51 protein-coding genes and 1 riboswitch (2 of these 52 only partly in view) are annotated in these 56,730 nt (G+C 67.0%); of the genes, 24 read left to right on the forward strand and 27 right to left on the reverse strand.

What is annotated here, in order from left to right; all coding sequences use genetic code 11:
* On the reverse strand, positions 1-624 hold the 5' portion of the coding sequence (locus HWX07_RS04950; RefSeq protein ID WP_175875412.1) for a tyrosine-type recombinase/integrase. 570 nt of this gene lie to the left of the window's left edge; 624 of the gene's 1,194 nt are visible here — the first part of the coding sequence; its start codon is at positions 622-624; the stop codon falls past the left edge of the window.
* A 295-nt stretch (positions 625-919) separates the two neighbouring features.
* Here HWX07_RS04950 and HWX07_RS04955 point away from each other — a divergent pair, with 295 nt between their 5' ends.
* Positions 920-1,300 carry a DUF4377 domain-containing protein gene (locus HWX07_RS04955; RefSeq protein WP_175875413.1) on the forward strand — a complete coding sequence of 127 codons (381 nt, stop codon included), beginning with the start codon at positions 920-922 and terminating at the stop codon, positions 1,298-1,300.
* Between the two features lie 9 nt (positions 1,301-1,309).
* On the opposite strand, the gene HWX07_RS04960 is transcribed toward HWX07_RS04955, so the two are convergent.
* Positions 1,310-2,698: a DHA2 family efflux MFS transporter permease subunit gene (locus HWX07_RS04960; RefSeq protein WP_175875414.1), complete on the reverse strand. Its 1,389-nt coding sequence runs from the start codon at positions 2,696-2,698 to the stop codon at positions 1,310-1,312.
* Here HWX07_RS04960 and HWX07_RS04965 point away from each other — a divergent pair.
* Positions 2,678-2,965, forward strand: a complete 288-nt coding sequence (locus HWX07_RS04965; protein ID WP_175875415.1) for a hypothetical protein — start codon at positions 2,678-2,680, stop codon at positions 2,963-2,965. The genes HWX07_RS04960 and HWX07_RS04965 overlap by 21 nt on opposite strands.
* Here the strand turns inward: HWX07_RS04965 and HWX07_RS04970 are convergent.
* Positions 2,953-3,174 (reverse strand): hypothetical protein, encoded by a 222-nt coding sequence (locus HWX07_RS04970; RefSeq protein ID WP_175875416.1) that lies wholly within the window; start codon positions 3,172-3,174, stop codon positions 2,953-2,955. The genes HWX07_RS04965 and HWX07_RS04970 overlap by 13 nt on opposite strands.
* Positions 3,175-3,532: 358 nt before the next feature.
* Here HWX07_RS04970 and HWX07_RS04975 point away from each other — a divergent pair, with 358 nt between their 5' ends.
* Positions 3,533-4,210, forward strand: coding sequence for a hypothetical protein (locus HWX07_RS04975; protein WP_080378829.1), 678 nt, complete (start codon positions 3,533-3,535; stop codon positions 4,208-4,210).
* Between the two features lie 12 nt (positions 4,211-4,222).
* Here the strand turns inward: HWX07_RS04975 and HWX07_RS04980 are convergent, their stop codons facing one another.
* On the reverse strand, positions 4,223-5,449 hold the full coding sequence (locus HWX07_RS04980) for an acyltransferase (protein ID WP_175875417.1): 1,227 nt from the start codon (positions 5,447-5,449) through the stop codon (positions 4,223-4,225).
* Positions 5,450-5,938: 489 nt separating this feature from the next.
* Between HWX07_RS04980 and HWX07_RS04985 the strand changes: the two genes are divergently transcribed.
* From HWX07_RS04985 to HWX07_RS05040, 12 genes are all read left to right on the forward strand, one after another.
* Positions 5,939-6,175: a DNA-binding protein gene (locus tag HWX07_RS04985; protein WP_175875418.1), complete on the forward strand. Its 237-nt coding sequence runs from the start codon at positions 5,939-5,941 to the stop codon at positions 6,173-6,175.
* Positions 6,162-6,578 carry a type II toxin-antitoxin system VapC family toxin gene (locus HWX07_RS04990; RefSeq protein WP_175833721.1) on the forward strand — a complete coding sequence of 139 codons (417 nt, stop codon included), beginning with the start codon at positions 6,162-6,164 and terminating at the stop codon, positions 6,576-6,578. Before HWX07_RS04985 ends, HWX07_RS04990 begins: the two co-directional genes overlap by 14 nt.
* A 413-nt stretch (positions 6,579-6,991) precedes the next feature.
* Entirely contained in the window at positions 6,992-7,195 is a 204-nt protein-coding gene (locus HWX07_RS04995) for a cold-shock protein (protein ID WP_006483056.1), read from the forward strand.
* A gap of 468 nt (positions 7,196-7,663) precedes the next feature.
* The gene (gene infA / locus HWX07_RS05000) at positions 7,664-7,927 is read left to right on the forward strand and encodes a translation initiation factor IF-1 (protein WP_006483034.1); all 264 of its coding nucleotides are present in this window, start codon (positions 7,664-7,666) and stop codon (positions 7,925-7,927) included.
* Positions 7,928-8,495: 568 nt separating this feature from the next.
* Entirely contained in the window at positions 8,496-9,743 is a 1,248-nt protein-coding gene (locus HWX07_RS05005) for an alkaline phosphatase family protein (RefSeq protein ID WP_175875419.1), read from the forward strand.
* The gene (locus HWX07_RS05010) at positions 9,740-9,988 is read left to right on the forward strand and encodes a hypothetical protein (protein WP_175875420.1); all 249 of its coding nucleotides are present in this window, start codon (positions 9,740-9,742) and stop codon (positions 9,986-9,988) included. Before HWX07_RS05005 ends, HWX07_RS05010 begins: the two co-directional genes overlap by 4 nt.
* 441 nt (positions 9,989-10,429) lie before the next feature.
* A complete protein-coding gene (locus HWX07_RS05015; RefSeq protein ID WP_006478971.1) occupies positions 10,430-10,678 on the forward strand; it encodes a hypothetical protein in 249 nt (82 codons plus the stop codon).
* Between the two features lie 211 nt (positions 10,679-10,889).
* A complete protein-coding gene (locus HWX07_RS05020) occupies positions 10,890-11,189 on the forward strand; it encodes a hypothetical protein (RefSeq protein ID WP_175875421.1) in 300 nt (99 codons plus the stop codon).
* Between the two features lie 167 nt (positions 11,190-11,356).
* Positions 11,357-12,001 carry a DUF1326 domain-containing protein gene (locus HWX07_RS05025; RefSeq protein ID WP_074803203.1) on the forward strand — a complete coding sequence of 215 codons (645 nt, stop codon included), beginning with the start codon at positions 11,357-11,359 and terminating at the stop codon, positions 11,999-12,001.
* Positions 11,998-12,789: a DUF2182 domain-containing protein gene (locus tag HWX07_RS05030; RefSeq protein ID WP_175875422.1), complete on the forward strand. Its 792-nt coding sequence runs from the start codon at positions 11,998-12,000 to the stop codon at positions 12,787-12,789. The genes HWX07_RS05025 and HWX07_RS05030 overlap by 4 nt, the downstream gene beginning before the upstream one ends.
* A 53-nt stretch (positions 12,790-12,842) precedes the next feature.
* Positions 12,843-13,190: a copper-binding protein gene (locus HWX07_RS05035; protein ID WP_175875483.1), complete on the forward strand. Its 348-nt coding sequence runs from the start codon at positions 12,843-12,845 to the stop codon at positions 13,188-13,190.
* A 290-nt stretch (positions 13,191-13,480) separates the two neighbouring features.
* Positions 13,481-14,788 (forward strand): collagen-like triple helix repeat-containing protein, encoded by a 1,308-nt coding sequence (locus HWX07_RS05040; RefSeq protein ID WP_175875423.1) that lies wholly within the window; start codon positions 13,481-13,483, stop codon positions 14,786-14,788.
* 111 nt (positions 14,789-14,899) lie between these two features.
* Here the strand turns inward: HWX07_RS05040 and HWX07_RS05045 are convergent, their stop codons facing one another.
* Positions 14,900-15,361 (reverse strand): Lrp/AsnC family transcriptional regulator, encoded by a 462-nt coding sequence (locus tag HWX07_RS05045; RefSeq protein WP_124547543.1) that lies wholly within the window; start codon positions 15,359-15,361, stop codon positions 14,900-14,902.
* A 78-nt stretch (positions 15,362-15,439) separates the two neighbouring features.
* Between HWX07_RS05045 and HWX07_RS05050 the strand changes: the two genes are divergently transcribed.
* Positions 15,440-16,108 carry a LysE family transporter gene (locus HWX07_RS05050; protein WP_175875424.1) on the forward strand — a complete coding sequence of 223 codons (669 nt, stop codon included), beginning with the start codon at positions 15,440-15,442 and terminating at the stop codon, positions 16,106-16,108.
* 43 nt (positions 16,109-16,151) lie between these two features.
* Here HWX07_RS05050 and HWX07_RS05055 read toward each other — a convergent pair whose 3' ends face one another.
* The 5 genes from HWX07_RS05055 to HWX07_RS05075 all read right to left on the reverse strand — a co-directional run bounded on the left by HWX07_RS05055 (position 16,152) and on the right by HWX07_RS05075 (position 21,331).
* On the reverse strand, positions 16,152-18,080 hold the full coding sequence (locus HWX07_RS05055) for a TonB-dependent receptor (RefSeq protein ID WP_175875425.1): 1,929 nt from the start codon (positions 18,078-18,080) through the stop codon (positions 16,152-16,154).
* Between the two features lie 215 nt (positions 18,081-18,295).
* A riboswitch (cobalamin riboswitch) is annotated at positions 18,296-18,489 on the reverse strand.
* 284 nt (positions 18,490-18,773) lie between these two features.
* Positions 18,774-19,019 carry a hypothetical protein gene (locus tag HWX07_RS36930; protein ID WP_226209600.1) on the reverse strand — a complete coding sequence of 82 codons (246 nt, stop codon included), beginning with the start codon at positions 19,017-19,019 and terminating at the stop codon, positions 18,774-18,776.
* Positions 19,020-19,133: 114 nt separating this feature from the next.
* The gene (locus HWX07_RS05065) at positions 19,134-20,108 is read right to left on the reverse strand and encodes a threo-3-hydroxy-L-aspartate ammonia-lyase (RefSeq protein ID WP_124547547.1); all 975 of its coding nucleotides are present in this window, start codon (positions 20,106-20,108) and stop codon (positions 19,134-19,136) included.
* 66 nt (positions 20,109-20,174) lie between these two features.
* The gene (locus HWX07_RS05070) at positions 20,175-20,813 is read right to left on the reverse strand and encodes a helix-turn-helix transcriptional regulator (RefSeq protein ID WP_011547652.1); all 639 of its coding nucleotides are present in this window, start codon (positions 20,811-20,813) and stop codon (positions 20,175-20,177) included.
* Positions 20,810-21,331 (reverse strand): YbaK/prolyl-tRNA synthetase associated domain-containing protein, encoded by a 522-nt coding sequence (locus HWX07_RS05075; RefSeq protein WP_175875427.1) that lies wholly within the window; start codon positions 21,329-21,331, stop codon positions 20,810-20,812. The genes HWX07_RS05070 and HWX07_RS05075 overlap by 4 nt, the downstream gene beginning before the upstream one ends.
* A gap of 402 nt (positions 21,332-21,733) precedes the next feature.
* Between HWX07_RS05075 and HWX07_RS05080 the strand changes: the two genes are divergently transcribed.
* Both HWX07_RS05080 and HWX07_RS05085 read left to right on the forward strand, forming a co-directional pair.
* On the forward strand, positions 21,734-23,317 hold the full coding sequence (locus HWX07_RS05080) for an isocitrate lyase (protein ID WP_175875428.1): 1,584 nt from the start codon (positions 21,734-21,736) through the stop codon (positions 23,315-23,317).
* Between the two features lie 605 nt (positions 23,318-23,922).
* Complete coding sequence (locus HWX07_RS05085) at positions 23,923-25,788, forward strand: phosphoenolpyruvate carboxykinase (GTP) (RefSeq protein WP_175875429.1); 1,866 nt, start codon at positions 23,923-23,925, stop codon at positions 25,786-25,788.
* 225 nt (positions 25,789-26,013) lie between these two features.
* On the opposite strand, the gene HWX07_RS05090 is transcribed toward HWX07_RS05085, so the two are convergent.
* Positions 26,014-27,678: an acid phosphatase gene (locus HWX07_RS05090; RefSeq protein WP_175786081.1), complete on the reverse strand. Its 1,665-nt coding sequence runs from the start codon at positions 27,676-27,678 to the stop codon at positions 26,014-26,016.
* Positions 27,679-28,163: 485 nt separating this feature from the next.
* On the opposite strand from HWX07_RS05090, the gene ftsH reads away from it, so the two are divergent.
* Positions 28,164-30,140, forward strand: coding sequence for an ATP-dependent zinc metalloprotease FtsH (gene ftsH / locus HWX07_RS05095; protein WP_175875430.1), 1,977 nt, complete (start codon positions 28,164-28,166; stop codon positions 30,138-30,140).
* Positions 30,141-30,322: 182 nt separating this feature from the next.
* Here the strand turns inward: ftsH and otsA are convergent, their stop codons facing one another.
* The 3 genes from otsA to HWX07_RS05110 all read right to left on the reverse strand — a co-directional run bounded on the left by otsA (position 30,323) and on the right by HWX07_RS05110 (position 36,295).
* Positions 30,323-31,729: an alpha,alpha-trehalose-phosphate synthase (UDP-forming) gene (otsA, locus tag HWX07_RS05100; protein ID WP_175875431.1), complete on the reverse strand. Its 1,407-nt coding sequence runs from the start codon at positions 31,727-31,729 to the stop codon at positions 30,323-30,325.
* Positions 31,730-32,129: 400 nt separating this feature from the next.
* A complete protein-coding gene (locus tag HWX07_RS05105) occupies positions 32,130-33,749 on the reverse strand; it encodes a methyl-accepting chemotaxis protein (RefSeq protein WP_175875432.1) in 1,620 nt (539 codons plus the stop codon).
* A 461-nt stretch (positions 33,750-34,210) separates the two neighbouring features.
* The gene (locus HWX07_RS05110; protein WP_244129922.1) at positions 34,211-36,295 is read right to left on the reverse strand and encodes a TonB-dependent receptor; all 2,085 of its coding nucleotides are present in this window, start codon (positions 36,293-36,295) and stop codon (positions 34,211-34,213) included.
* Between the two features lie 414 nt (positions 36,296-36,709).
* On the opposite strand from HWX07_RS05110, the gene adhP reads away from it, so the two are divergent.
* The gene (gene adhP / locus HWX07_RS05115; RefSeq protein WP_011547661.1) at positions 36,710-37,738 is read left to right on the forward strand and encodes an alcohol dehydrogenase AdhP; all 1,029 of its coding nucleotides are present in this window, start codon (positions 36,710-36,712) and stop codon (positions 37,736-37,738) included.
* 70 nt (positions 37,739-37,808) lie between these two features.
* Here adhP and HWX07_RS05120 read toward each other — a convergent pair whose 3' ends face one another.
* The 3 genes from HWX07_RS05120 to HWX07_RS05130 form a co-directional block, all read right to left on the reverse strand.
* Positions 37,809-39,254 carry a sialidase family protein gene (locus tag HWX07_RS05120; protein ID WP_175875433.1) on the reverse strand — a complete coding sequence of 482 codons (1,446 nt, stop codon included), beginning with the start codon at positions 39,252-39,254 and terminating at the stop codon, positions 37,809-37,811.
* Positions 39,255-39,710: 456 nt separating this feature from the next.
* On the reverse strand, positions 39,711-40,142 hold the full coding sequence (locus tag HWX07_RS05125; protein WP_175875434.1) for a MarR family transcriptional regulator: 432 nt from the start codon (positions 40,140-40,142) through the stop codon (positions 39,711-39,713).
* The gene (locus HWX07_RS05130; RefSeq protein WP_175875435.1) at positions 40,139-41,056 is read right to left on the reverse strand and encodes an alpha/beta hydrolase; all 918 of its coding nucleotides are present in this window, start codon (positions 41,054-41,056) and stop codon (positions 40,139-40,141) included. Before HWX07_RS05130 ends, HWX07_RS05125 begins: the two co-directional genes overlap by 4 nt.
* 305 nt (positions 41,057-41,361) lie before the next feature.
* Between HWX07_RS05130 and HWX07_RS05135 the strand changes: the two genes are divergently transcribed.
* Both HWX07_RS05135 and HWX07_RS05140 read left to right on the forward strand, forming a co-directional pair.
* Complete coding sequence (locus HWX07_RS05135) at positions 41,362-42,330, forward strand: ABC transporter substrate-binding protein (RefSeq protein WP_175875436.1); 969 nt, start codon at positions 41,362-41,364, stop codon at positions 42,328-42,330.
* Between the two features lie 61 nt (positions 42,331-42,391).
* On the forward strand, positions 42,392-43,486 hold the full coding sequence (locus HWX07_RS05140; protein WP_175875437.1) for an LLM class flavin-dependent oxidoreductase: 1,095 nt from the start codon (positions 42,392-42,394) through the stop codon (positions 43,484-43,486).
* 69 nt (positions 43,487-43,555) lie between these two features.
* On the opposite strand, the gene HWX07_RS05145 is transcribed toward HWX07_RS05140, so the two are convergent.
* The 7 genes from HWX07_RS05145 to HWX07_RS05175 form a co-directional block, all read right to left on the reverse strand.
* On the reverse strand, positions 43,556-44,488 hold the full coding sequence (locus tag HWX07_RS05145) for an ABC transporter substrate-binding protein (RefSeq protein WP_175875438.1): 933 nt from the start codon (positions 44,486-44,488) through the stop codon (positions 43,556-43,558).
* Positions 44,489-44,522: 34 nt separating this feature from the next.
* The gene (locus HWX07_RS05150; protein WP_175875439.1) at positions 44,523-46,322 is read right to left on the reverse strand and encodes an amino acid ABC transporter permease/ATP-binding protein; all 1,800 of its coding nucleotides are present in this window, start codon (positions 46,320-46,322) and stop codon (positions 44,523-44,525) included.
* A gap of 73 nt (positions 46,323-46,395) precedes the next feature.
* A complete protein-coding gene (locus HWX07_RS05155; protein WP_175875440.1) occupies positions 46,396-47,748 on the reverse strand; it encodes an LLM class flavin-dependent oxidoreductase in 1,353 nt (450 codons plus the stop codon).
* 10 nt (positions 47,749-47,758) lie between these two features.
* A complete protein-coding gene (locus HWX07_RS05160; protein WP_175875441.1) occupies positions 47,759-48,808 on the reverse strand; it encodes an LLM class flavin-dependent oxidoreductase in 1,050 nt (349 codons plus the stop codon).
* Between the two features lie 49 nt (positions 48,809-48,857).
* Positions 48,858-49,811 (reverse strand): ABC transporter substrate-binding protein, encoded by a 954-nt coding sequence (locus HWX07_RS05165; protein ID WP_175875442.1) that lies wholly within the window; start codon positions 49,809-49,811, stop codon positions 48,858-48,860.
* Positions 49,812-49,885: 74 nt separating this feature from the next.
* The gene (locus HWX07_RS05170) at positions 49,886-50,446 is read right to left on the reverse strand and encodes a GNAT family N-acetyltransferase (RefSeq protein ID WP_027806016.1); all 561 of its coding nucleotides are present in this window, start codon (positions 50,444-50,446) and stop codon (positions 49,886-49,888) included.
* Positions 50,447-50,907: 461 nt separating this feature from the next.
* Complete coding sequence (locus tag HWX07_RS05175) at positions 50,908-51,828, reverse strand: recombination-associated protein RdgC (protein WP_175875443.1); 921 nt, start codon at positions 51,826-51,828, stop codon at positions 50,908-50,910.
* A gap of 233 nt (positions 51,829-52,061) precedes the next feature.
* On the opposite strand from HWX07_RS05175, the gene HWX07_RS05180 reads away from it, so the two are divergent.
* A complete protein-coding gene (locus HWX07_RS05180; RefSeq protein WP_175875444.1) occupies positions 52,062-53,132 on the forward strand; it encodes a hypothetical protein in 1,071 nt (356 codons plus the stop codon).
* A 67-nt stretch (positions 53,133-53,199) separates the two neighbouring features.
* On the opposite strand, the gene HWX07_RS05185 is transcribed toward HWX07_RS05180, so the two are convergent.
* The 3 genes from HWX07_RS05185 to HWX07_RS05195 all read right to left on the reverse strand — a co-directional run bounded on the left by HWX07_RS05185 (position 53,200) and on the right by HWX07_RS05195 (position 56,567).
* On the reverse strand, positions 53,200-54,234 hold the full coding sequence (locus HWX07_RS05185; RefSeq protein WP_175875445.1) for a succinylglutamate desuccinylase/aspartoacylase family protein: 1,035 nt from the start codon (positions 54,232-54,234) through the stop codon (positions 53,200-53,202).
* A 247-nt stretch (positions 54,235-54,481) separates the two neighbouring features.
* Positions 54,482-54,757 carry a hypothetical protein gene (locus HWX07_RS05190; RefSeq protein ID WP_175875446.1) on the reverse strand — a complete coding sequence of 92 codons (276 nt, stop codon included), beginning with the start codon at positions 54,755-54,757 and terminating at the stop codon, positions 54,482-54,484.
* Between the two features lie 259 nt (positions 54,758-55,016).
* Entirely contained in the window at positions 55,017-56,567 is a 1,551-nt protein-coding gene (locus HWX07_RS05195; RefSeq protein WP_175875447.1) for a sensor domain-containing diguanylate cyclase, read from the reverse strand.
* Positions 56,568-56,659: 92 nt separating this feature from the next.
* Here HWX07_RS05195 and HWX07_RS05200 point away from each other — a divergent pair, with 92 nt between their 5' ends.
* Positions 56,660-56,730, forward strand: partial view of a hypothetical protein gene (locus HWX07_RS05200; protein ID WP_244129923.1) — the 5' end (the start) only. It continues 199 nt past the right edge of the window; 71 of the gene's 270 nt are visible here — the first part of the coding sequence; it begins with the start codon at positions 56,660-56,662; the stop codon falls past the right edge of the window.

The following is a 56,730-nucleotide window of genomic DNA, read 5'->3' on the forward strand; positions in this document are numbered from 1 at the left end:
GCGATCAGCATGGAAGCACGCGCGCGCATCGTCGCGCGGCATCGCGGCGATCGCGTCCTTCACCGATTGCCACAGCGGCTGCCCGAGATGGCGCGTGACGCGCGGCGCGGGCCGGCGCTGCCGCTGTCGCGACAACGCGAGCGGGTTGCCGGCCAGATAGCCGGCCTGCACGAGCCACGAGAACATCACGTTCAGGATCACCAGCGCCTGCCGCTGGCTGGCGGCCGACAGCGGCCCGTAGAACGGTCGCCAGCGCGGATCGTCGCGCGGATGCTTGCGGCCGCCGTTCGCGCACCACAGCTCGGCCGGCGCGGGCGCGAGCAGGAATTGCCGGTAGACGACGAGATCCTCGTGCGTGAGCGACGACAGCGGCTTGCCGCACGCGATCACGGCCCACAGCAGCAGGCGCTCGGCTTCCTTGCGGTAGTTCTGGAACGTGGTCGGCGTATCGACGAAGCGCGCGAGCCACGCGCGCACGGCGTCGAGGTCGTTGGTCGCGGCGATCTGCGGATGCGCACTGCCCGAGCGATTGGTGCCCGTGCGTCCGTCGAGCGTGGCCGGCACGACGAGTGTATCGATCGGCAGCGGGCGCAGCGCGGTGTCGGACGAGGCGGATGAGGTCATGCGAAGGAAATGTGCTGCGCGAACCGCGTGGGCGTGGCCGGCGAGCGACGGCAGTGCGTCGAAGCGTATCGGGAAGCGCCGATGGTACACGATCGCCACGCGGTGATGCCGCCGTCGATGGCGATCGGCTGGCAGGTGACGAAGCGCGCGGCGGAACGGGAACACGCGAACGTATCGGCTCGCGCGCGACATCACTTGAAGGAGAGTGGTCGAACGCGTCCTGTAAGGTGTTTGTGAACTTTCTCGCCGGGCAGTTCGTCTAATCGGCCCTCCAACGCTCCCAGAGGAACATCAGATGATTCGTCACTCCAGAACGCTGTTCGGCGCGGCCGTCATTGCCGGCAGCATGCTCGTCGCCGGATGCCAGACCGATGCGGCGGCCACCGCGCCGAATGCCGCTCGTCCGGCCGACGCCAAGCCCGTGACCAAAACCGTCTACGTCGCGCCGCAGTCCGCGCGCTGCACGGGCGTCGCGCCGATGGAGTGCCTGCAGGTGCGCAGCAGCCCGAGCGAGCCGTGGAGCCTGTGGTACGCGGGCATCGAAGGGTTTGCGTACCAGCCCGGCTACCTGTACACGCTCGAAGTGGATGAGTACCGCGTCGCGCAGCCGCCGGCCGACGGTTCGTCGATCCGCTGGGTGCTCAAGCGCGTCGTCGAGCGCCGGCAGGTGAACTGACGGGCGCGATCACGCGGAAGGCCGCGCCGTCGCCTTGACCGGCGGCGCGGCCGTATCGATCCGCCGGAACACGACGGACGACAGCAGCGTCACCATGCCCATGCACGCGAACGACAGCATGAACCCGTGCGCCATCGAGCCCCGATAGGCGGCGAACAGGTTGACGAGCCCGCCGCCGATCGACACGCCGAGCCCCATCGCCAGCATCTGCATCATCGTGAACAGGCTGTTGCCGCTGCCTGCGTCGGCATGCGACAGCCCCTTGAGCGTCACGCCGTTCATCGCCGCGAACTGCATCGAATTCGCCGCGCCGAACACGATCAGCAGCACACCTTCCAGCACCGGCGCGGGCCGCGCCGACACCAGCGCGAACCCCGCGATCGCGCAGCCGACGATTCCCGTATTCACGACCAGAAACGCCGCATAGCCGAAGCGCTTCACGAGCGGCGCGATCCACCGTTTCGCGATGACGCCCGCGATCGCGGCCGGCAGCATCATCAACCCCGATCGCAGCGGCGTATAGCCAAGCTGTACCTGCATCAGCAGTGGCAGCATGAACGGCACCGAACTCGTGCCGATCCGGCACAGCAGGTTGCCGAGCAGCCCCGACCCGAAGTTCGGCTCGCGGAACAACCCGAGCCGGAACAGCGGCTGCGTGCGTCTGCGCGCATGGGGCAGGTATGCGAGCGCGCTCGCCAGGCCGAGCCCGGCGAGCGCGGCCGACCACGCGGCGCGGTGCGTGGACATCGGCGGGTCGATCGCGAGCGACAGCGCGATCATCGCGGCCGACAGCAACGCACAGCCGACGAAGTCGAACGGCGGCGATTGAGTTGCCTGGTCGTGCGGCAGGTAGCGCTGCACGGCGATGAAGCCGACCACGCCGACCGGCACGTTGACGATGAACACCCAGTGCCACGAAATCGCCTGGGTGAGCCAGCCGCCGAGCGTCGGCCCGACGATCGGGCCGAGCTGGCCGGCGATCGACACGAACGCGATCGCCGCGACGTATTGTTCGCCCGGCACGCGGCGCAGCACGGCGAGCCGCCCGATCGGCAGCAGCATCGAGCCGCCGATGCCCTGCACGGCGCGCGCGATGACGAGCTGGCCGAGCGTATGCGACACCGCGCAGCCGATCGACGCGAGCACGAACACGAGGATCGCGACCGAGAACACGCGGCGCGTGCCGAACCGGTCGGCGAGCCAGCCGGAGGCCGGCGTGAGCATCGCCATCGTCAGCGTGTAGACGACCACGACGGGCTGCATCGCGAGCGGCGACGCATGCAGGCTTTGGGCGATGGAAGGCAGCGCGGTGTTGACGATCGTCGTATCGAGCGACTGCATGAAGAACGCAGCGGCGACGATCCAGAGCAGCACGGAATGTGTGGGTTCCCGGGACATGGCGAAATCGGTGGTGCGAAAAGCCCGACGCGTGCCGGACTTCGAGCGCTCGATGGTACCGATTCCGGCGGTCATCGGGAAGTCGTTATCACCGAGCGCATCGAGGACATGTTCATCGTCGGCGGTTTCAACCGCCCTCCGACAGAGAACAAGTGGCTGTTCGCTGCCCATCAGCCGATCGGGCCGGTCGCGCGGGTGGGCGTGCATGCCCCCGACAAGATGCTTGCGCACGCATCGGTATTCACCCTGTCTCGTTACGCGGGATAGCGTATCGGCATCGCGTGCGACCGGTACGAGGTCGCACTTTTGCAACGCTTTTTCAACGTATCCATCGGCGCACGCTTGATCGCAACGGCGACCGCCGTGCGCTGACGGCCGTCCAGCCTCTTTCCACCTGCATTGTGCGATCGACGCCAGATGCCGACGATCGCGTGTTTCGGCGTCGCGCGCCGAATACGGATACGTTCCTGAAACATTTCCCGTCGATTGCGATTCCCGCCACGACCCGTCCCGACGGATGACGCTTTTTCCGCCTCGGTCAGCGCCGCATGGCACGCGCTTTGCGGTTCACCCGATGCCGCCGGCGCAGACGAATTTCGCCAGAACGATCCGCGCCTTCGCGGCATGTAACGACATCGAAATAGACGGGGAATCGGATCGGGTCGCGCGCACCGTGTGCCACGGTGCATGCGCAGCGCATGTCGTATCGGTCATGCGCACGGTGCAACGCGTCCCCGGTCCGTCGAACAGCAAGCGTGCTTGCAAGGTGTCGTGCCGGGGTTCGCATCGCGCATCGCGACGAAGGTCGCGTGTACGTGGCGTCGCGCCCGGCACATGTCGGGGGAGGCGCCCGTGAAAACGATAGTGAATCAATGGGCAGCGGTCGCGGTGGTGTTCGCCGCGAGCGCGCACGCGCAGGAAATCTACCTGCAGGGCGGCACGCAGGGCGTCGGCATCGGAGCGGCCGTGAGCTTCAATTCGATGCTGGGCGCGCACGCGGATTTCAACGCGATCAATCTGACGCATGACTTCACGGTGGCCGGCAACCGCTATCAGGACGACCTGAAGTTGCGCCAGGGCGGCATCTATGCCGACATCTTCCCGTGGCGAGGCAGCGGCTTCCGCGCGACGCTGGGGCTGCGCTTCAACGACGACGAACTTCACGGCGTGTCGGTGCCGACCAACGGAACCTACGTGTTCGGCGGCAAGCGCTATCCGGCGCTGCCCGGTATGTACGCGGTAGCGGAAGCGCGCTATCCGACCGTGATGCCGTATGTCGGAATCGGCTACGGGCATCGACCGGCGTCGAAAGGGCTCGGGTTCGTCGCCGATATCGGCGTCGCATACGGGATACCGAAATGTTCGTACACGCTGTCGCCGGAACTCGCCGCGGCGGCCGGACCGGCGAAGAGCCAGGTGCTGGTCGCGAGCGGGCTCGATTCGCTGCGGCAAATGATGTCGCGCTATCGGTGGTATCCGGTCCTGCAGATCGGCATCTCGTATCGCTTCTGAGCGGCGGGCGGCTCACAGCGTGACGGGTTGGCGCTCGCGAGCGGGCTCGGCCGCTCGGCGCGCCGGGCGTGCGTCGTTGCGTCTTGCGATGAACGGGTGCTCGACGTAGCGGTAAGTCAGCAGCGCACACAAGACGGCAACCAGCGCGCACGCCAGCGCGAGCGCCCAGATGCCTGAATCGCCGGCGGAATTGATCGGGAAAACGAACTTGTCGACTGCGTGGACGATCATGTACACGATCACCATGTGGATCATGTAGATGCTGAAGCTGGCGGTGCCGAGCAACGCGAGCGGCCGGGTTCTCAGTACACCGTAGAACGTATTCCCGCATGCAATGCAGAGAAACACCGGAAGCAGCGGCAGCGCGCCTTCGATCGAATAGCGTTCGATCGGGGACGGAGATATCGCGAGAATCAGCAGCGCGACGGTCGCCGCCGGTTTCGTGGCGAGCCGCGCGCAGATCGCGGGGTGCCGCGACACCTCGTAGGCCACGGCGCCGAACGCGAACAGCAGCGCCATGCCGCCGGGCGGGCCGAACAGCGCGGCACAGGCCGAGACGATCGCGAGCGCGAGCAGCTTGCGCCACGCACGCGTGGCGACGAACCACGCGAGAAACGGGACGGCGACGTAGAACCGCCATTCGTAGGCGAGGGTCCACCAGACGCCGCTCAGATAGGGCGTTCGCTCCGCTCCGTTGATCGGGAACGCGCCGAACCAGCCGAGCGAAACGGCCTTGAGCAGGTCGGCCAGCAACTGCGTCGGTGCGCCGACGGCGTTGCCGGGAAACCAGTAAAGCGTGCAGGCGACGATGACGGTCGCGTAGAACAGATAGAGCGGCGCGAGGCGTCGCACGCGCCCGACGAAGAAGGTCCGCACGTCGAGCGTGCCTCTGCACGCGCGTTCCCAGAACAGCAGCCCGGTGACCATGAAGAACATCGCGACCGGAATCGTCCCGAGATTGCGCAGGAAATCGGTGCCGGCCCCCCAGACGCCGGTCGACAGCAACGCCTGGTTGCACGCGAAGTGATGGAAGACCACGGAGGTGGCCAGGATGCCGCGGAAACCGTCGAGATTGCGATAGCGCATCGACAGCGACTTGTCGACGGCCGACCGATAGAACGGCACGTGTCGGGCGACGAGCCACGCGATGATCGCCACGGCCGCAAGGCATGCCGGGAAGTAGAGTTTGTCGGGTGTCGGGGAGAACAGGGTTTGCAGGGCTGGCGTAACAAAGTCCACTGAAGAGCGTCTCGTGTCTTGGATCGGGATTTCAGGCACGGATGGTCCGCGTCGATGCAAGGTCTGCTGCGCGCTTCGCACGGCGTTCGATCGCCGGTCTTGTGATTCGATGGTATCAAACGATCGCGACGGCCGCGGCCCGTTGTGCAACACGATGTTTCAGCGTGAATCGGTGCGATAGCCGTGCTCGCTGGTTATGTCGTCGATGGCGCTCGGGCCGCAAATCCCGTTCCTCGTCGGCCGGACATGCGTCGTGATCGATGCGCTGGATGGCCATTCGGCCGGCTTCCCCATCGTCCCGCTCCGGCTTACCTTGAGCGACAGCAGTTCAATGCGTCGGGCCAGTGGCGGAACGCGGGTGGATTCATGCCGTCCGCTGCGGCTGGCTCAAGCCGACTCCAGGGTCCGTCCGGTCACGAAGATGATAGCAATGCTTGCAATTTGCCTTCGTGGCGCTATCATTGATAGCAAATCTGGATGGAGGTACTCATGGCAAATCTTCTGGTGCGTAACGTGGATGACACTCTCGTTCAAAGCCTGCGCGAGCAGGCGGCGGCCAATGGCAGGAGCGCCGAGGCCGAACATCGAGCCATTCTGGCCGAAGCGCTCGGCCGGCCGAAGCGGCGGACATTTGCTCAAGTGCTGCTGAGCATGCCGGAGGTGGGCAAGGACGCGGATTTCCAACGTGTTCAGGATTCAGGCGAGGTCAGGCGTGTTTTTGATTGATACGAACGTCATCAGCGAAATCAGGAAGGGCAAGCGAACCAATCGCGGCGTGCGGGCGTTCTTCAGGCAGGCCGAAGCCGACGCGAGCCCGCTTTACCTGTCCGTCGTGACGGTGGCCGAGTTGCGGCGCGGCGTCGACCTGATTCGTCATCGCGGCGATCATAGCCAGGCGTCGGCGCTCGAGGCCTGGATCGCGATGATCCTGTCCGGCTATGCGCCGAACATCCTGCCGGTCGATATCGAGACCAGCCAGATGTGGGGGCATTTGCGGGTGCCCGATCCGACGCACGAACTCGACAAGTTGATCGCGGCCACTGCGCTGATCAACGATCTGACGGTCGTCACGCGCAACGTCGACGATTTCGCTCGCACTGGCGTCCGGTTGCTGAATCCGTTCGACTAGCGGCGCGGCAGCGGCTGGCCATCGCGCGCGGTCAGGGGAGGCAGGCTAGCGAGCGACGTATGGCTTCCGTAGGCAGTTCGGCGCGACCGCCACCATTCATGCTCGGTAGCGAATGCATCAGAGCCGCAGTAAAAACGCGCAAGCCGGCGGAAAATCAGGGGCATATCGAGGCAGGCTCCATTGGCCGGCAACACTTGCCGCAGAAGGCGCAGGAGCATTTGCGCTTGTGCGCCGCATCAAAATAACTTGACGAAACGGCCGCTACCGCGTAGTGTCCGAGACCGAAGTCGTCAAGAAGTTCGATTGCTCATCATTGGCCGCACACCGTGCGGCAGTCGTTGGTCTCTCCCTCTTTGATTCTTTCTGTGCCCGTCGCGGGCGCATGTTCAATTATTTGTATTAAGGAAGTATTTGTGGATACCGGTACCGTCAAGTGGTTCAACGAAACCAAGGGCTTTGGTTTCATTTCCCCGGACAACGGCGGCGACGATCTGTTCGCCCATTTCTCGGAAATTCGCGGCACGGGCTTCAAGACCCTGGCCGAAGGCCAGAAGGTCAGCTTCGAAGTGAAGCGTGGCCCGAAGGGTCTGCAAGCGTCGAACATCACGCCGCAGTAAGAGCCGCATCGGCATCGGTCGCCAAGCGGCGGCCGCTGCCGGATGGAGTATCGCGCGGGGCGCCGCTTGACGGCGGCCGGCGCGTTCCGATGCGCACGACCGATGCATCGCGACATTCACGATGCATCGGTCGTGACGCCTCCCTCATGGCATGCCTGAACCGCATGCGACGCAACGCCCTCGTGACACGCACGTCGTTTCGCGAGCGCATCACCGCTTCAACGCATCAACCCGAGCAGACCGCCGCCATGCCGTAGCTGGCGCGGTCCCGACTTGCGCGGCGCTGCTGGCGCCGCAGCCACTGACCGCCCGAACGCCGCAACGCGCCGGGCTCCGATCGCAAGACAGGCCCGAGGCCCGTCTGAACGAACCGATCCCGGCTGCCTGCCGGCCGCCGTCCCGTTTGCGGGAGCCGGCGCCGGGCAGTCGCCGCGGCCGCGGTCAATCACCTTGTCTGGAGGAATTGGTTTGGCAAAAGAAGAACTGCTGGAACTGGACGGAATCGTCGACGAAGTGCTGCCGGACAGCAAATATCGTGTCACGCTGGAAAACGGCGTCGTGGTTGGCGCGTACGCGTCGGGCCGCATGCGCAAGAACCACATCCGCATTCTCGCGGGCGATCGCGTGACGCTGGAACTGTCGGTGTACGACCTTACCAAGGGCCGCATCAACTTCCGGCACAAGGACGCGAATTCCCCGCGTCCGCCGCGGAGCGGGCAGCCGCGCCGCTAAGCGGCTACGACCGGTGCGCCTCAGCGCGTACCGATCGACACCTGTCCGGCCCATGGCCGGACGAACCGGATGAGCGGCGCACGGTGTGCCGTTCGTCGGTCGCCGGCGGCGTCATCGCGCCGCGGCGGCTTCTTCTGCTTTTCCCGCCTTTACCGGCGCCGCGCGCATACCGCGCTCAGGCAACCGCGTCCCGCAGAAAATCCTCGGTCACCATCGCGAACTACGGCGGATATTCCGGCGTCGGGTAATGCCCGCAATTCGGTATCGTCACGAGCCGCGCGTTCGGATGTCGCGCGCTCGCGGTTTTGCCGCAACTTGGCACTGGCCCAGCGCGCCGACAGTCCCCCGTCACGAGCGGCACACGGCGAAGCGCATCGTCGTCCGCACCAGCCAACGACTGAACACATGCACTGCGACGCCGTGCGCCTGCGGCTTTACGCATGAGCCGGCGCGGCCGTACACTCGACGGCAATTCACGGCCCGGGCGTGGCTTTCAATCCATTCAGTGCTTTCAGCGGGCCAACGGCCGTGCCAGCCCGACGTTCGTCGCGCGACGCCAGGAGGCGCCATGAGTGCAGACGCAGCCCCCGCATCCTCGCCGGTTCAGGATCGCATCCAGCACGTGTTCGTGCTGATGCTCGAGAACCGTTCGTTCGATCACCTGTTCGCCCTGTCGGGCATCGCCGACATCGTCGCCGCGTCGCCCGGCAACAGCAACGCGTACGGCGGCACGGTCTATCCGTTCGGCGGCGGCGCGCCTGACCGGATGCCGACCGATCCGTGCCACGAATTCACCGACGTGCTCGAACAGCTCTGCGGCGCGGGCAGGCCGTTCGGGAAAGGGCAGCCTTATCCGAACATCGACAACTCGGGGTTCGTGTCGAACTATGCGACGTCGCATTCGGAGGGCACACCGCCGCAGCCGGCCGACGCGGCCAAGATCATGCAGGGCGTTGATGCCGCGACGCAAGTACCGTTGTTGTACGCGCTCGCGAAGGCGTTCGTGCTGTGCGACGCGTGGCATGCGTCGATGCCGGGGCCGACCTGGCCGAACCGTTTCTTCCTGCATGGCGCGTCGTCGGCCGGGCTCGACCATTCGCCGACCAAGGAGGAAATGGCCGGATGGGATACGCTCGACGGCTTCCACTATCCGAAGGGTTCGATCTTCGATTCGCTCGGCGACGACAACTGGCGCATCTACCAGGACCAGTCCGGCGACCCGCTCGGCCACGTGCCGCAGGTCGCATCGCTGAAGGGCATCAGCTTCTTCGACGTCGATGATCTCGCGCATTTCGAAGCCGATCTCGCGGCCGGCTACCCCGCGCGCTACACGTTCATCGAGCCCGGTTATGGTGACATCGTGCACGGCACTTACCGGAACGGCAGCTCGCAGCACCCGATGGACGGGCTGGCCGGCGGCGACCAGCTCGCCGCGCGCGTGTACAACGCGATCCGCAACTCGCCGGTGTGGAACAGCAGCCTGTTCGTGATCGTCTACGACGAGCACGGCGGCTTCTACGATTCGGTCAGGCCGGGTGTTGCGCCGCCGCCCAACGATGGCGCACCCGCGACGCTGAACGCGAGCGGCTTCGGCTTCGACGTGTATGGCGTTCGCGTGCCGGCGATCGTGATTTCGCCCTGGGTCGCGGGCGGGCAGGTCGATCACACACCGTATGACCACGCGTCGGTGGCCGCGACGCTCGAGCGGCTGTTCGGCCTCGCACCGCTCACCGATCGCGACCGTCTCGCCAACGACCTGCTCGGACTCGTCACGACGACGTGCCGGACGGATTGTCCGCAAAGGATTGGAACATGAGTACCGCCCCGACTCCGGACCCGCGCGATGCGCTGCCCGTACGCGACGGCACGAGCCTGATCGCTTATCTGCACATCCTGAGAAAAGCGCATGCGGCGCTCGTGGGCCAGGACAGGGCGCATCAGCGCTTCAGCGAGATCGTCACACGCGGGCAGGCGCGGCAGTACATCGAGGAACTGATGCCGGTGCTGTTGCAGAAGCGCGCCGAGCATCGGGCGCGCAAGCATGGCGGGAAGCATCGCTGAATGAAGGGGCGCCATGCATGCCGGGCACGCATGGGACGCGTCATGCCGCCCGCTGCACGCTGATTGCCGATGCCACCGCGCCCGTCAATTGAACCGCCGCGCCGGCGAACGCGCAGGCCGGCGGCGCGTGCGGCGATCAGCACCGACACCGACGTACCGCGCGGCGTGCTGCTTGCGCGGCCATGCCGGCACGTGTCGTGAGGCAACCGAGCGACGCGACGTATGCCGTGCGTGCGCGGCGATGTCGCGAATCCGCTCGCCGCTGTCGGGATCGACGATCAGTGCGATCGTGTCTTGTTTCGTCATGGTGGTCCGCGTTGCCGCGGCGAGATCGATGTCCTTTTACGCGTGCCGGTCGATCGGGTCGACCCCGGATCGATTGCGTCACGCATCGCCATTGGCTTAAGATCGCCGGGAGATCATCCCACGCCTTCAGCGTCAATGAAAAAGAGCATAAGCCTGCGGGTCGCCGTCATCGCTTCGGCCGTTGCCGTGTACAGCGTCTACATGCACATCCAGCAGCTGATCAGCGGTTGCATGTGGGTCAGGGGCCATCAGCGCTGCAGTTTCGAAAACAGTACGAATTTCCAGGGACTGATGGATCTGGACCTGATGATCACCTGTTGCTGGGTCGCCGCGGCGGTGGTCGGGTGGATTTCCGTTGCGCAGGGCACGAAAAAGCCGGGTTGACGGTGTCACGCGCGTCCTCCCGGACGAGTACGGCATGACCGCTCGATCAGGCTGACTCTGTCAATCCGTGACAACGCGCATTCGCTGAGGGGCGGAGACGATGCGCTCGATGCTTTCGCGCCCGAATGCCCGACTTCGTTGCCGGCGGACGAGATGATGTTGATCTCCGGCGAGAGACGTTGCATCGCGCGCCGCGCGAGGGGAGGTTCCCGTGCAATTTCCGACAGGATCGGTGGTCGCGCTCAGTTCGGCCGCGGCGACGATGTTCTCGATGGGCATGCTGTTTCTCGGCTACTGGGGGTTGCACGAGGCACTGCCTTGGCGATTCGGCGACTACGTCGTGATCGTGCCGGCGCTGGCGGGGTTCGCGTGCCTAGCCAGCGTGCCGTTTCTCGCGACGTCGCCGATGAAAACACCCGACGACGAGTCGCGAATGTTCGTTGCGCGGCGCGTGTTTCTGTGCGGCGCAGGCGCGGTGTGGTGTGCGATCGTCGTATCGCTGATCGTGTGAGAACAGGCTGGCCGGACGGTTTCACGAACAGCCCCGCGAACGCATCCCGAAACGTCTTACGTGAGGCCGCAACGCGCGGTTTTCACGCCGCCATTCCCGCTTTGCTTTCCCTCATCCCGTGCACTAGATTCGAAGCGTTCGTCCGTTTCAGCGCGCGAGGTGGAGCCATGACGCCGTGGGAAATTCAGGGAACCGAAATGATCAGTTGCAATTGCTCATACGGTTGCCCTTGTCAGTTCAATGCGCTGCCGACCAACGGCAACTGCGAAGCGATGGGGGCGATTTCGATCGACAGCGGCCACTACGGCGACGTGGTGCTCGACGGCGTCAGGATCGCGGTGGTGTTCCAGTGGCCGGGCGCCGTGCATGAAGGCAAGGGACAGTGCCAGCCGATTGTCGATGAGCGCGCCAGTCCGGCGCAGCGCGATGCCGTGCTGAAGATCATGACCGGTCAGGATACCGATCCATTTGCGACGATGTTCTCGGTGTATGCGTCGACGCTCGAGCACGCGTTCGATCCGATCTTCACGAAGATCGATTTCGACGTCGATGTCGATGCGCGGCGCGGCCGGATTCACGTGGATGGTGTGTTCGACGCGGCCGGCGAACCCATCCGCAATCCGGTGACGGGGGCCGAGCATCGCGTGCGGATCGACCTGCCGCACGGTTTCGAATACGAGCTGGCCGAGATCGGTTCGGGCACGGGGCGCTCGCAGGGCAACATCGCGCTGAATCTCGACGGAACCTATGCGCAATTCGCGCGGCTGCATCTGAACAATCACGGACTGATCCGGCATCGCGCCGCGGCATGACGCCGTTCGACTCCTGGCTCGCGCGTGAGCGGGTCGTCACGCTGCTCGGCATGGCCGCGCTCGTGGGGCTGTGCTGGTTTTATCTCTGGACCGGCGCGGGAACCGGCATGTCGGCGCGGGACATGACGACCCTCGCGCTGTTTCCGCATCGGCTGGCGGACGGCATGGGCAGCATGGATCCGTCTCTGCCGACCGTGATCGCGATGTGGTGGGTGATGATGATCGCGATGATGACGCCCGGTGCGGCGCCGCTCGTGATGCTGTACCGGCGCGTGCTGCGGCAGCACGGCGACGGGGCGGCGGGATCGGCGTTCACGTCGGTCGCGCTGCTGGCCGGCTATCTGACGACATGGCTGGCGTTCTCGATCGGCGCGGCGTTGCTTCAGGCGCTGCTGCAGCCGGCCGGGCTGATCTCCGCGATGATGCTGTGGTCGAAGAGTGCGCTTCTTTCCGCGATCGTGCTGGCGCTGGCCGGACTCTACCAATTCTCGCCGCTGAAACGTGCGTGCCTGCGGCAATGCCGTGCGCCGGCGGCATTCCTGGTCGCGCACTGGCGTCCGGGCGTTGCCGGCAGTTTCCTGCTGGGTGCGCGGCACGGCATGGTTTGCGTGGGCTGCTGCTGGTTGCTGATGGCGCTGCTGTTCGTCGGCGGCGTGATGAACGTCGTATGGATCGTCGCGTTGTCGCTGTTCGTGTTCGTGGAAAAGGTGCTGCCGGGCGGCGATCGTATCGGCCGTGTGCTGGGTGCCGTGCTGATCGCATGGGCCGGTGTGACGTTGATCGTGTGATGCGTAGCACCGGCTGGCGGGGGAAACGCGCCGGGACCGACGGGAGACGCTCGATGAAAACCTGTTTTCGCGCTGTCGTCGTGTCGTGTGCGATGGCGATCGTTGCAACGTCGGCGCTCTCGGGTGGCGACATGTCCGGCATGAAGTCAGGCGACACGACCATGTCGGTACCGGATACGAAGCTGACCGACGCCGAAGTCAAGGAAATCGACGCAGGGCGCCAGCTCGTGAAGCTGAAGCACGGCGCCCTCGACAACATCGGAATGCCGCCGATGACGATGGCGTTCAAGGCCGGCGACACGGCGATGATCCCGTCGTTGCATGTGGGCGACAGCGTCCGGGTTCGAGTGGAAAACGTCAACGGCACACTGACGATCGTGAAACTGGTGAAACGACCGTGACGACCGTGACGACCGTGACGACCGTGACGACTGTGTGGCCCGTGTACGGATGGACGAGCCGGTTTTTCCTGGCTCGTGCTACGTAACGCAGGACCGGTGTTACGTCGGCGTTATCGGAATGCCAGGGCGGACCGCGCCGCGAGGCACGATCCGCACGTGATGCGCCATGCCGCGCGGTGCGGCGCGGACGGCTATCGAAAGGCGATTGTGAAATTGTGAAGGAGGCCGATGGAAATGGCACGGTAGATGCTTGTTGGGGTGATCGCGCTGAATAGCGAACGGGGGCTTCCATGCAAGATCACTTCATCAAGGCGAACGTTGCGTTCGCCGCCATTGCCGCGGCGTGCGCGCTCGCGGCATGCGGCGGCGGCGACATTACGGCACCGACGCTGGCCGGTAACAACATCGGGACGAGTACGAGCGGGACGAGCGGAACCAGTGGAACCAGTGGAACCAGCGGAACCAGCGGGACGAGCGGGACCAGTGGCACGAGCGGGACCAGCGGCACGAGTGGGACCAGCGGCACGAGTGGGACCAGCGGCACGAGTGGGACCAGCGGCACGAGTGGGACCAGCGGCACGAGTGGAACCAGCGGCACGAGTGGAACCAGTGGCACGAGTGGAACCAGTGGCACGAGTGGAACCAGTGGCACGAGTGGAACCAGTGGCACGAGTGGAACCAGTGGCACGAGTGGAACCAGCGGCACAGGCGGCACGAGCGGAACCAGCGGCACACCCGGCACCAACGGCATCATCAGTTCCGTCGGCGCAGTCGTGCTGGCCGCGGGCGCGACGCTCGGCGACGTGACGCTGCCGGGCGTCGGCAAGGCGGTGACGGCCGGGCCGGCCGACACGGTTACCGGCGTCGGCACGATCATCCGCGATACGACGAACGCCGTGAGCAACGGTATCGGTCAGATCGGCTTTACGCCGAACCCGGTCGGCAGGACGGTAACGGGCCTCGGCACCCTCGTCGGCTCGACCAGCAACCCGGTCAACGGCCTCAGCGAAACGGTGAAGGCGCTCGGCTCTGGCCCGCTGTCACCGCTCGCACCGATCACGACGCCCGTCGGCGGCCTGCTCGACACGGTGGCCGGCGGCCTGAAGTCGGGCGGCACCATGCTCGGCGCGACCCTGGCGTCGGCCCCGGTCCAGCAGGCGACGCAGGCGATCAGCACCGCGATCACGCCGCTCGTGACGACGGCGGGCCAGCTCACGCAGCAGGTCGGCACGGCAACCGGCCTCGGGCAGCCGGTCGCGGGCCTGCTCGGGCAGGTCGGCGGTGCGATCACGTCGGCCGGATGGAAGGTGACGTCCACGTCGCCGCAGCCGATCGTCGGCGCGGTCGGCGGCCTCGTTCGGGCGGTCGGCAACACGGTGACCAATACGGGCGGGCTTGTGAACCCGAGCGGCCCGAACGGCGCGGTGCCGGTTGCCGGTCTGGTGACGAGCGTGGTCGGCGGCATCCCGGCGACCGTGCACGACGGCTCCGCGACCGGTACGAGCGGCGGCGGCTCGCCGCTGGGCGGTCTCGCCAATCCGCTTGCGCCGGTGACGTCGCTGGTGGGTGGCCTGCTCGGCGGTGCGGTCGGCAAATAGCCGGTCCGCACCGATCGTCATCGGGGAGCCCAGCGCATGGCCGGGGCCGGCGACCATCGGTCGTCGCCGGCCCCGGCCGGTCGCGTCGAACGATCCCGAAACCGCGGCCCGCTACCGACGCGTGTTGCCAGGCTTCGACGGCGGCCGCGCCATCCCGCGCGCCGGCAACGGCGTCGACATCACGATCGACGTGCGTGTCTCGCCGTACAGGTTGATCCGTTCGATCAGTTGCTCGAGATGAGCCATGCTGACGGCGACGAACCGCATCACATACGAATCCGCGCCCGTCACGTGATGGCATTCGACGACTTCGGGAATCGTCTCCAGCAGCTTGAGGAACTTCGCTTTCGCCGGTTGCGGCACCGTGATGCCGATCAGCGCGCTCACCGGATAGCCGGCCGCGGACGGATTGATCCGGGCGGTGTAGCCGTCGATCACACCGGCCGCTTCAAGACGCTTCACGCGCTCCGTCACCGCCGGCACCGACAGGTGAACCTGGCGCGCGAGCTCCGTATAGCTGATGCGCCCGTTGTCCTGCAGCAGCGCCAGCACCTTCCAGTCCAGATCGTCCATCGCGGCGGGCGTTTTTTAAGGTAGAGCCGCCATTTTTCCTTAAAAACCGCATTCAGCGGGGGCCGGACTTTCCCTACGATGCCTGTTCGATCTACTGGATGTTGCAAGGAGCGGGCGATGTTCATCAAATCCGTCGTGATGGGGTTGTCGATCGCGGTGCCGGTCGGCCCGATCGGCATGCTGTGCATTCAGCGCAGCCTGAGCCGCGGCTTCCAGGCGGGCTTCGCGACGGGCATCGGCGCCGCGTGCGCGGATGCGATTTACGGTCTGCTCGGCGCACTGGGCGTCGCGGGCATCGTTACCGCGTTCCCGATGCTGACCGTCGGCCTGAAAATCGGCGGCGGCGCGTTTCTCGTCTGGCTCGCATGGACTATCGCACGCCAGGCGCCGGCCGCGCCGGCGGGGCAACGCGACCTGCCGCGGACGACCGTCCTGCGCGATTTCCTGACGACGTTCGGCCTCACGCTGTCGAACCCGATGACGATCGTGTCGTTCGTCGGGATCTTCGCGGCGCTCGGCCCGTTACCGGGGGCGCAGGAAGGCGCGATGTGGGCGACCGTCGCGTGGATGGTGGCAGGCGTATTCATCGGTTCGGCCATGTGGTGGCTGTGCCTCAGCAGCGCGAGCGCCGCGCTGCGCACGAAGCTGTCGTTCGCGTTCATGCACGCGCTGTCGCGCGGGTCGGCGGCCGTCGTCGCGGTATTCGGCGCGATTCAGCTGGTCGCGGGCGTGCGCGGGCTGATCTAGGCGCGCGTGCCGGTGGGGTTCCTTGCGTCGATGTGCGTGGCCGTCAGAACGTATAGCTGACCTTGCCGAACGCGGTGCGGCCAAGCGTGTTGTAGCCGTACGCGGTCATGTACTGCCGGTCGAACAGGTTCGACAGCGACGCCGACACGCTCAGGTGCGCATTGATCCGGTACGACGCGCGCAGGCTCACCGTCAGGTACGACGCCAGATACTGCCGATTAGCCGGATCGTCGAACGTCGAGCCGCCGTACAGCAGTGACGCGCCCGTGCTCAGCGCGTGCAGCTTCAGTTCGTCCCACGTGTGGTCGACGTTCAGGCTGACCGTCTGGCGCGGCCGGCGGCTGAGCCAGGTCTGGTTGGTCTCGTCCTGCGGATTCAGGATGCCGACCGCGACGCTCACCGGCGTCGAACGGCCGATCGTCCCCTTGTACGACAGGTCGATGCCGCGAATGTGCGAACGGCCGATGTTCATCGGCGAGAACGTCGCCGGGTTGTACGCGATCAGGTTGTTGACGCGCGTGTCGTAGATCGCCGCGGTGAACGTGCCGTACGCCGTGTTCGCGTCGAGCGCGGCCTCGACCGACGTGCTGCGTTCCGGGCTGAGGTTCGGATTGCCGTAGCCGGGGTAGTACAGGTCGTTGAAGGTCGGCAGGCGGAACGCGTTGCCGTACGACACGCGCGCCGTGTAGACCGGCGTGATCGCCCACGACAGCGCGGCGTTGCCGGTGTTCACCGCTTGCCCGGCGATGATCTCGTGACGGCCCGCGACGAACATCGTGACGCGGCCGAGCGTCGCCGACTGGTGCAGCGAGAACGCGGAATCGTTGCGCGTCGGCACGCCGCCGGGAATGTCGACCGGCAGGAACGCCTGTTCGCGCGTGAAGTCGTACGCGAGCTTCGATTCGCCCGACAGCGGCAGGCCGAACAGGTGAAACCCGTGCTCCTGATGGGTCAGCGACGTCGACGTGCTGATGCGCTGTGAATTGATCTGATCGGTCGCGAGGGTCGGATTGTCCGCGTAGATGAACTGGCGGTCGTTCGCATAACCGAACGACTGGTCGAACTGCGTATCGGGCGTGATGTCGAGATGGACCGCGACGCCGGTCGTCAGTTGGTGATCGAGCTCGCGATTCGCGTAGCCGCTGTTGTCGTAGGACAGATCGGAGCGGTGGTACAGCGCGAACGTCGAGATCGACCAGTTGTCGCGCGCGTAGCCGAGCCGTGCGTCGAGATCCTGCGCGTGATACGGATTGCGGCCGTCTTCGTGGCCGTAGAAGAACGGCCGCGTCGCATCGATGCCGGCCGTGTTGTAGTCGTGCAGCCCGAGCGAGTAGGTGAGCCCGCCGAGCGCGGCCAGCGGTCCCGTCGACGGCACCGTGCCCGACGTGCGGAACTGTGTGTCGAACGTCTTGTTCGAGCCGCCGCCGAACGACACGGTGGTCTGGTTCGGCTGTTGGGCGGCGCGACGCGTGAACAACTGCACGACGCCGCCCATCGCGTTGTTGCCGAACGACGCGGCGGCCGGCCCGGAGATCACTTCGACGCGCTCGAACGCTTCGGTCGGCAGGTCGGCCCACGGCGCGATGCCGGTGGTCGGCGAGCCGATCCGGATGCCGTCGATGAACACGGCGACCTGGCTCGCCGACGAGCCGCGGATGCTGACCGACGCGGACGAGCCGGGCCCGCCGTTCTGCGCGACGGTCACGCCCGGCAGCGTCGCGAGCGCCTGCGTGATGCTCGGGTCGGCGGGCGACAGCCGGTCGAGATCCTCGCGCGTGAGCACCTGCGTCGACGCATAGCGGCGGTCGAACGATTCGGGCAAATGCCGCGTGTCGGTCACGCTGATCGTCGGCAGGTCCGCGCCTGACGCCGGCGCGGCGGGCTGCGCAAGCGCCGTGTCGCCGGCCGCATGGGCGAGCGGGGAAAGCAGCGCGGTGGCGGCGGACGTGGCAAGCAGGTGACGAATGTTCATGAGGCGGCGGGACAAAGCGTGTGGCGTGTACGGCGATCGTGAGCGGCGGGCGGCCAGGGGGCGCATGCCGACGGCGTGTCGGTGCGACGCTTCCGTTCGGGAAGCGGATTCGGTAACGATGGACATCTGACGGATCCTGAGGTCGGGTCGTCCATGCAACGGGCGGCCGCCGGGGGCGGCGCCTGGCGCATCGGGACACCCCGCCCGGTGCGGCTGCTGGACCTCGGGTCGATGGCAGGTCTCCTGGCTCGCGGGTCGTCGTCCGTGCGGGCCTTCCCGGTTTCCCAGTGGCATGCGGTGGCACGGATTCGCCGCTCACAGTTGCGGGGGCAGCCGCAGCTTCGAGGCGTTGCCTCGCCTGCGTTCCCTTTTGATCCCGTCTCCGGGAACCATCAGCGCGCAAGGGTAATGGCGCGCACTCCAGCGAGTCAATCGTGCGGCTGGGTGGGGATGCAAAAAAACGTCATTGTCCGGCGGCGGAGTGCCGGATTCGCTCGTGCTCTGCGGACGGTACCGCGTTTCACGTCTGATGAAACCGGCGGGGTCGAGCGCGTGCTTCGCGCCGGGCGCGACTGGCCGATTCCTCAACCGGGGATGATCGACAGCGCGCGGCAGCGGCGCACCGACGATCTCCACGGCACCCGCGGTCCGCCGCTGCCGACGTTCTTTCTGAATGCCGACGGCGGCGCGTCGTTACATGTGCGTGCCGGCGTGCGCGCGGCCGGCCGGGTCGCCACCGCGATCGGGCGGCGTATTGTTCTGATCGATCTTCGCGAACACGAAGCCGGCAGGCGGCAACGCGGCGGGCGACCGATGCATTGCTGGCCCAACTGCAGGGTGAGGCGCGGCGGGAAAACCGGATGACGTCACACCCGGTTGAGCGAACGCCGACAGGGAAGCGGCCGCCAGGGCGGCGGCGACGATCGCGTGCGTATTCATGGCGACTCCTTCACGACTGAATTCAGGATGACGTAATCAGTCTAGGGCGCGAAACTTAACGCGCCGTGAAGGGGCGCGGCGCGCATGACATGATCTTCATGCGCGCCGCGACGGTCAGGCGGGCGCCGACACCAGCGCGCAGAAGTTCTCGAGATCGACGTTGCCGCCGCTGATCACCACGCCGACGCGCTTGCCCTGCAGCGCATCCTTCATCCGCCGCACGGCGGCGAACGACAGGCAGCCGGTCGGCTCGACGACGATCTTCATCCGCGTGGCGAAGAAACGCATGCAGTCGACCAGTTCCGCGTCCGTCGCGGTCAGGATGTCGTCGACGTCGCGGCGCAGGATCGGGAACGTCAGGTTGCCGAGGTGCTGCGTCTGCGCGCCGTCGGCGATCGTGCGCGGCGTGTCGATATGCACGATCGTGCCGGACCGGAACGATTGCTGGGCGTCGTTGCCGGCTTCCGGCTCGACGCCGTACAGCTTCGCGTGCGGCGACAGCGCGCGCGTGGCGAGCGCGGTGCCCGACAGCAACCCGCCGCCGCCGAGCGGCGTGAACACCGCGTCGAGCGGGCCGACTTCGTCGAACAGTTCCTTGGCCGCGGTGCCCTGGCCGGCGATCACGTCAGGGTGATCGTAGGGCGGGACCAGCGTGAGCCCATGCTTTTCCGCGAGATCGCGCCCGATCTGCTCGCGATCCTCGGTATAGCGGTCGTAGGTCACGACGTTGCCGCCGTAGCCGCGCGTCGCGGCCATCTTCGCGGCCGGCGCGTCCTGCGGCATCACGATCGTCGCGGGAATGCCGAGGATGCGCGCCGACAGCGCGACCGCCTGCGCATGGTTGCCCGACGAGAACGCGACGACGCCGTGACGGCGCTGTTCCGCGTTGAAGCGCGACAGTGCGTTGAACGCGCCGCGGAACTTGAAGGCGCCCATGCGCTGCAGGTTTTCGCACTTGAAGAACACCTGCGCGCCGAGCGCGTCGTCGATCGTCCGCGACGTCATCACCGGCGTGCGGTGCGCGTGGCCTTCGAGCCGGGCCGCGGCGGCGGCGACGTCGTCGTACGTAGGGAGAGTCGGAGAATTCATGGTCGCTCGAGAGTCGAAAAGGTCAGTCAACGGGAAACTCAAAACGGCAACGCCGGACGCGCGGCGTCACTTTGCGTCGTTGTAGACGGTCGCGCGCGACACGCCGAGATGCTGCGACACGATTTCCATCGCGCGGCGCACCTCGAGGAAGCCGTCGGCCTTCAGCGTCTGCATCAGTTCGCGGCGCTGGTCGGTCTTCAGCTCGCGCGGCGTCGTCGCGAGCCGCGTCGCGAATGCATCGATGCGCTGCCGGATCGCGTCGGCGCCGGCCGGGTCGAGTGTTTCGACGACGGTCTCGCCGTCCGTGCGGCAGAACTGGTTCAGCATGCCCTGGAAGCCGCGGAACAGCGTGACGTCGGCATTCAGGCACAGCGCGGCGACGTAGCGCCCGGTCGAATCCTTGATGCCGATCGACGTGCTTTTCGCGGTGCGGCCGTCGGCGAAGCGGTTCGGGTAGTTCGCGAGCACCTGCGGGAAATCGTCGTCGGCGATGCGGGCGAGGCCGAGTTCGGTCGCGGGATCGCCGACCGCGCGGCCGGACAGGTTGTTGTGGATCGCGAGGATCGCGTGTTCCGGCGTGCGGAGGTCGTGCACGACGACCTCGGTGAACGGCGCGAACATCTCGCCGAGTCCTTCGGCGATACGCTGTACCTGTTCGATCAGCGACGCCTGCTCCGACGGCAGCGGTTTGCGGTTCGTGCTCATGCGTGGTCCTGGGGGGCGGGTGTGTCGGTCGTCTCGGGCCGCGTAATGTCGGCCAGCAGCGGGCGCGCGATCCGGACGTAGTCGGCCGCGTCGAGCACCACCGAGCGGTCGAGGCGGCCGGCGTTGAACGCGATCTCGGCGTTGCGCTCGACCAGCGCGGGATCGACCACGAGCGTTACGTTCGCATCGAATGCGAACGGCGGCACGGCGCCCATCACGCAGCGCGTGACGGCGGCCGCGACCTCGGGCGACGCGAGCGTCGCCTTGCGCCGGCCCACCGCATCGGCGACCTTGCGGAAGTCGATCTTCAGGTGGCCGGGAATCACCGCGAGCGCGGTGGTGTCGCCGCCATCCTTGAACGTGCAGAGCATCGCCTTCGCGCCCTGTTCGGGGCGGGTGCCGCGCAGCGCGGCGATCGCGTCGGATTTGCCTTCCGCCGGATGCTCGAGCACGCGGAAACGCGCGCCGGAGGTATTCAGCAGTTCGCACAGCGTGTCGAAAACGGGAAAGTCGTTCATGTGGCTCCGGGAGACAGGCCAACGCGCGATCGGCGTGGATCAAAGAATCGTCCAAGTATAGACGTTCTGTCATGGTCGTGACAAAGCGACGCGGGCATCGTTGCCGCGGCTTGGTCGGCGCGTGGCCGTTCTTCAGTAGCCGAAAGGGCATTTCATATTGCGGAACCCGCGCCGATTTCCCGCAGCCGCGTTTTACCGCCGCTTGAAACCGTATTTTGCATCGCAAAAACGACCGGCTATCTCATTGAAAAACAAGGAAAATTTATATCTTATGTCTTATATAAGACTTGACCGAAATTTCACTGGGCGGGATTACTATTGAGTCCATGCAGTTCGCTTCGTCACACGCGGCGGGCACGCTGAAACCTTTACTCAAATGCGCTTCGTTCCCAGGAGATAGACATGTCCCAATATCAAGACGACATCAAGGCAGTGGCTGGCTTGAAGGAAAACCACGGCAGCGCGTGGAACGCCATCAGCCCCGAGTATGCGGCTCGCATGCGTGCCCAGAACAAGTTCAAGACCGGCCTGGACATCGCGAAGTACACCGCGAAGATCATGCGCGCCGACATGGCCGCGTACGATGCCGATCCGTCCAAGTACACGCAGTCGCTGGGTTGCTGGCACGGCTTCATCGGGCAGCAGAAGATGATTTCCATCAAGAAGCACTTCAACAGCACCGAACGCCGCTACCTGTACCTGTCGGGCTGGATGGTCGCCGCGCTGCGTTCGGAATTCGGCCCGCTGCCGGATCAGTCGATGCACGAAAAGACTTCGGTCAGCGCGCTGATCCGCGAGCTGTACACGTTCCTGCGCCAGGCCGACGCCCGTGAGCTGGGCGGCCTGTTCCGCGAGCTGGATGCCGCGAAGGACGCGACCGCGAAGGCCGCGATCCAGGAAAAGATCGACAACCACGTCACGCACGTCGTGCCGATCATCGCCGACATCGACGCCGGCTTCGGCAACGCGGAAGCGACCTACCTGCTGGCCAAGCAGTTCATCGAAGCGGGCGCGTGCTGCATCCAGATCGAAAACCAGGTGTCGGACGAGAAGCAGTGCGGCCACCAGGACGGCAAGGTCACGGTGCCGCACGAGGACTTCCTCGCGAAGATCCGCGCGATCCGCTACGCATTCCTGGAGCTGGGCGTGGACGACGGCATCATCGTCGCCCGTACCGATTCGCTGGGCGCCGGCCTGACCAAGCAGATCGCCGTGACGAATCAGCCGGGCGACCTGGGCGATCAATACAACGCGTTCCTCGATTGCGAAGAACTGTCGGCCGACCAGCTGGGCAACGGCGACGTCGTCATCAAGCGCGACGGCAAGCTGCTGCGTCCGAAGCGCCTGCCGAGCAACCTGTTCCAGTTCCGCGCCGGCACGGGCGAAGCGCGTTGCGTGCTCGACTGCATCACGTCGCTGCAGAACGGTGCCGACCTGCTGTGGATCGAAACCGAAAAACCGCATATCGCACAGATCGGCGGCATGGTCAGCGAGATCCGCAAGGTGATCCCGAACGCGAAGCTGGTGTACAACAATAGCCCGTCGTTCAACTGGACGCTGAACTTCCGCCAGCAGGCGTACGACGCGATGAAGGCCGAAGGCAAGGACGTGTCGGCTTACGACCGTGCGCAGCTGATGAGCGTCGAATACGACGAAACCGAACTGGCCAAGCTCGCCGACGAGAAGATCCGTACGTTCCAGGCCGATGCATCGCGTGAAGCAGGCATCTTCCACCACCTGATCACGCTGCCGACGTACCACACGGCTGCGCTGTCGACCGACAACCTGGCCAAGGAATACTTCGGCGACCAGGGCATGCTCGGCTACGTGGCTGGCGTGCAGCGCAAGGAAATCCGCCAGGGCATCGCGTGCGTGAAGCACCAGAACATGTCGGGTTCGGACATCGGTGACGACCACAAGGAATACTTCAGCGGCGAAGCGGCGCTGAAGGCAGCGGGCAAGGACAACACGATGAACCAGTTCTGATCGTCGTCGGACCCGAAGTACGAAGCCAGCCCCAAGGGGCTGGCTTTTTTGTCTGCGCGAGTGTGGCACGTTATCCATGCAACACTTTCACGACGTATTGCATTCGAACAGGATGTTTGTGTACACAACCTAATTCAGGGTTTGCCTGAGTAGCGAAAACGCGAATTCGTGCGACCCGCGTGAGCGGTGTGCGTACGGACGCGTGGCAGGTTGAAATTGCCGCTCGAGCGAAACCCTTGCGGGGCGGTCGTTGCGCTCGTTTCGTCCCCAAAGCGTGCACAACGTCGCCGTAAAAAGCACCTGTCTGCAACGCGCATGCCGGCGCGCGGTCACAGTTGTTTCTTGTTGCAACGCAACGCCCGCCCAATAACGGCGATGGTATGCTGGCCGGCATGGAGTTGTATGGCAGGTTGCTTGCATGGCGAAACTCGCGTTCGCACCCTCTAACGAGACTTCACCTTCTCTCGCACGCATCGCGGCATCGACGCGCGCTCCGCTCGCGCGTCCAGTTCTTGCGCCGCATCTTCCTGCGCCCCGCACGCATTCCCCATCTCGCGGGCTCGCCCCGCACCCCCATCCCCGCCTAATAATCTGGAGACATCCCCATGTCGCAAAACACTATGGCCGAAGCAACGCACGGCCCGCTGATCGCTCCGCCGGCTTTCGTCAAACATCGCAAGCTGATCGACTGGGTATCGCGCATCGCGGCACTGACGGAGCCCGAGCGCGTCGTGTGGTGTGACGGTTCGCAGGAAGAATACGATGCGCTGTGCCAGGCGATGGTCGACCAGGGCACGCTCACGCGCCTGAATCCGGCGAAGCGTCCGAACTCGTATCTCGCGCAATCCGATCCGTCGGACGTCGCGCGCGTCGAGGATCGCACGTTCATCTGCGCGGCGTCGCGCGACGACGTCGGCCCGACCAACAACTGGATCGAGCCCAGCGAAATGCGCGAGACGCTCAACGGGCTGTTCCGCGGCGCGATGCGCGGCCGCACGCTGTACGTCGTGCCGTTCTCGATGGGCCCGCTCGGCTCGCCGATCGCGCACGTCGGCGTCGAGTTGTCGGACAGCCCGTACGTCGCGGTGAACATGCGGATCATGACGCGCATGGGGCGCGACGTGTACGACGTGCTCGGCGAGGACGGCGACTTCGTGCCGTGCGTGCACAGCGTCGGCCATCCGCTCGAAGCCGGCCAGCAGGACGTGCCGTGGCCGTGCAATCCGGTCAAGTACATCGTGCATTTCCCCGAAACGCGCGAGATCTGGAGCTTCGGCTCGGGCTATGGCGGCAACGCGCTGCTCGGCAAGAAGTGCTTCGCACTGCGCATCGCATCGACGATGGGCCGCGATCAGGGCTGGCTCGCCGAACACATGCTGATCCTCGGCGTGACGTCGCCGGCCGGCAAGAAATATCACGTCGCGGCCGCGTTCCCGTCCGCGTGCGGCAAGACCAACTTCGCGATGCTGATTCCGCCGCAGGGCTTCGACGGCTGGAGGGTCACGACGATCGGCGACGACATCGCGTGGCTGAAGCCCGGCCGCGACGGCCGCCTGTATGCGATCAACCCGGAAGCCGGTTTCTTCGGCGTGGCGCCGGGCACGGGCGTGAAGACCAACCCGAACGCGATCGCCACGCTGAAGGAAAACGTGATCTTCACGAACGTCGCGCTGACGGAAGACGGCGACGTGTGGTGGGAAGGGCTGACCGACACGCCGCCCGCGAAGCTGACCGACTGGCAGGGCAATCCGTGGACGCCCGAGATCGGCAAGGAAACCGGCCGCAAGGCCGCGCATCCGAACTCGCGCTTCACCGCGCCGGCCGCGCAGTGCCCGTCGATCGACGACGACTGGGAGAACCCGGCCGGCGTGCCGATCGACGCATTCATCTTCGGCGGCCGCCGCTCGACGACGGTGCCGCTCGTGACCGAGGCGCGCGACTGGGTCGAAGGCGTGTACATGGCCGCGACGATGGGCTCCGAGACGACCGCGGCAGCCGTCGGCCAGCAGGGCGTCGTGCGCCGTGATCCGTTCGCGATGCTGCCGTTCTGCGGCTACAACGTCAGCGATTATTTCGCGCACTGGCTCAAGCTCGGCGAGCAACTCGAAGCCGCCGGCGCGAAGCTGCCGAAAATCTATTGCGTGAACTGGTTCCGCAAGGACGCGAATGGCAAGTTCGTGTGGCCGGGCTTCGGCGAGAACATGCGCGTGCTGAAGTGGATGCTCGATCGGCTGGAAGGCACGGGCGGCGGCGGCGAGCATGCGTTCGGCGTGTCGCCTGCATATGAAGACCTGCACTGGGACGGCCTCGATTTCACGCGCGATCAGTTCGATGCGGTGACGTCGATGAACGCCGACGAATGGCGCGAGGAGCTGAAACTGCACGCGGCGCTGTTCGATACGTTGAAGCTGCGCTTGCCGGCTGAAATGACCGGCACGATGAAGAAGATCGAGCAGCGTATCGGCGGCTGACGGTACGCAGCGTCGTCGTCTTCGACGTCCCGTCGCCGGCATTGCTTGTCGGCGGCGGGACGTTTTCATTTGGGCGCCGCGCGTGCCGCCATTCACTCACTGAGCACTGCAATGCGCGACGCATTGCGTAGCGCCGCGTAGCCTCGTCGGCCCTGAAATGAACGACGCCCCGAGCCATCGATCGCGTGGCCCGGGGCGTCGCCGTTTCCAGCGGTCGGCCGGTCGTCAGCCGAGCTCGAGCGCGTTCGTCAGGTCGCCCGGCGGTGTCTCGCCACGCGCGGCGAACGCGTTGTTGCGCAGCACCACGCCGTCGAGCGGTGCGAGGCCGTGCACGCGGCTGATGAAGCGCAGGATCGAGTTCGTGTCGTACAGCGTGTGATCGACGAAGCCCTTTTTCGCGAACGGCGAGATCACGAGCGCCGGAATTCGCGAGCCGGGGCCCCAGCGGTCGCCGACCGGCGGCGCGACGTGATCCCACCAGCCGCCGTTCTCGTCGTGGGTCATCACGATCACGGTGTTCTCCCATTGCGGCCCGCGCCGGATATGGTCGATCACGGTCGCGATGTGACGGTCGCCCGATTCGATGTCCGCATAACCCGCGTGCATGTTCAGGTTGCCCTGCGGCTTGTAGAACGTGACGGCCGGCAGGCGGCCCGCGTCGATGTCGGCGATGAAGTGGTTGGTCGACGGCTCGTCGCCGAGCCCCGCGTCGCGCAGGTGCTTGCGGCGTGCTTCGGTGCCCGGCGCGTAGTTCACGAAGTAGTTGAACGGCTGGTGGTGGTACTGGAAATCGGGCACCGTGCCCGTGTCGCGATGCTCGAGCGCGTACTGCCACGCACCGCTGTACCACGCCCAGTCGATGTTCTTTTCCGACAGGCGGTCGCCGATCGTCGCGTAGCCCTGCGGCGGCATCACGCGATGATCGGCCGGGTCCGCATACGCGGCATTGCCCGGATCGGGCGGCGGCACGTAGCTCGGCTGGTACGGCGGCGCCATCGTGTTCACGCCGTAGCCGTCCGGCGTCAGCGGACCGTCGACCGCGAACTTCGGCGGGCCGTCCAGCGCGGACGCGGGCGAATCGTCGGCGAGCTTCAGGCGCGTGCCGGTCGGGTCGTCACCTTCGACCTTCGACAGCAGCTTCGCCGCATGCGGATGCTTGTGCGCGTCCGGATACAGCGGCGGCTGCGCGGAGATCAGGAACATGTGGTTCATCCACGAGCCGCCGAAGGCCGCCATGAAGAAGTTGTCGCACAGCGTGTATTGCCGCGCGAGATTCCACAGCCGCAGCGTGTCGGCCGAATTGCGGTAATGGCCCATCACGAGGCCGCCCGAATCGGCCCATGCGGCGAACTGGTTGTTGCGGCCGCCCGCGATCTGCATCTGGTTCTGGTAGAAGCGGTGCCACAGGTCGCGCGTGATCACGCCGTTCGGCAGCGGCTGCCCCTGCGCGTCGGTAATCCGGAACGGCGCATTCGGCAGCTTGTCGATGTCGCGCTCGGCGATTGCGTAGCGCTTGCCGTCCACTTCCTGCGCCTGCGGCACGAGCCCGCCCCAGATCTTCGGCAGCACCGGCAGCGGCGTCTTGCCGTCGCGATCGAGTTGCTGCGCATGCTCGGGGCGCACTTCGCTCAGCGGATGACGCACGCCCGGGAAATCGCCGTACAGGTTCGCGAAGCTGCGGTTTTCCGCATAGATCACGACGATGTGGCGCACGCGCTGGCGCAACGCTTCGTCGACGCGCAAGTCGGCGGCCGAGCGCGGCGCGTTGCCCGCGGTGGTTTCGCAGCCGGCGAGCGCGACACCGGCACCGAGCGCGGCGAGGCCGCCGAGTACTCGGCGGCGGTCCGGATCGGCGGGAAGGTCGTCGGGGCGATCGGGGGTGTCGTTCACGTCGTGGGCTCCTCGAATGGGTGGTGGGCGGTGTCGTTCGATGTGCGCCGGCGCCGCGCTGGCGGCCGCGACGCAGGGCGGAATGCAACGGCCGGTATCGCGCGCGGCGGCGCGACGCGGCTGTCACGAAAATGTCATGAACGCGACTATAACGCGGCAAGGGGGCGGATGAAAGCCGTTCGTCGGACGATTCGACGCGTGCACGGCGAGCGGTGCGCGACGCCCGCTCGCGAACTAGACTGAAATCAGGGGCGGCGCGTCACGGCGTGCTGCCCGGGCGAGGATCGCCCCCGCGACGCCGGCCGACGGTGTTGCCGAGGCGGTATCGATGCGACGAACGACGCGAGACAGCGAGGCGACGATGGCGTGGATGCATGCCGTTTTCGGCTGGTCGTCGCGGCCGCGGCCGCGTACCCGTTGCGCGGGTTGCGCGCGCGTGCCGGCGTGAGTGCACGTCGCGCAGCAGATACGGCCGGCCCGATGCCATGGACAGGAAATTCGACTACCCGGGATTGTTGATCGCCGCGGGCTTCTTCGTGCTGTTCGCCGCGCAGTTGCTGATGCTGCACCCGACGTCGACGCCGATTGCGTACAGCGATTTTCACCGGCTCGTCGCCGCGCGGCTCGTCGACGATCTCGAGATCGGCCCGGCGTCGATCTCGGGCACGCTGAAGATGCCTCAGGCCGGCACGATGCTGCCGGCGTCCGACGCCGCGCTCGTGCGGCAAGCCGGCACGCCGTGGCACTTCACGACCAGCCGCGTGACCGACGAACACCTGATCGACACGCTGACCGCCGCCGGCATCCGCTATCACGGCACGCCCGACACCGGCTGGATCGCGTCGCTCGCGTCGTGGCTGCTCCCGCTCATGCTGCTCGTGTTCGTGTGGAACATGATGCTGCGCAAGCGCGGCGGGCTGCAGGACTTTACCGGGATGGGCAAGAGCCGCGCGCGCGTGTACGTGCAGCAGGAAACCGGCATCACGTTCGACGACATCGCGGGCATCGACGAAGCGAAGGCCGAACTGCAGCAACTGGTCGCGTTCCTGCGCAATCCCGATCGCTACCAGCGGCTCGGCGGCAAGATTCCGAAAGGCGTGCTCGTCGTCGGCGCGCCGGGCACGGGCAAGACGCTGCTCGCGCGTGCGGTGGCCGGCGAGGCGGCCGTGCCGTTCTTCTCGATCAGCGGCTCGGCGTTCGTCGAGATGTTCGTCGGCGTGGGCGCCGCGCGCGTGCGCGACCTGTTCGAGCAGGCGCAGCAGAAGGCGCCGTGCATCGTATTCGTCGACGAGCTCGATGCGCTCGGCAAGGTGCGCGGCGTCGGTCCGATGTCGGGCAACGACGAACGCGAACAGACGCTCAACCAGTTGCTGGTCGAGATGGACGGCTTCCAGGCCGGCACCGGCGTGATCATCATGGCCGCGACGAACCGGCCCGAGATTCTCGATCCCGCACTGCTGCGGCCGGGCCGCTTCGATCGTCATATCGCGATCGACCGGCCCGACGTGAACGGCCGCCGCCAGATCCTCGGTGTGCACGTGAAGCGCGTGAAGCTCGCGGCCGACGTCGATCTCGGCGAGCTTGCATCGCGCACGCCGGGCTTCGTCGGCGCCGATCTCGCGAACGTCGTCAACGAGGCCGCGCTGCATGCGGCCGAACTCGGCAAGCCGGCGGTCGGCATGGCCGACTTCGACGAGGCGATCGACCGCGCGCTGACGGGCCTCGAGCGCAAGAGCCGCGTGATGAACGCGCAGGAGAAGCTGACGATCGCGTATCACGAAGCCGGCCATGCGCTCGTCGCGGAGAGCCGCGCGCATTGCGACCCGGTGAAGAAGGTGTCGATCATTCCGCGCGGCGTCGCGGCACTCGGCTACACGCAGCAGGTGCCGACCGAGGATCGCTACGTCCTGCGCCGCAGCGAGTTGCTAGACCGGATCGACGCGCTGCTCGGCGGGCGCGTGGCGGAAGAACTCGTGTTCGGCGATGTGTCGACCGGCGCGCAGAACGACCTCGAACGCGCGACTGCGATGGCGCGCCACATGGTCATGCAATACGGAATGAGCGAGAAGATCGGGCTTGCGACGTTCGACGACGGCGACGCACGCCAGGGCATGCCCGGCGCTTGGCAGGCGGGCGACGGCCGCTGCAGCGAGCACACCGCGCGCATGATCGACGACGAGGTACGCATGCTGCTGGCCGATGCGCATGCGCGCGTCGCGGCGACGCTCGGCGAACGTCGCGACGCGCTCGAACGTATCGCGCGACGGCTGCTGCAGTGCGAGGTGCTCGAACGCGACGTGCTGCAGGCGCTGATCGATGGGCACACCGAACCGCCGTCGGCGACGGCGGCGCTATCCGGTGACGAAACGAGCGTGCGCGGCGGCGCGATCGAAACGGAGCAGGCGTCTACAGTCGAGCGCGATTTCATCGCGTACCGCCGGCCGCACGGGCCCGATCATTGAAGCCGCTGCGCGGACTGGCGAGCGGCGCGTGTCGATCTGCCGACGCCGCGCGTTTTCTTTCCCTTCTTTCCCGCCACGGCGCCGCCATGAGCGACGCACACGTATCGGTCGAACGTCGTGGGTCGTGCTCGAATGCCCGCCGAGACGACGGACGCGTGAACGCGCGTCAGCGCGTCAGTGCATCAGGATTCGGTCGCGGCCGCGACTTCGGCCGCTTCGGTAAGGGCTTCCAGAAAGCGCGTGCGCCACCAGTGCACGTCGGTCTTGCGCATGATCGCCATCAGCGCCGCGTGACGCTGGCGGCGCTCTTCGAGCGGCATCGTCAGCGCGCGCTGGATCGCCTGCGCGGTGCCTTGCGTGTCGTACGGATTGACGAGCAGCGCCGACTTCAGTTGCTCGGCCGCGCCCGCGAAACGCGACAGCACGAGCACGCCCGGGTCGGCCGCGTCCTGCGCGGCGAGGAACTCTTTCGCGACGAGGTTCATTCCGTCGCGCAGCGGCGTGACGAGGGCGACCCGGCTTGCACGGTAGAGGCCCGGCAGCCGCTTGCGCGCGACGGTGCGGTGAATGTAGCGCATCGGCATCCATTCGAGCTCGCCGTAGTCGCCGTTGATCGCGCCGCACAGACTGTCCATTTCGCGCCGCAGATCGTCGTAGGCGCCGAGATCCTCGCGGCTCGGCGCGGCGATCTGGATCAGCGTCGCGCGGTCGCGGTTCTCCGGATAGTGTTCGAGCAACTCGCGGAACGCATGCACGCGCTGCGGCAGCCCTTTCGTGTAATCGAGCCGGTCGACCCCGACCAGCAGCTGACGGCGCGAATATTCGTCGCGCATGCGTTCGAACATGTCGAGGCCGTCGCGATCGCGCGCGAGCGCTTCGAATTCGTCGACGTTGATGCCGATCGGAAACGCACCGGCCGACAGCGTGCGGCCGAACGCGCGCAGCCGGCCGTCGGGCAGCCGCGCGGCGCCGGCTTCGGCCTCGACGTAATGCTCGAAGTGGAGCAGATCCGATTCGGTCTGGAAGCCGACGAGGTCGTACGCGAACAGCGAGCGCATCAGCCATTCGTGTTCAGGGATCGCGGCCATGATCGGCGGCGGCGGCATCGGGATGTGCAGGAAGAAGCCGATCGGATTCGTGCAGCCCATCGCGCGCAGCTCGGCCGCGAGCGGAATCAGCTGATAGTCGTGCACCCAGATGACGTCGTCGGGTCGCAGCAGCGTGCGCAGCTTGCGCGCGAACAGCTGGTTCACGCGTCGGTAGCCGTCGGCGAAGCGCCGGTCGAACTGCGCGAGATCGAGCCGGTAGTGAAACACCGGCCACAGCACGTTGTTCGAGTAGCCGAGATAGTAAGCGTCGTAATCCTGCGGATCGAGGTCGACCGTCGCGAGCTGGATGCCGCCGACGTTCTGGATCTGCACCTCGTCGCCATGCGTGGCCTGATCGTCGCCGCCGCGTAGCCTGCCGCTCCAGCCGAACCAGACGCCGCCGGTTTCCTGCAGGCTGTCCTTCACGGCGACGGCGAGCCCGCCGGCCGCGGCTTTACGGGGATCTGCGATGCGATTGGATACGACGACGAGTCGGCTCACCAGCTCTCCTGACGATTGTTGGGGAAGGGTCGTGCGGCCAGGGCGCGAGAGACAGACGCCGCCATCGCCGCGCGGTGCGCGGGACGATGGGGCCGCAAGGCGATCGGACGGGAGTCAGGGAACGCGATTCGCCGTCCGGTCGAAAAGTGCTTTTTTAGGATACTCGTCATTCGTGCGTTTTAAAAGTCTGTGTCGATGCACGATGCGGGCGCGCATGTCGGGCGCTATCCATGACGAGGGTGCCGCCACGCGCGAGGCCCGAGCGGGACCGAAATTTGCGCGTCACTGCAAACGCAGTGCGCTCAAGGCCCCGCGGGGAGAGAGCGAAGGGCGTGCGCCTGCGTGACACTGGCGCACGAACGGAACGGCATGCGCATCTTCGTCTGGTTCGCGTATGCCGTTACGCGGCAGCCGGTTGCCAGTGACGCACGTCGGTTTCCTGAGCACGCGTGCCCGGCGACGCCCCATGTGCGCCGGACGGCATCCGGAACGCGGCGACCGTTTCGGACAACTCGCGGCCCTGCGCCTCGAGCGACTTCGATGCGGCCGCCGCCTGCTCGACGAGCGCCGCGTTCTGCTGCGTCGTCTCGTCCATCTGCGTGATCGTCAGGTTCACCTGGTCGATGCCGCGGCTTTGCTCGGCCGATGCGGCGGCGATCTCGCCCATGATGTCCGTCACGCGCGCCACGGCTTGCGTGACGTCGGACATCGTCTTGCCGGCTTCGCCGGCGAGCGCCGAGCCGTCGCGGATCGTCTGCACCGACGCGGTGATCAGTTCCTTGATTTCCTTGGCCGCCGTCGACGAGCGCTGCGCGAGATTGCGGACCTCGCTCGCGACGACCGCGAAGCCGCGGCCCTGTTCGCCCGCGCGGGCCGCTTCGACCGCCGCGTTGAGCGCGAGGATGTTGGTCTGGAACGCGATGCCTTCGATGATGCCCGTGATGTCGGCGATCTTCGACGAGCTGTGGCCGATCTCCGTCATCGTGTCGACCACGCGGCCGACCACCGAGCTGCCGCGGTGCGCGACGTCCGACGCATTCGCGGCGAGCGTGCTGGCCTGTTGTGCGTTTTCCGCGTTCAGGCGCACCGTCGACGTGAATTGCTCCATCGTCGCCGCGGTTTCCTGCAGCGACGCAGCCTGTTCCTCGGTGCGCTGGCTCAGGTCGAGGTTGCCCGAGGCGATCTCGCTCACCGCGTGCGCGATGCTGTTCGACGAATCGCGCACGCGGCCGACGATGCCGATCAGCCGTTCGTTCATCGTGCGCAGCGCGTCGAGCAGGTCGCGCGTTTCGTCGTTGCCGCGCACCTCGATACGGCTGCCGAGATCGCCGTTCGCCACCGTGCGCGCGACGTCCACGGCCGCGCCGATCGGCACCGTGATCTTGCGTGTGAGCCACAGGCCGCCGCAGGCCGCGATCGCGACGGCGATCAGGCAGATGCCGGCCAGCAGATTGCGCTCTAACGCATAACGATCCGCGAACGCCTGCGCGATCGCGATTTCGCGTTCGTGCGTATAGGTCGCGTAGGCGTCGGTCGCCCGTACCAGTTGCGCGAGCAACGGACGGCAATTGTCGTCGATGTCGACGATCGCGTCGTCCTTCTTGCCGGCCTGCGCGAGTCCGACGATGCGCAGCGCAACGGGCCCGTAGCTGGCCTCGATGCGCACGATGTCGGCTACCAGCTCGCGTGCGCGATCGGAAGTGTCCGTCGCGTTCGCCATGAGTTCCTGGAGTTTCGCGAGATGCGCCTGCACGTCCTTGTGCGACCGATTCACCTCGGCCAGTTCGGCCTCGACGTCCGATGGCTTGGTGACCAGCACCAGGTTGCGCGCGGCGATCGCGCGCCGGTCGACCGCGGTGCGGATTTGCGCGGACAGGTTCGCCCGTGCGTTGATGCCGTTCATGTAGCGCGAAAACTCGGTGTTCGTATCGGACAGGGCCTTGAGGGCCACCCCCGACACGATCACGACGATTGCGGCGAGCAGGCCGAAGCCGCCAAGGAGTTTGGTCTTGATGCTCATTCTGGCGATTTTCACGTTGTGCCCCTGCGCGTGTGGTTGGCAATTGGAATTTATCGTTCGACCAGATACGGGCTCGTGCCGGATTTAACGGGTATTCGGGATGATTCTTTACCCTTCAAAAACCCTGATATTGGGTTTTTTACTGAAGAGGGGCTTGCCGGATGGGCGTTATTGATCCAGATCAATAATTTGAAGGCATCGGCAATTCAAAGGTTTATGCATGAAATTCGAAACTGTTTTGACTCGTGAAATATAAAATCCCATCACTCAATACAATCATCTGATGATTGCGTTCTGATTTATGGATAAATGGCGGAATTTCGTGGCGGGGGATCGAGGCAGGAAACCGATATTGACGACCGGAGGGCGCCGCCCGAGTGGCGCAATGGAGGAATACACGGAACCGGCGTGCCATGCCGGCACGCCGGGAGCCCGCGGCAGGCGCCGCGAGCCATGGAGGGTCAGAACGTGGTGCGCAATCCGGCCATGACGCTGCGGCCGCCCTCCGGTGCGAAACCGCGCACGACCGACGTCGAGTAGCGAATCTCCTGGTTCGTCAGGTTGTCGCCGCGCAGGTACGCGAGCCAGTGCGTCGGGCCGACGCGGAACTTGTACGTCACCATCACGCCGAGCGACGTATAGCCGTCCGTCGAGAAGTCGTTGTCGGGCACGCGATGTTGCGACCATGCATGCGTGACCTGCGCCCGCGCGCCGAACGGGCCATAGCCGTAGTCGGCCGCGAGCGTCGCACGCAGCGGGGCGATGCGCGGCAGCGGCTGGCCCGTGTCGACGTTGCGCGCGTGGGTGTAGTCGGCCGTCAGTTCGAGATCGACCGTGTGGCCGCGCCGCGAGAACGCACGCCACTTGCCGTCCAGCTCGACGCCGTAGAACTCGGCGCGCACGCCGCGGTAGATCGCCTCGTTGAGCGAGCCGTCGGTGCCGGGCGCGACGGGCTCGCCGTCGTCGTCCACCACGCGGCCGGTGTTGTACTCGGTCAGATAGTTCGAGAAGCGGTTGTAGAACACGCCGACGCTGCCGCGGTTCGGCCCGCTCGCATAGCGCAGCGACAGGTCGGTCGACACGGCCTTTTCCTTCGACGCGTTCGGGTTGCCGATCAGGAACTGGCCGGTCGCATCGTGCGGACCGTTCGAATACAGCTCGTAGAAGGTCGGCGCGCGTTCGGTGTAGGCGACGTTCGCCGCGACCGACCATACCGGCGTCAGCGAGAACAGCGCGCCGGCCGACAGGCTGCCCGCGTTGAAGTCGCGCGGCTGCGCGCCCGCGAATTTCTCGACGCCCGCCGGATCGGGATCGACCTTCACGTGCTCGAACCGGCCGCCGAGGCTCAGCTTCAGCGCCGGGACGACCTGCCATTCCTCGAGGCCGAACAACGCGACGCTGTTGGTGCGGGTGGACGGCACGAGCATTTCGTCGCCGAGCGCCGAGAACGTGTTCTGGCCGAACTGCACGCCGATCGCGCCTTCGAACGGCCCGATCTTGCGATGGCGTGCCTCGATGCGCGCCTCGTAGCCGCGATTGCGGAAGGTGGTCGCCGTCTCGCCGTTGTCCACTTCCTTGTGGCGGTAGTCGGTGTACGCGAAATCGAATTTCAGCTTCGTGAACGGCCCGCTCAGGTTGCGCACCTCGGAAGCGAGCGCGAGGCGTTCCTGGCGCATCCGCAGCCGCACGGCGCTTTCCGCGACGGAGCCGTAGTTCGATTCGTAGCCGCTGTACGACAGGCCCGCGAAACCGTCCGCCCACGTGTACGACGCGCCGAGCGCACCGCCGTGCACGCGCCCGTCGCTGTTCGGAACGTTGCCTTCCGGTTGCGGCGTGTCGGGGCCGTCGATCGCGCGTTGCTGGCTGCTGCGCGCATAGCCGGGAATCCGTAGCTTGCTGGTTTCGCGATCGAATGCGTCGACGTGGAACGCGAAGCGGCCGTTGCCGCCTTCGACCTGCGCGGCGCCGGCGCGCACGGAATTCGCGCCGCCGTAGCGGGCGTCGAGCGCGCCCGTCACGCCTTCGATCGCTTCGCGCGGAATCCGGTTGTCGATCGTGTTGACCACGCCGCCCACCGCGTTGCCGCCATACAGCAGCGCGGCCGGGCCGCGCACGATCTCGACGCGCTCGATCGACAGCGGGTCCTGCGGCACCGCGTGATCGTACGACAGCGACGACGCGTCATACGCCGCGACGCCGTTCTGCAGCAGCCTGATCCGGTCGCCGTCCATCCCGCGGATGATCGGGCGGCCGACCATCGGCCCGTAGGTGGTGGTCGACACGCCGGGCAGCCCGTTGAGCGTTTCGCCGAGCGAATCGGCCTGGCGGCGCGTCAGCGCGTCGCCGGAAAGCTGGACGGTCGGTGCGATCAGTTCGGTGTCGCCGAGCGGGTTCGCGGTCACAAAGATCGGTGCGAGCGGTGCGGGTGCGGCGGCAGGCGTGCCGGACGCGGCGGGCGCATCGGTCTGCGCGTGAGCGACGGCGGCGCACAGCATCAGCGACAGGGACGAGAGCGGGCGAAGCGGTAAGCGAGGGAGGTCGCGCATGGTCGGTGAATCGGTTGGAATCGGGTCGGATAACGAGCGATGCGGGCCACCGTTAGATACGATATATTGTTGCATCATTGACGCGCAATGACCCGTTGGAACATGGCTCGGCAAGGCGCGGCCACCTGGTTGGAACGGCATCCGGTGGACGAGCACGCGAAATGATATGTTATATCATGTCAAAATCCAAGCCGAATGGCAGGATCTCGTCGGGTTTCTGTCGGAATGGTGAAGGGGTGGCGCGAGCGGCGGGGGCGGCGTGTAATCGACGGCTCGAGCTTTCGCGTCGAGCGCTGCCGATCGTGGCGAAGCCGCGGTGACCGCTGCATCCGTTCCGGTGCGTTGACGCGTATCAACGTGCTCCGATGCCGAAACCGGATACTGGGTTGCTCATCGACCAGACAGGAGCAACGCATGACCCAGACCATGAAAGCGGCCGTGGTACACGCGTTCGGCGAGCCGTTGCGCATCGAGGAGGTCCCGATCCCCGCACCGGGGCCCGGCCAGATTCTCGTCAACATCAAGGCGTCGGGCGTTTGCCATACCGATCTGCACGCGGCCGACGGCGACTGGCCCGTCAAGCCCTCGCTGCCGTTCATCCCGGGCCATGAAGGCGTGGGGATCGTCGCGGCGGTCGGCGCGGGCGTCACGCACGTGCGCGAGGGCGATCGCGTCGGCGTGCCGTGGCTCTATACGGCCTGCGGCCATTGCGAGTACTGCTGCACGGGCTGGGAAACGCTGTGCCATGGGCAGCAGAACACCGGTTATTCGGTGAACGGCAGCTACGCGGAATACGTGCTGGCCGATCCCGATTACGTCGGCCAGTTGCCCGCGCAGGTCGCGTTCGACGAGATCGCGCCGATCCTGTGCGCGGGTGTCACGGTCTACAAGGGCATTCGGGTCACCGACACGCGCCCGGGCCAGTGGCTCGCGATTTCCGGCATCGGCGGCCTCGGGCACGTGGCCGTGCAATATGCGCGTGCGATGGGCCTGCACGTCGCGGCCATCGACATTTCCCCCGACAAGCTCGCGCTGGCGCGGCAACTGGGTGCCCACCTGACGATCGACGCGTCGATCGACGACCCCGCGAAAGTGATCCAGAAGGAAATCGGCGGCGCGCACGGCGTGCTCGTCACGGCCGTATCGCGCAGCGCGTTCGCGCAGGCGCTCGGGATGGTCCGGCGCGGCGGCACGGTGGCGCTCAACGGTTTGCCGCCGGGCGATTTCCCGCTGCCGATCTTCTCGACCGTGCTGAACGGCATCACCGTGCGCGGGTCGATCGTCGGCACGCGGCGCGATCTGCAGGAATCGCTCGATTTCGCGGCGGACGGTCTGGTACGCGCGCACATCCACCGCGACCGGCTCGGCAACATCAACGACATCTTCGCGAAGCTGCGGGAAGGGAAGGTCGACGGGCGCATCGTGCTGACCGACATGCATTGATGCGCTGAACCTGCGCCCGCCGCCGCGCGACGCATGGCGTCGGAGCGGCGGCGAGGTGGCCAGGCGCGCGTTACGGCGCGAAGAACACGTCGGTGCGGTTCGTCAGGTTGCCCGCGTTGGTCTGCACGAAGAACGGATGGAACGACGACGACGGGAGCACGTCGAGCCCCTGGTAGTCGCCGATGAAGAACCCTTCGGCGTTGGGCGCGAGCTTCATGTCGAACGGGCCGCCGACGCGCCGCTCGTCGGCGAACGTGGCGCCGCCGTCATGCGAGATCTTGCGCCAGAAGCCGGTCGGCAGCGTCGTCGTGTTGCCGGCCTGCAGGTCGCGGAAGTCGTAGTGCGTGACCATCACCGCGCCCGTGTTGTCGACGCGCACCGACGGATTGAACGCGGGGCGCCCGGTCGGCGTGTTCACCTGTTGCGGCGCGCTCCAGGTCGCGCCTCCATCCTTCGACGTCGATAGCGCGATCTCGTCGTACGCGCCGCCGTTGAAGCGGCTGTCCTGCCACACGACGTAGAGCTGCCCGGATGCGGGATCGATCGCGGGTTCCGGAATGATGTCGCCGGTGCGCACGGGTTCGCCGGTGTTCGGGTCCGTGACGCCGACCGTCTGCAGCCCCGCGATGACCTGCGGCTTGGTCCACGTCGCGCCGTCGTCGGTCGACTTGATGAATGCGACCTTGCCGGCCGCCTTGTTGAACGGCGGCTGGATCAGGTCGAAGAAATCATAGAGCGTGCCGCTCTTCGGATCGACGACGATCTGGTTGCCGATCGTCTGCTGGCGCGACGGCACGTCGACGATCACCTTCGCGGCGCTCCACGTCTTGCCGCCGTCGGTCGTCTTCGAGAACAGCGTCGGCCCGCGGTACGCCTTCGTGTGCAGGTTCGCGTACGGGTTGCCGTTCGGCAGCTCGAGACGATCCCATACCGCGTAGGCGGTGCCGGCCTTCACCGGGTTGGCGGTCACCGATTCCTTGTCGTTGAAGAACTGCGTCGTCGGTTCGTCGTTCGCGAGCAGCACGGCCGGGCTGCTCCACGTTTGCCCACCGTCGGTCGACACCGACGCGCCGACCGCGTTGGCGTTGTTCGACTGGTTGAACGAAATCGATACCGAGTATGCGGTGCCGTCCGGCCCGAACGAGACCCACGGATCGGACGCGCGCTCGTATTTCAGCCCGCCCGGCGCGCATGCGCTGAACGGCTGCGGCGTGCGCGCCCAGGTCGCGCCCGCATCGAACGTGTAGCCGGCGACGAGCCCGTGGGCGCCGCCGTTCGACCAGCGGTCCTGCTGCCACACGCCGATCATGTTGTTCGGGTTCGCCGGGTTGACCGCGAGCCACGGTTCGACTTCTGCATTCACGTAGTTGGTGCCCGGGCCGCCGACGGTGCATGCGGCGAACGGGCTCGGGCCGGACACGACGACGGGTTCGGCGTGCGCCACGGCGGCGGCGGCCAGCGCCATCGCGGCGGACAGGCGGGTGACAAGCGGATGGGACACGATCATGCGTCGCATGGACGACTCCTCGGTGAGGTGCGGATGCGATGGCGGGGCACGACGAGACGACGCGAGCCGGGGCGCGGCGAATCGTGCCGCGCATGTCGTGACGTGCCGTTCAGCATGCCGTTTCAGTCATCGCGATCCGCGTGCGCTGGATGCCGCCAGCACTTCGGTTAAGACTCCTCTTCGTTTTGATTGCTTGTCGGGTGTGTCCTGCGATGTCGACCCGACGGGAACGCCAGTCCGGGCATGCGACGAATGTGTCGAAGTGGATTGCAATGTAGGCGATTCGAATGCCGCGCAACAGGCGGTTTTTTGTAACAGGACGTAGCCGGAAAGCGTTGCCGGAAGCAGGCGTCCGGCATGCAAGATTTGCCGTTGCGGCGGCATGAAAATCGAATCGAAAACGCGAATCGCAATCGCTTGCGATGGACGTCGGCGCGTGCCGGTCGCGCGCGCGTGATGCGCTGCTCAGCGCTCCGCCGGAAAGCGCTCCTGCAACGTGTGCAGCCAGCGCGCGACGACGTCGAGTTCGGCGTCGGAAAACCCGTCGCACAGCTTGCCGTTGAGTTCGCGCAGCAGCACACGCGCACGCTTGAGTGCCGCATGGCCTGCGTCGGTCAGGTACAGCCGCGTCGCGCGGCCGTCGTCCGAATCGGCATGACGCGTGATGAGGCCAGCCTTCGTCATCCGGTCGGCGAGCCCCGTCATCGCGGACGGCGCGAGCTGCAATGCGGCGCCGACTTCGCCGATCAGCGCACCGTCCTGCCTGGCGAGACAGAACAGCGCGCCGGCCTGCGCGGCGCTCGCGCGCGTCTCGGTTTCGGCCTTGCGGTCGATCCAGCGCTGCACGCGTCGCTGGCCGATGTTCAACATGAAAAACAGTCGTCGGTCTTCGCTCAAGCTGGGTTCCCGGCTGCAATGGAAAGGGAGGGACGGCCCGCGGTGTGCGGCGTGTCGAGCGCCTGCGCGAGCCAGTCGGCGACGTCGGGCCACAGCACGGTGCCGGGCCGGCTCCGAAAGAAGCCCATGTGCCCGACCGGGCCGCTGCCCGCCGCGCGCGGATCGATCTGGCGGCGTTCGACCTTCGCGCGGGTCAGATAGCTTACCAGCAGGCCGATCGCGGCCGGGTTCGCCCACGGATCGTCGTCGAAGCCGAGCGCGAGGATCGGCAACTGCTGCTTCGAGAAGCGTTCGGCCGCGCCGAGCGTCGGATCGTCGAAGAAGTAGTGGGGCAGCGTCGTCCAGCGGCTCCATTCGCGGAACACGCCGGCCGGCAGATCCTCGCCGAGCCCGAGCCGCTTGCCGGGCACGTAGCCGAGCAACGCGGACGTCAGCGGGCCGAGCACGCGCAGGATCAGCCGCACCTTCAGGCGTTCGGCCGCCTGCGCGATCAGCCGCGTGCTGCCCGCATGCGCGGCGATCAGCACGGCCGCGCGCAGATGCGTCGTCGCGCCGGACAGCCCGATCGCGTGACCGCCGACGCTGTGGCCGACGGCCAGCAACGGCAGCCCTTCATACGCGTGCCGGGCCCACGCGGTCGCGGCGCCCACGTCGAGCTCCATCCAGTCGCGCATGCGGGCTTGCAACGCGCGCAGCCGCGCGGGTCGCGATGCGCCGATGCCGCGATAGTTGTAGGTCAACGCCGCGAAACCGCGTTCGGTCAGGAAGCGCGCGAAGCCCGCATACAGCCGCTCAGGCACGGCCGTCGCTGGATGGATCAGGATCAGCGCGCGCGGCGCCGCGTCCGGCGACCACAGCGTGCCGTGCAGCATGTAGCCGTCGGCGGCGGAAAATTCGATGGGTTCGGCGGTCATGGGCGTCCTCGCTCGGGTGTTTATTTCGTATGCGAAATATAGTTCGTAGTTTATTTCGTGCACGAAATATCTGTCGAGGAACCCTTCGAACTTCGAGAGGCATCGGCGGACGACGAGCCGCGCACGCACGCGAGCGAGTCATAAAACATTTGCATCTTTACATAGAAGAATATTGCGTTTGTGTCATGAAGTGGATCGACGTATCTTCACCGGTTCCATCCGTTGCGCCGGCGGTTTCGCACGGCGGACAAAACGGACAAAGGGCGTCGCCATCGCAAGGCCGCCCGCCAACCTTCCGGGAGATCATGTTGCTGAGCCGAATCGTCACGGCGCTCTTGCTGGCGCTCGCCGCGCAGCCGGGCATCGCCAAAGACACCGTCACGCTGCGTGTCGGTGAACAGAACTACTTCAACATCCAGGCGTCGATGGAGGCGTCCGGCGCGCTGAAGGACCTGCCTTACACGATCGAGTGGAAGCACTTCCAGGCCGCCGCACCGGTGGCCGAAAGCCTGAACGGCAACGCGATCGACGTCGGCTTCCTCGGCGATTCCGCGCTGCTCACGCTGGCCGCGCGCGGCGCGCCGGTCAAGGTCGTCGCGGTGTCGCGGCAGAGCCTCGACGGCGTCGCGATCCTCGTGCCGAAGAATTCGCCGGTGCGCACCGTGGCCGATCTGCAGGGCAAGACCATCGCGGTATGGCGCGGCGCGTGGAGCCAGCAGCTCGTGCTGCGTGCGCTCGAACACGCGGGGCTTCGCGCCGATTCGGTGAAGTACGCGTACCTGATGCCGATCGACGCGACCAATGCGCTCGCGAACGGCTCGGTCGACGCGGTGTCGCTGTGGGAGCCGTTCGTCAGCACGCTCGCATTGCGGCAGGGCGCGCGGCCCGTGACGACCGCGCAGGGGCTGATGCCCGCGCTTAGCTTCGTCGCCGCGAACGAGCAGGCCGCGACAGGCAAGCGCGCCGAAATCACCGATTTCCTGCGGCGCGTGGTGGTCGCACGCCAGTGGGTCGACAGCCATCCGCGCGAGTACGCGGACCTGTGGGCGAAACGCGCGAATCTCGAACCCGACGTCGCGTATCGCTGGCTCAACAATGCCAGGCAGCGCGTCGGCCCGGTCGACGAGACGGCCGCGAAGGATGCGCAGAATACGGCCGACTTCCTGCACAAGTCCGGCGTGATTCCGGCCGCGTACGACACGTCGAAGCTGCTCGACCGCTCGTATGCGGGGGCGTTCGCGGCGCCGGCGCAAAAGACGGCCGCCGCGCAGTGATCGTGCGGCCATCGTCACGATTTCCGCGATTTCCGATCGACATACCCGAGGACATCCCGACATGCCAGTCGACATCATCGGCATGATCACCGCGACACCCGGCGCGGAGGTCGACGTGCCGGGCGGCGCGGCCGTCCAGCCCGACTACGTGCGCCGCTTCGCGCAGGCGCACGAGGCCGCCGGCTTCGACCAGATCCTGATCGGCCATTTCAGCAACGCGGCGGACGGCTTCATCGTCGCGTCGTTCGCGGCCGCCGCGACCGAACGCATTCGCCTGCTGCTCGCGCACCGGCCGGGCGTGATCGTGCCATCGGCCGCGGCGCGGCAGATCGCGACGCTCGACGTGTTCAGCGGCGGCAGGCTCGCGCTGAACGTGGTGTCCGGCGGCGACGACGCCGACTTGCAGCGCGACGGCGATTTCGTGCCGCACGACGCCCGCTACCGCCGCACCGGCGAATATCTCGACGTGCTGAAACGGATCTGGCTGGCCGATGCGCCGGTCGATCACGACGGCGCGTTCTATCGGCTGCGCGGCGCGTCGCCGCTCGTGAAGGGCGCGCAGCGGCCGCACGTGCCGATCTATTTCGGCGGCTCGTCGCCGGCCGCGCTTGCGGTCGCGGGCGAGCATGCGGATGTCTACATGACGTGGGGCGAGCCGCTCGACGCGGTGCGCGAGCAGATCGCGCGCGTGCGGGCCGCCGCCGCGCCGTTCGGGCGCGCGCCGCGCATCAGCGTGTCGTTCCGGCCGATCGTCGCCGATACCGAGGCGGCCGCGTGGGAGAAGGCCGAGGCGATCCGCGAGCGCGTGCGTGCGGCGCGACTCGCGAATGGCCAGCCGATCGCCGGTCACGCGCCGCAGAATGCGGGCTCGCAGCGGCTGATGGCCGCCGCCGCGCAGGGCGATGTGCTCGACGAGCGGCTGTGGATGGGGGTCGCGAACCTGACCGGCGCGCGCTGGAATTCGACCGCGCTGGTCGGCACGCCCCAGCAGGTCGCGCGGGCGCTGGGCGCGTATTACCGGCTCGGCGTATCGACGTTCCTGATTCGCGGTTTCGATCCGCTCGACGATGCGCTGGCTTACGGGCGTGAGCTGATACCGGCGATTCATGCGCATGTCGCGGAACTCGACCGCCATCAGGCGGCGGTGCCGGCGTAGAGGGACCAGCCGCCAGCCGAGCGCCCCGGCATCGCCATCACGGGATGACGGAGCGCGTGCATTGAACGCTCAGAACGACGGCAACCCCGGCGGATTGGTCTCCGCCCGCGCGATCGCCTCGCTCTGCAAGCCCCAGCGCGCCAGCGCCTGCCCGTAGCGGCCATTGCCGATCAGCGCATTGGTCGCCAGCGTCAGCGCGGGCGCGAGCCCGCTGCCGCGACGCGTCGCGATCGCGACGTCCGCATTCGCCGGCCAGCCCGCATTGACCACGCCGACGCGGCGGATCTTGCCGCTGCGCGCGGCCTCGTACGCGAGCGACGCATTCGGGTTCAGCTCCGCATCCGCGCGGCCCGACAGCAGCGCGACGCGCGCCGTCGCATCGTCATCGAAATAGAGCAGTTCGGCCGGCTTCAGCCCTTGCGCGACGTTACGCTTGCTCCATTCGAGCAGGATGCGCTCCTGGCTCGTGCCGGCGCCGGTGATGATCCGCAAACCCGCGATGTCCTTCGGTTCCGCGATCTTCGCGATCGGGCTGGCGGTGCGCACGTAGAAGCCGTGCAGCCCGAGCCGGTAGGTCGTGAAATCGTATTTCTCCTTGCGCTTCTCGGTCACGCCGACGTTCGAGATCACCGCGTCGTACTTGCCGGACGTCAGCCCGAGCGGCCAGTCGGCCCACGCGATCGGCAGCAGCACGAGCGTGCGGCCGAGTGTGTCAGCGACCAATTGCGCATAGTCGGGATCGGCGCCGACCACGGTGCGCGCGTCGGTCGCATAGGTCGACACGGGCGGCGCGTGCGGCGAGATCGCGACCGTGAACGCGCCGTCGCGCACCCAGCGGTAGCCGCTGGCCGCGCGGATGGCCGCGTCGTCGGGGCTTGCGCGCAGGCGGCCGGCCTGGCGCGGGTCGAGGTCGGCCGTGGCGGCCGCCGCCCGTGCCGCGTGCCACGACAGGCCCGATGCCGCGACCAGCGCGGCCGTGATGAACTGGCGTCGATCGGTCATCGCGCGGTACCTCCCAGGTCGAAAGCGGCGCGCATCACAGCACCCGCGACAGGAACGCGCGGGTGCGCGAATGCGACGGCGCATCGAGCACGACGGCGGGCGGCCCGGCCTCGACGATGCGCCCGCGCTCCATGAACAGCACGTTGTCCGCCACTTCGCGTGCGAAGCCGATCTCGTGCGTGACGATCACGAGCGTCGTGCCCGAGCGCGCGAGTTCCTTGATCACGTCGAGCACTTCGTTGACGAGTTCGGGATCGAGTGCCGACGTCGGCTCGTCGAACAGCAGCACCTTCGGCCGCAACGCAAGCGCTCGCGCGATCGCGACGCGTTGCTGCTGGCCGCCGGACAACTGGCGCGGGTACGCATCGGCTTTATCCGCGAGGCCGACCCGCGCGAGCAGCGTGCGCGCGGTGTGCTCGGCCGCATCGCGCGTCACGCCGGCGACGGCGATCGGCGCTTCGATCAGGTTCTCGAGCACCGTCAGGTGCGGGAACAGGTTGAAGTTCTGGAACACCATGCCGACAGCCGTGCGCCGCTTCAGCACGTCGCGTTCGCTCAGTTCGTGCAGCACGTCGCCGTCGCGGCGATAGCCGATCAGTTCGCCGTCGATGTCGATGAAGCCGTCGTCGACGCGTTCGAGATGGTTGATCGTGCGCAGCAGTGTCGACTTGCCGGAGCCGGACGGCCCGACGATCACCGTCACGCTGCCGCGCGGCGCGACGAATGACACGTTGTCGAGCACGCGCTGCATGCCGAACTGCTTCGACACGCCATGCACGGCCACTTCGCCGCCGGTGCGCGACACGTTGGCCCCGGAATCGGCGTGCGTGCCGGCGTCGCCGCGTGCCTGCGCGATCGATGCCGCGCGGCGCGGCGCGACACGCCGCCACAGCCCTGCTATGCGTGCGAGCGCGAACGTGAGCACGGACGGCGGCGGATTGCGTAGCGCGCCGCGTGCATAGTGCCGCTCGACCTGCACCTGGATCGCGGACAACACGGTCAGGATGATCAGGTACCAGACGGTCGCGACCATCAGCAGCGGAATCACTTCGAGGTTGCGGCGATAGATCACCTGCACCGTGTAGAACAGCTCGGGCATCGCGAGCACGTAGACCATCGACGTGCCTTTCGCGAGCGAGATCAGGTCGTTGAACGCGGTCGGCAGGATCGCGCGCATCGCCTGCGGCAGCACGATCCGTGACGTCTGGCGGCCGCGCGGCAGCCCGAGCGCGGCGGCCGCTTCGAGCTGCCCCTGGTCGACCGCGAGAATGCCGCCGCGAATCACTTCCGCGGAAAACGCCGCGTGGTTCAGAGTGAGGCCGAGCACGGCCGCGAGGAACGGACTGATCAAATCGGTGGTCGGCGTGTCGAACCAGACGATGTCGGTGAACGGCACGCCGAGCCGCACGTGCTCGTACAGGTAGCCGAGGTTGTTCAGGATCAGCAGCAGCACGATCAGCGGAATCGAGCGGAACAGCCACACGAAGACCCATGCGCTGGCGGACAGCAGGCGCGAACGCGACAGCCGTGCCAGCGCGACGAACGCGCCGAGCACGAAGCCGAACACCGCGCCGAGCAGCGTCAGCACCAGCGTGCGCGCGAGCCCCGACAGCACCGGCGGCGACAGGAACCATTCGGCGAACACCGGCCAGCCCCATTGCGGGTTGCCGAGGAGCGAATACAGCGTGAGCGCGATCAGCACGAGCGCGAGCACGGTGCCGGCCGTGCGCGACCGGTGGCGCGCGGGCACGATCCGCAAATGCGTGCCGGGCTCGCGTGTGCCGGGGGAAGAGAGCGGCGGCAGCGCGCCGCCGAGATGGGTCGTGTCGCTCATGTCGTTGGAATCCTCGAATCGATCGATCGGCGGGGGCGCCGCCGTGCATGGGCGGCGCGGCGGCCCGGCGGCGTCAGGCGTGCGCTTCGGCAGCCGTTTCCTGGGCGGCGCCGGGCGTCGCGTAGCGGCTCGCCTTGCGCGGCAGACCGAGGTGGTCGCGCAGCGTGGCGCCGGGCAGGTCGCGGCTGTAGCGGCCGCGCGCCTCGAGCACCGGGATCACGAGTTCGATGAAATCGTCGACGCCCTGCGCCTGGACCGGAAAACCGAGGATGAAGCCGTCGCCGGCGCCCGCGTCGTGCCAGCGGATCAGCTCGTCGGCGACGTGCTCCGCCGTGCCGATGAAGTTCGGGCGCGGCGTCGCGACCGCGAGCGCGGTTTCGCGCAGCGACAGGCCCTTGCGCTTCGCATCGGCCTTGATGCGGTCGGTGGTCGAGCGGAAGCTGTTGCGGCCGAGCTCGCCGAGTTCCGGGAACGGCGCGTCGAGCGCGTACTGCGTGAAATCGTGATGATCGAAATAGCGGCCGAGGTACGCGAGCGCTTCGTCGATCGTCAGCAGGTCGCGGATCGCCTGGTATTTGTCCTCCGCTTCGGCGGCCGTGCGGCCGACGATCGGCCCGACGCCGGGGAAGATCTTCACGTCGCCGGCCTGCCGCCCGTGCTCGATCGCGCTCTGTTTCACGCGTTGCGTGAACGCGGCCGTTTCCTCGATCGACGGCGAATGCGTGAACACGGCATCCGCGTACTTGCCCGCGAGGCCGATCCCGGTGTCGGACGAGCCGGCCTGGAAGATCACCGGCTGCCCCTGCGGCGAGCGCTGGATGTTCAGCGGGCCCGCGACCTGGAAGAATCGGCCCTGGTGATCGAGCGTATGCAGCTTGTCGCGATCGAAGAAGCGGCCGCTCGCGCGGTCGCGCACGAATGCGTCGTCGTCCCAGCTGTCCCACAGGCCCTGCACGACCTCGAGGTATTCGTCGGCGATCTCGTAGCGCAGCTCGTGGTCCGGGTGCGTCTTGCCGAAATTCTTCGCGGTGCCTTCGAGCGGCGTCGTCACGACGTTCCAGCCCGCGCGCCCGCCGCTGATCGCGTCGAGCGACGCGAGCTGGCGCGCGACCGTGAACGGCTCGCTGTACGACGTCGAGATCGTGCCCGCGAGCCCGATCTTCTTCGTCGCGACCGCGAGCGCCGACAGCACGGTCAGCGGCTCGAAGCGGTTCAGGAAGTGCGGGATCGACTTCTCGTTGATGTAGAGGCCGTCCGCGACGAACGCAAAGGTGATGCCGGCGGCTTCCGCCTTGCGCGCGACGCCGATCATGAAGTCGAGGTTGATGCTGGCGTCGGGCGGGTTGCTCGGATGCCGCCACGCGTTCATGTGGCTGCCTGCGCCTTGCAGCATCAGGCCGAAGGGAATCGATCGTCGGGTCGTCATGATGGGAATGTCACGCGTTCTGGTCAGGGGAGAGGGAGCGGTCGGCCGCGAGGGCCGTCTGCAACGGCGTGGTGGACTGCGCGCCGCCGAGCCATTCGGCCGATGCGAGCCGCGCCGCGTAGTCGGATACCGGCGAATCGATCACGAACGCATCGACGTCGAGCCGCCGGCTCAGCGCGTCGAGCGCGCGGTGCACGCCCTCGGGCGTATCGGCCAGCACCGTCGGGCGCAGCTCGTCGATCCGGTAGTCGGACGCGCCGCTTTGCCGCGCGAATTCCGCGGCCGCCTGCGCGCTGCCGAGGTTGAAGCTCTGGCCGCCCGCGAACTGCAGCTTGAAGATCTTCAGCGGCCCGATCAGGCGCTCGGCCTCGTCGCGCGTCGGGGCGGCGACCGCGTACAGCGCGACGAGCGGCTTCTCGCCGCCCGCGCCGCGATAGGCGTCGAGTGAGCGTTCGAGATTCGCGTCGTCGCCGTTGAAATGGCCGGCATAGCAGAAGCGCCAGCCGTTGCGCGCGGCGAGCGCGCCGCTGTCCGGCGAGCCGCCGAGCAGGATGCGTTCGGGCAACTGCGGCGGCACCGGCATCGCGACCGCGCCGGCGAGCGGATGATCTTCGGCCACGCCCCAGCCGAGAAACGCGTCGAGTTCCGCGAGTTGCCCCGCGAAATCGGGCTTGCGCGCCTTGTCGTGGAACCACTGCAGCGCGCGGGTGGTCAGCGGCAGCCCGCCGGGTGCCTTGCCGATGCCGAGATCGACGCGGCCAGGCGCGAGCGCGGCCAGCAGCTTGAACGTCTCGGCCACCTTGAACGGGCTGTAATGCTGCAGCATCACGCCGCCCGAGCCGATCCGGATGCGCGACGTGTGCGCGAGCAAGTGCGCGACGACGATCTCCGGCGCCGAACTCGCGAAGCCCGGCGTGCCGTGATGCTCGGCGACCCAGAAGCGCGCGTAGCCGAGCTGTTCGGCGCGTTGCGCAAGCGTCGTGGTGAAGCGCAGCGCGTCGGCGGCGTTCGCGCCGTCGGCGATCGGACTCTTGTCCAGCAACGAAAGCGAATAAGACATGGTGAGCGGCGTTCCTGCGTGGGCGTGGATGTACGGTTGCGGGCGGCGCTCAGCTCTTCGGCAGCCCGGGTGGATTCGTGCGCGACTGGTCGATCGCTTCGGACGCGAGGTTCCAGCGGTCGAGCACCTGCTGGTAGCGGCCGCTCTTGATCAGGCCGTTCAGCGCGACGGTCAGCGGCTCGGCGAGGCCGCTGCCGCGGCGCGTCGCGATCGCAATGTCGGCCGTGCGCGGCCAGCCGCCGCTGATCGCGCCGACGAGCCGCGTCTTGCCTTGCTGCGCGCTTTGATATGCGAGCACCGAGTTCACGCTGAACACCGCGTCCGCCCGGCCCGACTGCACGGCGACGATGCGCATCGCCTGGTCGTCGTAGTACTGGATCTGCACCGGTTTCAGCCCGTGCGCGACGTTCTCGCGGTCCCACGCGAGCAGGATCTTTTCCTGGTTGGTGCCGGCGTCGGTCACGATGCGCAGCCCCGCGACGTCCTTCGGCTCGCGGATCGCCTGGATCTTGCTGTCGTTGCGCACGTAGAAGCCGACCTGATCCTTGCGATAAGTCGAGAAATCGAACTTCTGCTTGCGCTCCTCGGTAACGGTCACGTTCGAGATCACCGCGTCGACTTTCCCCGATTCGAGCGCCAGCGGCCAGTCGGCCCACGCGAGCGCGACGATCTTCAGCTTGCGGCCGAGGCTGTCGGACACGAGCTGGCCGACGTCGGCATCGAAGCCGATCACCGTGCGCGCGTCGGTCGCATACGAGCTGATCGGCGGCAGGCTCGGCGCGATGCCGATCGTCAGCGTGCCGGGCTCGGCGAACTTGAACGACGCGGGCACCGCGCGCTCGACCGCCGCATCGGCCGCGCCACGCGGGCGGCCGCGCTGCTCGGGGCTCAGGTCGAACGTAGCGGCGGTCGCGGCCATCGCGGCCGCGAAGGCGCTCAGGCCGATCAGTGCGGCGGCCAGCGTGCGCACGGCACGGGAAGAAAGCGGTACGGCTCGATGCATGAAAACGTCCTGTCGTGGCAGCGTGGAATCGTTGAAAGCGGGAAGTGCGAGATGAAAGGCGGGATGTCGTGCGTTCAGCGCGGCAGCACCGGTTCGGGCACGGGCGCCCACAGGTCGGCCAGCGTCGACGTGCGCGACGGATCGACGAGATCCTTGCCGAAACGCAAGTGGAAATACGCTTCCGGGTCGATCGACGAATCGAACAGCCGTGTATAGCCGGTGCGGTCGTACAGCGCCCACGCTTCGGGCTGGCGAAAGCCGGTGGTCAGGTAGAGGCGGCGGTAGCCCTGTTGCACGGCGCGCAGTTCGAGCGCTTCGACGATGAGTCGCGCGAGGCCCTGGCGGCGCAGGTCGGTGCGCGTCCAGATGCGTTTCAGTTCGGCGGTCTGCGCGTCGTAGCGCTTGAACGCGCCGCCGCCGATCGTCTCGCCGTCCCGCAGCAGCAGCACGAACGCGCCTTCGGGCGGCGCGAACAGTTCGGCCGGATAGCGCGCGAGTTCGTCGCGGGCCGATGCGCGGCTGTCGGGGCGGTACGCGTCGTAGCGCGTCGAATACTCGTCGATCAGCGCGTCGATCAGCGGCTGCGCGCGGACGTCGAGCGGCGTCGTGTCGATGATGCGGTCGTTCGTGGCCATGGGCATCGCGAATGGCGCGCGATGCGGACATTCCTGGCGGGGTGCGGGCACGCGGCCCGTCCGGTCTGTTCCGTTATCGCGACGCAGTTGTCGTGATGGCGGCGGCCGTCGTGCTTCGTGCGATGCATCGGGCGCGCCGCCGCCGTTTTGAACACGTTAGCGGCGCGGCCGGCAAAGGCGAACGAAGCAATTTCGATAAGGATTTCGCGGAAGGTGGAAGAAGGCTTGCAGGGGAAGTGGGGGGCGGCGAACGGGCGTGGAGGGCGCCGTGCCCGTTTGATGTATGTACGGCCTCGACGACCGGCAGGATGTTGTCGTTTCGTGGCCGACGGGTGATGCCGATTCGGGGCTGGCTCGTCACGCTCGAGGGCGTCCGGCCGGGGCCCGCCGCCATGGCGGCGACGGGTTCTCCTCGATGTGTCGCGTCAGCGCGGGGCGATGACCGACAACGACGGCAACGTTCAGGCTGCTGCCTGCTGAATCGAGTCCTGCTGATCGCCGCCCAGGATATCGACGAGACTGGCCAGCATCCGCGCCAATTCACCCGTCATCAGCGTGAAGTCCGAGTCGAAGCGCTCGTCGTCGTTCTGCGCGGTGGGGTCCGCCGCTTCCTTGATCACGTCGAGCGGCGTGACACGCTTGATCGTCAGCGACGGCGTCAGCACGAACGAGATCCGGTCATTCCACGTCATCGCGAGGCGCATGCATTGCTTGCCGGCTTCGATGTGCCGGCGCATGTCGTTCGCTTCGAGCGCGTGGCCGACGTATCGCACCGTGGCGCCGCCTTCGCCGCTCGAGCGCAACTCGGCGTCCTGGTCCACGGTGAATCCGCCCGGCGCCTCGCCGGACAGCAGCCAGTCCGTCATCGCGGCGACCGGCGAGCGCGCGACATGAACGCCGGCGAGCGGCAACGGGTCGATCGATTTGACGAGCAGGCTGCGGACGTCGTCGGCAAGCGCCTGTGCCGCCGCATCGATGACGAGCCAGCCGTTCGCCGTGTCGATCCATACACGGGTATCGCGGCGAATGCTGAACGCGCGCGGCAGCAGTTCGTCGGTCACCTGCTCCTTGAGTTCGCGCAGTTGTTTCCGGCCGACCTTGAAGCCCTGCTGCTCCTCGACTTCGAGCGCACGCGCCTTGGTGACCTGATTGACGACCGACGCCGGGAGCAGCTTCTTTTCGGCACGAAACAGCAGCAGCATCTGCCGGTTGTTCGAATACACGAGCGCGCCGTCGTCACGCGGCGACGCCCAGCCGGCGCGCTGCATTTCGACGCTGCTGCCCGGCTGGAACGCGTGCGGCGCCAGCCATTTTTCCATCTGGTCGGGGGGGACGGCCCAGGGTGCGGGAAGACGGTGAAGCTGGAGATTCTTGAACCACATAGGCGTACGGGCAAAGCGCGTCATTCTATATGACGGGGGCGGTTGCCGGTCAGTTGCGGACATTCGATGCCAATGTCGAGGTGACTGTCCGCTAGCGCGAATGGGGGCCGACCGTTTAGGATCGGCATTCGGCATCGCAGCGGCGCCGGACCGTAACCGCCGAGAAAGAGAGAATCGACGGTTGCATCAAGATTGATACCAATGGAAACCATTCCAACAAGAGGGCAAAAACAATGATGACTTCCGGCGACGGCCTGACCAGCCCGGCGCGGCTCCTGCGACTCGCTTCATGGGTGATCGCGATCATCTTCGCCGTCTTTCTGAACATGCTCGGCAGTCTCGTGATTCGCGACATGGCGTTCGCCCCGAGCGGTGGCCCGCCGGTCATCGAGCAATTCGCCGACGCTCCGTTAAAAGCGCGGCTGGACGCGGCGCGGCGTCAGCTGCAGGCGCAGCGCGACGCGCTTGCCGAGAAGGTCGACACGATGGAAGTGGCGCGCGGCCGCGCCGTGAAGGAGTACGCGGCCGAGAAGGAAAGTTTCCGCAACTGGCTGGCCACCCGCGCGGTGACGGGAGACGGTGCGCGGGACCCGGACATCGTGGCGAGAACGCGCAAGCTGGATACGCTCCAGGCCGTGGTCGTCAACTGGCAGCATCAGATCGATGCGATCGGCGATCAGCAACGGGCGCTGGCGTCGCGGCAGACGCAAGTCGACACGCAAATCGCCGAGGCGGACGCAGCAGCCGAACGGCGCTTCGACGCGGCGACGCGGCACTACGAGATGCAGGTATTCGGGCTGCGGCTGGCGCTGACGCTGCCGATCCTGCTGGTCGCGATCTGGCTGTTCATCCGCTACCGCAAGGCGCGCTACTGGCCGTTCGTGTACGGTTTCGGCCTGTTTGCGCTGAGCGCGTTTTTCATTGAACTGGTGCCGTACCTGCCGAATTTCGGCGGCTACGTCCGCGTCCTGGTCGGCATCGTGCTGACGGTATTCGCCGGCCTCTACATGATGAAGGCATTCCAGCGCTATGCCGAACGCAAACGGCTCGAATTGCAGCAGGACCAGGGCGAACGCGCGCGCACGATCGGATACGAAAAAGCCGTCCGCTCGCTCGAAAAAAAGCGCTGCCCGTCATGCGACAAGCAATGGAGTCTCGGCGGCAACGACTCCACGTTCTGCGTCCATTGCGGGTTGCGGCTTTTCAATGTTTGCGAATGCGGTGGCCGGAATTTCTTCTTCTTCCCGCATTGCCATCAATGCGGTGTTGCGCAGGGAAATGAGTCGCCGGTGTCGTCCGACTGACGGTCAGCGTGTCCGCACTGGCGGCGTACGACGGTCGTGAACGCGTCAGCCGGGTGCCTCGCTCGCCTCACTCGATGACACGCGGCGGCGTCGACAACTCCGCCAGCTGAAACAGACAATCCCCGCGCCGCACCTGCGCGGGGACCCGCTTGCACACCACCTCGCCATCGCCGTTGAACCGGTGCAGCACCGGTTCGCGCAACGGCGTATCGGGGAAATGCACCCACGCGGCCGGCTGTCCGGCCTTCACCTGATCGCCGAGCTCGACGAGCGGTTCATACAGCCCACGCTCGTACGCATAGACGAAGTGGCGTTCGCCGTCGACGCGCATGAAACGCGGGACGGTCGGCGGCGCGTCGGGTACGAGCGCGCCGTGCAGCAGCCCGATATAGCCGAGGTAATGCAGCAGCCCTTGGCGGCCGAGCCGGATCAGCGACGGATCGGCCATGCCGGCGCCGCCGAGCTCGGTGACGATCGAGATCGCGCCTTGCCGGCGCGCGGCCGACGCCGAATGCACGGGATTCGGCGCGTGCAGCAGCGCATTGTGCAACCCGAACGCGACCAGCAGCCCGTTGAGCTTCGCGGCTTCGTCGGCGTCGAGCGGATCGATCGCGAGCATGTTGCCGCCCTGGTACAGCAGCGAGCTGCCGCCCGAATGCAGGTCGACCAGGTACTGCGCGCGCGACAGCAGCACATGCTCGATGTAGTGGGCGATCATCTGCGTCGGCGTGCCGGTCGGGTCGCCGGGAAAGCTGCGGTTCAGGTTGCCTTCGTCGAGCGGCGACACGCGCAGGCCCGCATCCGCCGCCGGGAAATTCGCCATCGGCAGCAGGATCAACTGCCCGCTGACCATGTCGGATTCGATCTCGCGCATCAATTGCGACACGATGATCTGGCCTTCGTACTCGTCGCCGTGGTTGCCGGCCATCACGAGCGCGACCGGGCCGTCGCCGTTGCGGATCGACACGATGGGGATCGGCAGCCAGCCGTAGGCGGAGCGGTGCACGGAGTGCGGCAGGCGCAGGTAGCCCGCGTGCTTGCCTTGCGCGTCGAGATCGATTTCGCAGTGAATGGGATTGCGGGGAGAGGAAGGGGCGGTCATGGCGGTATCGTTCGATGAACGGAATCTGCCATCTTATAGGGGAAACCGGCACCGCGCGGCGCGGCGGGCGGGATCAGCGGGGCTGCGCTTGACTCCGGACGGGCGCACTGCCGTGCGTTGCCGGGCCGATACGCGAGACCGCGCAATGTTGCAGCGATGAAGCCATGCCGGCGCGCCGGCCAGCTGCATTCACGCGCCGGGTTTCGCGCCAGCCCGTGCCGCGACAGGGGCGGCGCGCACGACGCGCTTATCGGCCGGACGTTTCAGCTTCGAGACGTCCTTCTTCCCACAGCGCCCAGAAACGGCTGCCGGCGCGATACGGATTCGCGCGCCGCGCGGCGTGATCGGCGACGCCCTGACGAAACGCGCCGTACAGCGTGAGCGGCGGATCGTCGACGCATGCGGCTTCGTACGCGGCCGGCATCCGGCGGTCGGACACGAGCCGGCGGATCAGCGAGGCGCCGTCGATCACGGCCTGTTCGTCGATGATTTCGGTTCGTGCGAGGACGTCGACGGTATTCATGTTGGGCTCCCTGAAACGTTCTTTCCCCATCAAGGAGCAATAAGAGTGCCAACCGTGAAATGCGGTACTCGGCCTCGATCGTGCTGCCTTCTGCAGTCATCTTTCGGCGTGGCGGACGACGATGTTACGGAACACGTCACGTGACACGCGAACGCGCGGCGCCACGTGCGAACCGGCAAAGCGTTTCGGAATTGAATCGCGGGAAGGGGGCGGCGAGTACGGAACGGATGAACGCGCGGCGGGATGCCGCGTCGCCGGTTCAGCTGGCGGCGGCCGGCGCCATGCGGCGGCTGCCGCTCGAGTAGAAGCAGTAGATGCCCTTGCCGGCCGACTTCGCGTCGTACAGCGCGCTGTCGGCCTGCCGGATCAGCTCGTCGGGCGAGCCGTGCCCGTCGTCGAGCGCGATGCCGATGCTGATGCCGATGCAGACGGTCTCGCCGATCGACAGCGCGTACGGCGCCGAAATCTGCCGGATGATCCGCGCGGCGAGGATCGAGCACGCGTGCATCGTCGTGTCGTCGATCGCGACGATGAATTCGTCGCCGCCGATGCGCGCGGCGAGCTCGCCCGGCGGCAGCGTCTTGCCGAGCCGCTCGGCGACTTGCGTGAGCACTTCGTCGCCGGCCTGGTGGCCGAAGCGGTCGTTGATCGACTTGAAGCCGTCGAGGTCGAGATACATGACGGCGAATGCCGGACTCGGCAGCCGCGGCCGGCGCGCGAGCATCCGCTTGAGCTCGGCGTGCAGTTCGTGGCGGTTCGGCAGCCCCGTCAGCGCGTCGTGTCGCGCGAGGTGCCGGATGTGCTGTTCGGTCCGGCGGCGTGTGGTGACGTCCTCGACGATGATCACCGCGTTGCCGTCCGGCACGCGGTGGCGCGTCAGTTCGAGCTGGCGGCCGTCGGCGAGCGCGATGTCGAGCGGCCCGGGCTCGTGGCGGCTCAGCCAGCTGTCGCACTGCGCGGCGAGGCCGGCGCCGCCGGGATCGATCACGGCATCGGTGCCGAGCGCGGCGACCACGGCGGGCAACGGCGTATCGAGCATGATCTCGCGCGGCGAGCCGAACAGTTGCGCGGTCCGACGGTTCGCGACGATCACGCGGCTGTCGCCGTCGATCATGCACAGGCCGTGCGGCATGTAGGTGAGGGCGGCGTCGAAGCGGGCGACGAGTTCGGCGTTGCGCTGGCGCGCGGCGATCAGCGCGACGAGCACGCGGTAGTGACGCTGCACGACCGTACGCATCGCCGCGAGATAGATCGCGAGCGGCGGCACCAGCAGCCAGGCACCTGGCCGAGGCGCCAGCAGCGCACCGACGCCGATCGGCAGCACGCCGAGCACGACCTGCGTCATCGCCAGCCGCGGCAGCGCCGAATTGCGCGACGCGATCCCGCCGAACACGCCGCCCGCGACCATCACGGACAGCGTGCCGAGTTCGACGTCGGTGGCCTGCACGCAGCCCATCACGCCGAGGCCGAGCACGAAGCAGGCAACGAGCGACACCGGCGCATAGCGCCTCGCCCAGTATTCGGCGCGATCGTCGCCGGCGTTGCGCCGTACCGTGTAGGCCCGCGCGATCGACAGGCGCGCAATGAGCAGGCCGACGTCGACGACGAGCCACGCGAGGCACCACAGCTGCTGCAGCCGGATCAGCGCGACGGCCGCGACGAAGGCGCTCGCGAGCCCGGACAGCGCCATCGGGCGCACGTCCTCGAACAGCGTCACGAGCATCGACGGACGCAGCGCGGCCGTCACGCGGTGGTTGCCGGAGGGGGGAGTGGCGAGAACGGAGTGCAGGAGAGATGCCCTGACTGCCATGATTGTCGACCTCGACACGATGTCTCGATGGCTGGCGGCGCCCGCATGGCACGTGGCGGAAGCCCGGCCGAGCCGGATGCGCAGACATTACCATGAAAAAACGACGGCGCGGGCCGGCCGGCGGCACCGCGCATTGCGTCGTGCTCGGGTCGTCAGCCCCGGC

This window comes from Burkholderia sp. BCC0097 (assembly GCF_902832985.1).
Classification (GTDB): Bacteria; Pseudomonadota; Gammaproteobacteria; order Burkholderiales; family Burkholderiaceae; genus Burkholderia; species Burkholderia orbicola.

Bases quoted from the DNA above. Each gene is read 5' to 3' on its own strand.
- HWX07_RS04955 (WP_175875413.1), top strand. From the start codon at position 920: ATGATTCGTCACTCCAGAACGCTGTTCGGCGCGGCCGTCATTGCCGGC.
- HWX07_RS04965 (WP_175875415.1), top strand. From the start codon at position 2,678: ATGTGTGGGTTCCCGGGACATGGCGAAATCGGTGGTGCGAAAAGCCCG.
- HWX07_RS04960 (WP_175875414.1), bottom strand. From the start codon at position 2,698: ATGTCCCGGGAACCCACACATTCCGTGCTGCTCTGGATCGTCGCCGCT.
- HWX07_RS04970 (WP_175875416.1), bottom strand. From the start codon at position 3,174: ATGTTTCAGGAACGTATCCGTATTCGGCGCGCGACGCCGAAACACGCG.
- HWX07_RS04975 (WP_080378829.1), top strand. From the start codon at position 3,533: ATGTCGGGGGAGGCGCCCGTGAAAACGATAGTGAATCAATGGGCAGCG.
- HWX07_RS04985 (WP_175875418.1), top strand. From the start codon at position 5,939: ATGGCAAATCTTCTGGTGCGTAACGTGGATGACACTCTCGTTCAAAGC.
- HWX07_RS05005 (WP_175875419.1), top strand. From the start codon at position 8,496: ATGAGTGCAGACGCAGCCCCCGCATCCTCGCCGGTTCAGGATCGCATC.
- HWX07_RS05010 (WP_175875420.1), top strand. From the start codon at position 9,740: ATGAGTACCGCCCCGACTCCGGACCCGCGCGATGCGCTGCCCGTACGC.
- HWX07_RS05015 (WP_006478971.1), top strand. From the start codon at position 10,430: ATGAAAAAGAGCATAAGCCTGCGGGTCGCCGTCATCGCTTCGGCCGTT.
- HWX07_RS05025 (WP_074803203.1), top strand. From the start codon at position 11,357: ATGACGCCGTGGGAAATTCAGGGAACCGAAATGATCAGTTGCAATTGC.
- HWX07_RS05030 (WP_175875422.1), top strand. From the start codon at position 11,998: ATGACGCCGTTCGACTCCTGGCTCGCGCGTGAGCGGGTCGTCACGCTG.
- HWX07_RS05035 (WP_175875483.1), top strand. From the start codon at position 12,843: ATGAAAACCTGTTTTCGCGCTGTCGTCGTGTCGTGTGCGATGGCGATC.
- HWX07_RS05040 (WP_175875423.1), top strand. From the start codon at position 13,481: ATGCAAGATCACTTCATCAAGGCGAACGTTGCGTTCGCCGCCATTGCC.
- HWX07_RS05045 (WP_124547543.1), bottom strand. From the start codon at position 15,361: ATGGACGATCTGGACTGGAAGGTGCTGGCGCTGCTGCAGGACAACGGG.
- HWX07_RS05050 (WP_175875424.1), top strand. From the start codon at position 15,440: ATGCCTGTTCGATCTACTGGATGTTGCAAGGAGCGGGCGATGTTCATC.
- HWX07_RS05055 (WP_175875425.1), bottom strand. From the start codon at position 18,080: ATGAACATTCGTCACCTGCTTGCCACGTCCGCCGCCACCGCGCTGCTT.
- HWX07_RS36930 (WP_226209600.1), bottom strand. From the start codon at position 19,019: ATGAATACGCACGCGATCGTCGCCGCCGCCCTGGCGGCCGCTTCCCTG.
- HWX07_RS05065 (WP_124547547.1), bottom strand. From the start codon at position 20,108: ATGAATTCTCCGACTCTCCCTACGTACGACGACGTCGCCGCCGCCGCG.
- HWX07_RS05070 (WP_011547652.1), bottom strand. From the start codon at position 20,813: ATGAGCACGAACCGCAAACCGCTGCCGTCGGAGCAGGCGTCGCTGATC.
- HWX07_RS05075 (WP_175875427.1), bottom strand. From the start codon at position 21,331: ATGAACGACTTTCCCGTTTTCGACACGCTGTGCGAACTGCTGAATACC.
- HWX07_RS05080 (WP_175875428.1), top strand. From the start codon at position 21,734: ATGTCCCAATATCAAGACGACATCAAGGCAGTGGCTGGCTTGAAGGAA.
- HWX07_RS05085 (WP_175875429.1), top strand. From the start codon at position 23,923: ATGTCGCAAAACACTATGGCCGAAGCAACGCACGGCCCGCTGATCGCT.
- ftsH (WP_175875430.1), top strand. From the start codon at position 28,164: ATGGACAGGAAATTCGACTACCCGGGATTGTTGATCGCCGCGGGCTTC.
- HWX07_RS05105 (WP_175875432.1), bottom strand. From the start codon at position 33,749: ATGAGCATCAAGACCAAACTCCTTGGCGGCTTCGGCCTGCTCGCCGCA.
- HWX07_RS05110 (WP_244129922.1), bottom strand. From the start codon at position 36,295: ATGCGCGACCTCCCTCGCTTACCGCTTCGCCCGCTCTCGTCCCTGTCG.
- adhP (WP_011547661.1), top strand. From the start codon at position 36,710: ATGACCCAGACCATGAAAGCGGCCGTGGTACACGCGTTCGGCGAGCCG.
- HWX07_RS05120 (WP_175875433.1), bottom strand. From the start codon at position 39,254: ATGCGACGCATGATCGTGTCCCATCCGCTTGTCACCCGCCTGTCCGCC.
- HWX07_RS05130 (WP_175875435.1), bottom strand. From the start codon at position 41,056: ATGACCGCCGAACCCATCGAATTTTCCGCCGCCGACGGCTACATGCTG.
- HWX07_RS05135 (WP_175875436.1), top strand. From the start codon at position 41,362: ATGTTGCTGAGCCGAATCGTCACGGCGCTCTTGCTGGCGCTCGCCGCG.
- HWX07_RS05140 (WP_175875437.1), top strand. From the start codon at position 42,392: ATGCCAGTCGACATCATCGGCATGATCACCGCGACACCCGGCGCGGAG.
- HWX07_RS05145 (WP_175875438.1), bottom strand. From the start codon at position 44,488: ATGACCGATCGACGCCAGTTCATCACGGCCGCGCTGGTCGCGGCATCG.
- HWX07_RS05150 (WP_175875439.1), bottom strand. From the start codon at position 46,322: ATGAGCGACACGACCCATCTCGGCGGCGCGCTGCCGCCGCTCTCTTCC.
- HWX07_RS05155 (WP_175875440.1), bottom strand. From the start codon at position 47,748: ATGACGACCCGACGATCGATTCCCTTCGGCCTGATGCTGCAAGGCGCA.
- HWX07_RS05160 (WP_175875441.1), bottom strand. From the start codon at position 48,808: ATGTCTTATTCGCTTTCGTTGCTGGACAAGAGTCCGATCGCCGACGGC.
- HWX07_RS05165 (WP_175875442.1), bottom strand. From the start codon at position 49,811: ATGCATCGAGCCGTACCGCTTTCTTCCCGTGCCGTGCGCACGCTGGCC.
- HWX07_RS05170 (WP_027806016.1), bottom strand. From the start codon at position 50,446: ATGGCCACGAACGACCGCATCATCGACACGACGCCGCTCGACGTCCGC.
- HWX07_RS05175 (WP_175875443.1), bottom strand. From the start codon at position 51,828: ATGTGGTTCAAGAATCTCCAGCTTCACCGTCTTCCCGCACCCTGGGCC.
- HWX07_RS05180 (WP_175875444.1), top strand. From the start codon at position 52,062: ATGATGACTTCCGGCGACGGCCTGACCAGCCCGGCGCGGCTCCTGCGA.
- HWX07_RS05185 (WP_175875445.1), bottom strand. From the start codon at position 54,234: ATGACCGCCCCTTCCTCTCCCCGCAATCCCATTCACTGCGAAATCGAT.
- HWX07_RS05190 (WP_175875446.1), bottom strand. From the start codon at position 54,757: ATGAATACCGTCGACGTCCTCGCACGAACCGAAATCATCGACGAACAG.
- HWX07_RS05195 (WP_175875447.1), bottom strand. From the start codon at position 56,567: ATGGCAGTCAGGGCATCTCTCCTGCACTCCGTTCTCGCCACTCCCCCC.